Raw genomic sequence first — 56,340 nt, forward strand, 5'->3', positions numbered from 1 at the left:
ACGCGGCGCCTGCCGCTGCTTAGGGTTGCGAGCCATGGCTGAACAGGATCTGTTTGGAGAGTTACCCGTACCTGCAGCGCGTCTGCGTCAGTCTCGTCCACGCCCATCGGTGGCGCCGCCGCAGCACACCTGGTTCTTCGCTTTGCGTCCCGATGCTGCGGATGCAGCCCGTCTCGATGCATGTGCCCAAAGACTATTGGCATCCCATGGCGTTACCGGTAAACGTGTCGGACCCGAGCGGCTCCACATCACCCTGGAACTGGTCGGACACGACAGCGACGCGAAGGTGGTGGAGGCTGCATGCCGCGCAGCCGATGCAGTTCGTTTTCCTGCCATCGATGCCCGTTTCGATGCCGCCGTGACATTCTCGGCGCCCAGCGGGCCGTTTGTACTGCTCGGAGGCGATGGCCTCAATGGCGTACGGGAGCTGCGCACGGAGCTCGGTTGCGCACTGGCCGAACATGGTTTTAGCCCGCCGCGCGCCTATGAGCCGCACATGACCCTTGGCTACGATCCGCGCCATCGCGTGGAGCGTATTGTCATCGATCCCGTCGGCTTTCAGATTGCCGAATTCGCGCTCGTCAAAAGCCATATCGGACTCTCGCGGCACGAGGTCGTGCGGACCTGGGTACTCAGCGCCTGATCGCTGCTGAATAGCGGCAGCCCGCGATGGCCTGAAATGCCGCGAATACGATGATGGCGCTGCCTCCAGGCAGCGTTTTGCTCGGCGTGGCCAATCGGGCGCCGCAGCGAACGGCTGATGGCGGCACCGGCGTACTATTTGCGGCGGATCGATAGCCGCAAGCCGACCAGCCCCAGCAATTTTTCCGCCGTGGCGATGGTGCCGCCGGAGCGGCCGCTTTCGATGTCGCGCAGGGTGCGCTCCGACAGGCCGGTCACCTTGGCCATCTCCTTGATGGTCAGGCGCATGGTGGTGCGCAAGTGGCGTGCCGCTTCGCCCAGGTTCCAGTCCGGATGGGCGAGCACTTCCTCGACAGCCTGCTTGCGCAGGTGTACCTGTTCTTGTATCGGGATGGGATTGAAACGTTTATCCATGATGATGTCATCTCTGCGGTTCAGTGCAATCGGTCAGTGCAAGGCCAGCAGCCGTTCCGCATGCGTACGCAAGGGGAGCTGCAAGTAGGCCAGCACGTCATTTTCCAAACCGAAATCGCCGCCATGATCGGCGACCTCCCGCAGTGGCGCGGCCATGGCTTGCAAGGTCTCCAGCAGAGGCGTGCGCGGCAAACCGGTTTGCTCCGCCACCATGTCGATGACGGCTTGCCAGTCCGGGCTTCCGTTGTCGTGCTGCGACCAGCGTATGCGGCGCGAGATGCCGTCCGGGTGCAGATACATCGGCGCAAAATCGAACAGCGGCGTCAGGGCGACGTGGCCGACCTCATCTCGTGCAATGGCGGTATTGCGGGCGTGATTGTCCTTGTTGGCCAGCGCAATATTGGCGACATCGCGGCGCAGGTATTCGCAAACCTCCGCCAACGGATCGGAGGCGACTTCGCACAACTTCAGGCAAGCCTCATCGTGCGTGGGCACCTGGCCGAAACCTGGCTTGTCGGTGAGCGTCGCCAGGCTTTCCTGCGCCACGCGCATTACCTTGCCGTTGTCGACACGGCGATCGAAACGCGGGATGAACAGGGCGCGATCCAGCATCCACAGCTTTGCATGCACGCGTAAACCGAGATGGCGCGCAATTTCCATGTAAGGCGCTTCCTGCCGCAGGATTTGCGCCAGTCGCTCATTGGGCCCGCGGCCGAATTTGACGATGTAGTGTTCGCGCGCGCGTTCATCTGGCAGCGCATGGTCGAGGTAAAGCAAGCCGTCGTCGGCGCGGGTGAGCAGGATCTTCGGCCATTCGCCTTGCACGCCGGACGAACCCGCGACGAACAGGCCGTGCCGTGCCAGATATTCCGTGAAATCGTCGGCGCGCATGGCGACATCTTCATCGGTGAAACCGTGCAAGGGGCCGTCTTGCTGTTGCAGCCATTGTGCCGCTTCCTTGACGCGCAGATTGCCGATCGGGTTGCCGGCGCCGGCCAGCAGCAGCGGCCAGTCGCCCGCCGCTTCGGTCGTTTCGGGCATGTCCAGGCGACGCAGCAATTCTTGCCGGCCGTAGCCCTGCGGCAGCATGTCGATCAGGAACACCGGCCAGTGTCGCAAGTCCAGCCCGGTAAGCGACACGGGAAAACCGCTGCTCAGCGCATGCGCATCGCGCCGATTCTGCCAGGCGACGGCATATTCCAGGCCGTATCCGCTCGAGGTCGGCGCAAGCGTCCCCAGGGCGGCATCGCCCGTCAGGCTGACATTGGCGGCTTCGACCCAGCGATTGCCGGCGAATAGTTCTATCGTGCAATAATTTTGCATAAAGGCAGAAAAACTGTATTAATGTGTAAATATTTACTCATTATAGTGATATTTTTCTGCCGCAATAAAGAATGTCTAAGTTGAGTGTTGTTGTTTGACCCCAAGAGGCGGCAGGTTGCCTCCATGCTCCTTTCCCAGCGGCTTGCGCGCCGGACAGGCTATAATGCCGCTTTACGGAAAACCGGAGCAGCAGGCTCTGTGACTGCCGCTCAGGCAAACTCCGAAACCCGCGGCACCCAAGCCGCCAGCGCTTCCTATCATTGTGACTTACAGCATCAAAGAAATTTTCTATACCTTGCAAGGCGAGGGTACGCATGCCGGCCGTCCAGCGGTGTTTTGCCGTTTCAGCGGTTGCAACCTGTGGAGCGGCCGCGAGGAAGACCGCAGCAAGGCGATTTGCCAGTTCTGCGACACCGATTTCGTCGGCACGGACGGCGAGGGCGGCGGCAAGTTCAAGACCAGCGACGAACTGGCGCAGACCATCGACAATCTCTGGCCGGCGACCTATGCCGCCAGCAAGTATGTCGTGTTCACCGGCGGCGAACCTTTGCTGCAGCTGGACCAGGCGCTGATCGCCAGCATGCATGCGGTCGGTTTCGAGATCGCGATTGAAACCAACGGAACGATCCCGGTCCCGCAAGGCGTCGACTGGATTTGCGTGAGCCCGAAGATGGGTTCCGAGCTGAAGGTGTTCAAAGGCAGCGAACTCAAGGTGGTGATTCCGCAGCAGGCGCAGGTGTTGTCCGATTATGAAAAACTGGACTTCGAACACTTCCTGCTGCAGCCGATGGATGGCCCCGATGCCGCACGCAACACCAAGATGGCGATCGAACTGGTGAAGGCCAATCCCAAGTGGAAGCTGAGCATCCAGACCCACAAGCTGCTGCAGATTCCCTGATCGTGCCGCTACCGTTGGCTTACACTGCAAACCAATACCCGCTATAGCCGACGGCGACACCGTCGTGCCAGGCGTTTGTTTACAATCTGACCCCGTTTTCAACACTACCGAGCATTCATGCTGACCATTACCCGTAAACTCGAATTCGATGCCGGCCACCGCATCCCCGACCACAAGAGCCAGTGCCGCAACCTGCACGGCCATCGCTATACGCTGGAAATCACGCTGGTCGGCAAGGTCATCGACGTCGAAGGCAGCTCCGACAACGGCATGATCATGGATTTTTCCGACATCAAGACACTGGCCAAACAGCATCTGGTCGATGTCTGGGACCACGCTTTCCTGGTATATGAAAAGGACAAGCCGGTGCGCGACTTCCTGGCCAGCCTGCCGGATCACAAGACCGTCGTGATCGATCGCATTCCTACCGTGGAAAACCTGGCGCGCACGGCGTTCGACATCCTCAATGCCGCCTACAAGGACGCCTACGGCACGGGTCTGCATTTGCAAAAACTGGTGCTGCACGAGACGCCCAATTGCTGGGCCGAGATTACCGCGGACTGACTTCAAACGGACTGCCGCCATGAATGACGCCATGAATGACGCCATTGAGCTACAGCACATGCGCCTAGCCTTGTCCCAGGCGCAACACGCCTGGGACCTGGGCGAAGTGCCGGTGGGCGCCGTGGTGGTGAAAGACGGCGAAGTCATCGCGACCGGTTTCAACCAGCCGATCGGCCAGCACGATCCCACCGCGCATGCCGAGATCATGGCCTTGCGCGCCGCCGCCGAGAAACTTGGCAACTATCGTTTGCCCGGTTGCGAGTTGTACGTCACGCTGGAGCCGTGCATCATGTGTGCCGGCGCCATGATGCATGCGAGGCTGGCGCGCGTGGTGTTCGGCGCAGCCGATCCCAAGACCGGCGCCGGCGGTTCGGTGGTCAACCTGTTCGAACAGGAACAACTGAACCATCACACCGAGTTGGTCGGCGGCGTCATGGCCGACGCCTGCGGCCAGTTGCTCAAGGATTTTTTTGCCGAACGGCGCGAGCGCCTGAAGCAGGAGAGATTGCAGCGCCAGGCAGTCGCCCATGCACAGCTAACCGATGAAGAACTCAATGACTGAATTCGTGACCGAATCCATGCTTCCCTCCGACATCCGCATCCCGCCGGGCACCTGCGTCGCCATTGTCGCGCCGGGCGGCTATGCCCCTGACGAAGCCGCAGTCGGCCGCGGCATCGCCTTGCTGGAAGCGCAGGGATGCAAAGTCAAAAGCTACTACGACCACGCGGCGCGCCATCAACGCTTCGGCGCCACCGACGTCGGCCGTGCCGCGCACATCCAGCAGGCGGCAGCCGATCCGGAAGTGCAGATCGTCATGGCCTTGCGCGGCTCCTACGGCATGTCGCGCATTTTGCCGGCGCTGAACTATCGCGCGCTGGCCGCCAGCGGCAAGCTGTTCGTCGGCTATAGCGACATCACCGCCTTGCATCTGGCCTTGCTGGCGCAGACGGGCGCGCCCGGGTTTGCTGGTCCGATGCTGTGCAGCGATTTCGGCACCGAGACGCCCAGCACGATGACCATGAACAGCTTCTGGCGCACCATGACGCAGCCGAGCCAGATCATCAAGGCCGCGTCCGCGGGCAACCCCGCGCTCAAGGCGTCGGGCATGCTGTGGGGCGGCAACCTGGCGATGATCGTGCACTTGCTGGGAACGCCGTATTTCCCGCAGGTCGACGGCGGCATTCTGTTCGTGGAAGACGTCAACGAACATCCATATCGCGTCGAGCGCATGTTGCTGCAGCTGGAGCACGCCGGCGTGCTGGCGCGGCAGAAGGCGGTGTTGCTCGGTGATTTTTCCAATTATCGTTTGTCTGACTACGACAACGGCTACGATTTCGAACAGATGCTGGCCTATGCGCGCCAGCACCTGTCGGCGCCGCTGGTGACCGGCTTGCCGTTCGGGCACATTGCCGATCGCGTGACGCTGCCGGTGGGCGGCCATGCCGAGCTGCAGGCCGATGAAGAAGGTTTTGCGTTGACGCTCAGCGGCTATCCGACCTTGTCGTCGGCAACATTTACTGGGGTTTGATTTCCACCTTGATGCCGTCGCTCAGGACCGTGATGGCGCCGGGCTCGAAGCGCTTGCCGTTCATTTCCAGTTGTTCCGGTTTGAAGGTGTAGACCGGATAATCCTTCAGCACCTGTTCCGCCGCGGCATTGCCGATGGCGTTCAACTGCGGCGCGTATTGCGCCGGGACGCCGGCGATGTCGACTTTTTCCACCGCCGGCGCATCCAGTCTGACGGCGCGTGTCGCGGTATCGTACTTGAGCGCGCTGCTCATCGAGAGCGTGCCGGTGACGGGTTTGTTCATCAGCAATTTGTTGTCGATCTGGGCGTCGACGGTGGTGATCAGGCGATTGGTCTTTTCGTTCAGGCTCAGGCGCGGATTGCTCAGGTTGACGTCGAACATCTCCATGTAGCGCAGCTTGCGCGGAAACTGGGTGGCGATGGCGCTCTGCAGGTCGGCGCGCGGGAAGGTGTATTCGTTGGTCCAGACGTTGTAGGCGGCCCGGCTGATGCCCGTTGTGGCAATTGCTGCCAGTGCGGCGCATCCCAGGACGGCGGCGCTGCAAGCGCGGCGCAGGGCTTGGGCCGGCGATCGTGTTGTCTTCATGAGCATAAGTTATCCATTTGTCACCAAAATTCTTAGAGCCCGGCTGCGTGCAAATAATTCAAAACCATTTCCCCCACGCCCATGGCAGTCAGTCCGAGTCGCGCGGGACTCGGCCCGCAATGGTAAAATCACGCGTTTACACCTGGCTTCAGGCAATTTCCATACGTAAAGGCTTTTTTCAGTGTTATCCACAGCAAACATCACGATGCAGTTCGGCCCGAAGCCGCTGTTTGAAAACATTTCCGTCAAGTTCGGCGACGGCAACCGCTATGGCCTGATCGGCGCCAACGGTTGCGGCAAGTCGACGTTCATGAAAATCCTCGGCGGCGATCTCGAAGCATCGGCCGGCAACGTCAGCCTGGATACCAACGAGCGCCTGGGCAAGCTGCGCCAGGATCAGTTCGCCTACGAAGAAATGCGCGTGCTGGACGTCGTCATGATGGGCCATACCGAAATGTGGGCGGCGATGGCCGAGCGCGATGCGATTTACGCCAATCCGGAAGCCACCGACGACGACTACATGAAGGCCGCCGACCTGGAAGCCAAGTTCGCCGAATACGACGGTTACACCGCCGAAGCGCGCGCCGGCGAGCTGTTGCTGGGCGTGGGCGTGGCGATCGAACAGCACCAGGGCCCGATGAGCAACGTCGCGCCGGGCTGGAAGCTGCGCGTCCTGCTGGCGCAGGCGCTGTTCTCGAATCCGGACATCCTGCTGCTCGACGAACCGACCAACAACCTCGACATCAACACCATCCGCTGGCTGGAAGACATGCTCAACGAGCGCAATTCCACCATGATCATCATTTCCCATGATCGCCACTTCCTGAACCAGGTCTGTACGCACATGGCCGACATGGACTACGGCACGCTGAAAGTCTATCCGGGCAACTACGACGAATACATGCTGGCGTCTTCGCAAGCGCGTGCGCAGCAACTGTCGGTCAATGCCAAGGCCAAGGAAAAGGTCGCCGAGCTGCAAGACTTCGTGCGTCGTTTTTCGGCCAACAAATCCAAGGCGCGCCAGGCCACGTCGCGCGCCAAGCAGATCGACAAGATCAAGGTCGAAGACATCAAGCCGTCCAGCCGCGCCAATCCTTTCGTCCGTTTCGACGGCGAGAAGAAGCTGCATCGTCTGGCGGTGGAAACGCAAAGCATCAGCAAGACCTACGACCGTCCGATTTTCAAGAACTTCAGCATCATGGTTGAAGCCGGCGAAAAGATCGCCATCATCGGCGCCAACGGCGTCGGCAAGACCACGCTGTTGCGCAGCATCGGCGGCGACGTCGCCGGCCTGCATCCGGACAGCGGCCTGGTCAAGTGGGCGGAAAACGCCAACGTCGGCTACATGCCGCAGGATCCGACCGAAGAATTCGCCAGGGGCGAGACCCTGACCGACTGGATGGGTCAATGGACCCAGGAAGGCGACGACGATCAGGCCGTGCGCTCCATCCTCGGCCGCCTCTTGTTCTCCGGCGACGACGTCAAGAAATCCGTCCAGGTGCTGTCCGGCGGCGAGAAGGGCCGCATGATGTACGGCAAGCTGATGCTGGGCCGCCACAACGTCCTGCTGATGGACGAACCGACCAACCACATGGATATGGAGTCGATCGAATCGCTCAATATCGCACTTGAAAAATATGCCGGCACACTGATCTTCGTGTCGCACGACCGTGAATTCGTTTCGTCGCTGGCGACGCGCGTTCTGGAAGTGAAGGAAAACGAGATCGTCGACTTCCAGGGCAGCTACGAAGACTATCTGGCCAGCCAGGGCATTGAGTAAATCTTTTCAGGCGCTTCGGCGCCATACAAAAGCCATGCAAGCAACCGCAATGAAGGTCGTCGAATTTGAACGGCCGCAGATGGAGACAGGCAGCAGCTGCACCGCCAACGCGTGGGCCAAGGTCCCGGCCACGCCGACGGCGGATGAGCGCCAGGCGTTGAAGGCGCGCATCAGGCAATTGCTGAAGGAAAAGAACGCCGTGCTGGTCGCCCATTACTATGTTGATGGCGACCTGCAAGACCTCGCCGAAGAAACCGGCGGCTGCGTCTCCGATTCTCTGGAAATGGCGCGCTTCGGCCGCAATCACGCGGCGCAGACGCTGGTCGTCGCCGGCGTGCGCTTCATGGGCGAAACCGCCAAGATCCTCAGTCCCGAAAAATGCATCCTCATGCCCGATCTCGACGCGACCTGCTCGCTCGATCTGGGCTGCCCGACCGACGAGTTCACCGCCTTCTGCGACGCCCATCCCGATCGCACCGTGGTGGTCTACGCCAACACCAGCGCCGCCGTCAAAGCGCGCGCCGACTGGATGGTGACCTCGTCGATCGGTCTCGACATCGTCAGGCACCTGCATGAGCAGGGCAAGAAAATCCTGTGGGCGCCCGACAAGCATCTGGGCGGCTATATCCAGAAACAAACCGGCGCCGACATGCTGCTGTGGCAGGGATCCTGCCTGGTGCACGACGAGTTCAAGGGCGTCGAGCTGGAACTGCTGCGCAAGGAACATCCCAAGGCGCTGATCCTGGTCCATCCGGAGTCGCCCGAAGCTGTGGTCGCGCAAGCCGACGTCATCGGCTCGACTTCGCAACTGATTGCGGCCGTGCAATCGTCGGACGCGAAGGAATTCATCGTCGCCACCGACAACGGCATCCTGCACAAGATGCGCATGGCCGCGCCGGGTAAAGTGTTCATCGATGCGCCGACCGCCGGCAACAGCGCCACCTGCAAGAGCTGCGCGCATTGCCCGTGGATGGCCATGAACGGTTTGCAGAACCTGCTGCACGTGCTGGAAACCGGCAGCAACGAAATCCAGGTCGATCCTGCCATCGGCAAGAAGGCCGTGGTGTGCATCGACCGCATGCTGGACTTCGCGGCGCAGAAGAAAGCCAATGTCCGACCGACCGGGGCATTGGAAAACGAACAAAAACTGTTTGCAGGAATCGGCCCAGCATGAGTCTCACCGTCAGCAACACCAGCAATCTGCGCAATCCGTTTGCACCTTTCGATCCGGCCTTGTCGGCGGCGTTCGACGCCAACGTCAACCTCGCCATTGCCGAAGATGTGGGCAGCGGAGATCATACAGGTCAACTGGTGCCGGAAAACGAACACGTCAAGGCGCGCGTCATCGTGCGCGAACAAGCCGTGCTGTGCGGCGCACCCTGGTTCGAAGCCGTCATGGCGCGTCTCGATCCGCGCCTGCGCGTGGAGTGGAAGTTCGGCGAAGGCGATCTGATGCAAGCCAACGACGAAGTCTGCCGCATCGAAGGTCCGGCGCGCGCCTTGCTGACGGCGGAACGCGGCGCTCTGAATTTTCTGCAACTGCTGTCCGGCGTGTCGACCGCGACGCGCCGTTATGTCGACCTGATTCGCGACACGCGCGCGCGCATCCTCGATACGCGGAAAACCTTGCCCGGTTTGCGCCTGGCGCAGAAGTACGCGGTGCGCGTCGGTGGCGGCATGAACCAGCGTCTGGCGCTGTATGACGGCATCCTGATCAAGGAAAACCATATCGCTGCTGCGGGCGGCATCACGGCGGCGGTCACCGCCGCCATCAAGCTCAACGCCGGCGTCACCATCCAGGTCGAAGTCGAAAGCATCGATGAACTGGGCGAAGCGCTGGCTGCGGGAGCGACCTCGATCCTGCTGGACAACTTCACGCTGGACATGATGCGCGAAGCCGTCATGATCACCGCGCGTCGCGCCGTGCTGGAAGCCTCGGGCGGCATCAACATGGAAACCGTGCGCGCCATCGCCGAAACCGGCGTGGACCGCATTTCGGTCGGCAGTCTCACCAAGGACATCCAGGCGATCGATTATTCGCTGCGTATCGTTGAGTAATGGTTGGGTAATGGCCGAGTGACGCCATGAGCTGAAAAGGCTGCTTCAACTCCAGAAACAACCCGCATTTTCTTCGGAACAGGCGGGTTGTTTTACATTGGTCGAAGGTATCGGCGAGCCTGCTAAAATGCGCCATCCAGTCGTTCCCGGCAAGCAAGCTGCATCGCAATTCCATGCCGGAATGTGCAAGAACAGGCAGGCAATCCTCGGGGAATCCATCGTGAAATCAAACAATCTCGTCGCTCCATTGCTGTGGGCCGTGCTGTACTTTGTGTTCGGCTTCGTGTCGCATGCGTTGAACGGCTCTTTCGTCGCCACGGGATACATCTGGCTGCCGGCCGGGATCACGGTCAGCGCCTTGCTGCTGACGCCGACGGCGCGCTGGTTTCCGCTGCTGGTGCTGCTGTTCGCCGCCCAGATTCTTCTCGGCTGGCTGGAGCATCGCGAGCTCTGGCGCATGGCCTTGTTCTGCCTCGATGAAATCGGCGTTGCCGCCGTGGCGGTATGGCTGGTCAGGCGCGCGCCTTTCCCGATGGAGGGCTTGTATTTCGTGCGCGGCTTGCTGATGGTCGGCGTCGGCGCCAGCGTGGTCAGCGGACTGTTTGGCGCGGCCTGGTTTGCGATGACGCAAAACACGCCATTCTTGCCGACCTTGCGCGTCTGGGCAATGTCCGATCTGGTCGGCATCCTGATCATGACGCCGGTGCTGGCGAGCTGGTCGCAATTTCGCGCGACGCGTTCGGGCGGGATTGCACGCACCGAATTCCTGCTGGGACTGGCGGCTTTCATCGCCGTCATCGCGACCGGCTACATCGCCTTCGACAGCGACCTTGACCGCGTCATTTTCGATATCGATTTTTCATCGACTTACCTGCCGCTGTTTTTTATCGCACTGGTCGCCTTGTTGTGGGGCGGCCGCGGCGGTGCGCTGTCGGTGGCGGTGTTGTCGCTGATGGCGTTCGTCTACAACTCGCTGGGCTACGGGCCGTTCGTCGAGCTGGTGCAGCTGAACTCCAGCAACGCCTTGCTGGAGCTGCAGGTGTATCTGGCCGTGGCCTCGTTGCTGTCGTTGCTGATCAGCGCCTTGAAGACCACGCGCGAGCAGTTGCACGAGGACGTCGCGCGCTGGAAGAACGAGGTCGAGCTGGCGCTGACGGTGAGCCGTCAACTGGTGTATTGCATCAATCCCGAAAAGAAGAGCATCGCCTGGAGCGGCGATGCGCAGAGCTTGCTGGGCCTGTCGCCGGACCGGCTCGCCACGCTGGACGAGGTGCTGAAACTGGTGCATCCGATGGACCAGCATCGCCTGCGTCAGCGCTGGCTGGAAGAGCATGCCGAGGATGGCGACGATGCGCGCGCGGACATGCCGTTTCGCCTGTTGCTGGCCGGCGGGCGCGTCATCGGCGCGACCGACATGAGCCGCAGCCTGCGCGATCCCGACGACAGCCTCGTGATGGTCGTCGGCACCTGGCATTTCGATGCCGCGGATCTGGCGCAGGGCCGGAGCGAAAAATGACTGCCCGGGTCGGCGTCATCTTGATTCACGGATTGGGCGGTACGCAATACGACTTGGGATCGCTGCACAAGATCCTGCAAAAAGCCGGCGCCGATACCCATGCCGTCACCTTGCCCGGACACGGGACCAGGCCGGAGGATCTTATTCCGGTTCACGCCGAGCAATGGATGGACCTGGTCGTTGCGCAGTATCGCCAATTGCAGCCGCAGTATGAACAGTTGCATATCATGGGCATGTGCATGGGCGCCTTGCTGGCGCTGGTGCTGAGCGAGCGCGTCGGGCAGACGGCGATGCAAGGCAAGCTGGTGACGCTGGCGCCGCCGGTCTACATCGACGGCTGGTCGACGCCGTGGTATGCCGGCGTGCGGCGATTGTGCTACCTGATTCCTGGCATGGCTTCACGCATGAAAGTGGAAGAGGGCGAACCCTACGGCATCAAGAACACGCTGGTGCGCGCGGTGGTCAAGGCCAAGTTCGAGCGCGGCGACAACTTCCACTATCGCTGGGTGCCGCTGGCCTGCGTGCGCCAGGTGGATCGCCTGCGCAGCTGGGCCATCGCCGCTGCGCGCAACATCAAGGCGCCGACCTTGATCGTGCATGCGCGCGAAGATGATCTGACCAGTTTGCGGTCGGCGGAATATCTGCAAGCGACGATTCCGGATGCGCGCACCGTCGTGCTGGAAAACAGCTACCACATGATTTGCGTCGACAACGACCGCGATCAGGTCGCCAGCAGCGTGCTGGAATTCTTCGGTTTTCCGCCGATGCCGGAACGCACGCGCAACCGCATGCGCGGCGTTGCCGCAGCAGAGAAGAGCGACAACGCGTAGTTCAGGCGCGCAGTCCTTTGGCGCGGCTTAGAACACCCGTCCCAGCTGCAAATACAAATTCCACACGCCTTGCTGGCCCACCGCTGCGCCGAAGTAGACCGGGCCGACCGGGCTGTTCCCGCCGAGGAAGAGGCTGAGACTCTTTTTGTAAGGGCCGTCGCCGAAGGCGTCGCGCGTCTGCCAGACGTTGCCTGCCTCCAGGCTGCTGCCCAGTACCGGATTGCGCAGGCCGAGCAGGCTGTAGTCGGTCAGGTCGCGCAGATAGGTCAGGCGGCTGTACAGCAGGTAGCTGCCGTAGAACTGATCCGGCGCATAGGCCGACAGGCGTTGAAATCCCCCGAGAAAGAATCCCGGCCCCGCATTGTTGCTGGACAGGTTGCTGGCAGCTTCCACCGCCACGTTGAAGGTGTTGCGCTCGCGGCTGAAGGCCCACAGCGTCTTGAGCTGCACGTCGCTGTAGCGATTGTCGACCTGGCCGAAGCCGCGATTGACTTCAGAATAAATGTAATAGCCCTTGCGCGGAAACAGCGGATCGTCGAGCTGATCGATCGTCAGGCGCGCACGCGCAACCGGCTGGCTGGATTGCGTGGCATCGAACAGGGAGCCGAAGCTGTCAAGGGCGACGTTATAGGTCGGCGTGTACTTGGTGTGCTGATAGCTGACGCCTAGCCGCAGATCGCCCAAACGCGCCAGCGGCATGCCGAGGTCGACGCCCGCGATGGACGTATCGATGCGATATTGCGTGACCGGCGACGCCTTGGCGTCGCTGCCGTCCAGGTAAGCATCGACATAACGTCGGCTGATGTCGACATAGGGCGAAACGTACAGGCCCGAGGCGCCGAAAACCGGCTGCCGCAGTTCGCTGTGCAGGCTTGCCCGCTTGTTGCCCAGGACCAGATCGTTGCGCCACTCGAGGCCGCTCTGGTTCATCCACGGATAGCGATGGCCGATCTGCAGGTTGACGCTGCCGCGACCGTCGAACGTGTTGGAAATGCCGAGTCCGAACAGCAGATATTGCGGGCCCCAGGATTTTTCTTCCGCATCGATCACCAGTACGTTGCGACCATCCTTGTTCACCATCTCCTGCGTCAGGGCATTGAAGTCGCCGTTGGTCGACAGTTGCGACAATTGCTGGTTGATGCGGTCGGCATCGTAGAGGTCGCCTTCCTTGACGCTCAGGCGACTGCGCACATAGGCCGCGGGAATGCGGCCGGAGGTCTTGATCTCGATGGCGTCGACACGAGTGTCCTTCGCCAGCGCCATGTCGCTGTGGCGCGCCGCCAGATAGGCCTGCCATGCTTCGGGAGGCAGCGACAGTTCGGTGAGACGTTCGCTTTGCGCCTGGGCGGCATCCCAGCCGGCATTGACGCCGTCTTTGCCGCGCGCGAAATCGGTGAAGGACACGCCTGTCAGTTTCGGTTCGATCAGGATATCGTTCTTGCCGAGCAATGCCTTCTGCAATTTGACGTTCTGCTGGATCAGGATGCCGACCATTTGCTGCGCCACCGCCGTCGGCGATTGCAGATTGGACGGATCCTGCAGCGGCGTGGCGATGTTGACGGCGATGATGACGTCGGCGCCCATGTCGCGCGCTTCCTGCACCGGCAGGTTGCTCACCAGGCCGCCGTCGACCAGTGTGCGGCCGTCGATCTGATAGGGCGCAAAGAGGCCCGGGACGGCCATGCTGGCGCGCATGGCGCGCGACAGCGAGCCATGATCGAGAATGACGGCGGTGCCTTTGCCGAGATCGGTGGCAACGGCGCGGAAGGGGATGGGCAGCTTGTCGAAAGAAATATTGCCCGGCAATTGCGCCGTCCAGTTTTGCAGCAGCGTCAGCAGATTGTTGCCTTGCACGAGTCCGGGCGCGAGCTTCAGCTTGCCGTCGTCGTAGCCGACCGCGATCGAAATCGGATATTGAAAATCATCCTCGCGTTGCGACTGCGGCAGCTTGGCGCGTTCGTTGCGATCGAAGGCAATGTCGCTGAGGTTGGTCTGCGACAGGCGTCGTTCCAGCTCTTCCGCCGGGATGCCGCTGGCGTACAGGCCGCCGACCAGCGCGCCCATGCTGGTTGCGGCGATGTAGTCCACCGGGACGTGCAGTTTTTCCAGATATTGCAGCACGCCGAGATGGGCATAACCGCGCGCGCCGCCGCCGGACAGCACGAGTCCGATGCGCGGCCTCGGTTTGACGGTGGTTGCCTTGCCCGGCGTATCGGTGTTTTCGGCGGACAGCGCCGGCTGCAGGAACAGGGTCGCCAATGCAACTCCCGCGACAAGACGGGGCAGGTTGAAGAAGGGAGTGCGTGTCACGATAGAAAGAGAGTGTGTGTGGGCGATGCCGCAATGGTAAATCGCGCCGCGCCTTGTCGGCAATGCGAGGAACGCGGGAAAGATGAGGAATAAGCGGCTCGCAAGGCACGGCTTGCGAGCCGCTGCGTTTATTGGTAGTAGCCACCCACCGGCGGCGCAGCGAGCATCGTCCTGACTTCGTCGATGCTGGCTTGGGAAACATGCTGCAATGAGTCGTGGTGCGCTTCGATGCTGTCCCAGATTTCGATGATGACCATGCGCGAGGGAACGGTCTGGTCTTGCAGAAACTGGCAGGACTGGCAACCGACCGATGCACGGATGGTCGGCAGCAGCGCCAGCAGGAATTTTTTCAGTTCATCGACATGATCGTCGAGCGCCCGGAAAGTATTGATACGCGTGATGCTCATCATTCCTCCTTTAGCAAGTCTGATTGGTGCTGTCGTGTTTTTCCGCTGGTAGCTCCCATTATTATCCCGAACCTGTGCCCCGGCGTGTTTATTTTTGCGGCGACAGTACGGTCGGCAAAGCCTTTTCCAGGGTGTCCGGATAGTCCAGGCTGTAATGCAGGCCGCGGCTTTCTTTGCGCGCGAGCGCGCTGTTGACGATCAGCGACGCTACCTCCACCAGATTGCGCAGTTCGAGCAGGTCGCGCGTGATGCGGAAGTTGGCATAGTATTCGTCGATTTCTTCGCGCAACAGGCGGATGCGGTGCTGTGCGCGTTCCAGGCGCTTGTCGGTGCGCACGATGCTGACGTAATTCCACATGAAGCGGCGCAACTCGTCCCAGTTGTGCGAGATCACGACTTCTTCGTCGGCGTTGGTGACGCGGCTTTCGTCCCAGGCCGGCAAGGCAAGTTCCGGTGCGGCAGGCTGCCGCTCGATGTATTGCGCGGCGGCGCGGCCCAGTACCAGGCATTCCAGCAGCGAATTGCTGGCCAGGCGGTTGGCGCCGTGCAGGCCGGTGCAGGCGGTCTCGCCGACGGCGTACAGGCCGGGCAGGTCGGTGCGGCCCGACATGTCGGTCACCACGCCGCCGCAGGTGTAATGCGCGGCGGGGACGACCGGGATCGGTTGTCTGGTGATGTCGATGCCGAACTCCAGGCAGCGCGCCTGGATGGTCGGGAAATGTTCCCCGATGAATTCCGGCGGCTGATGGCTGATGTCGAGATCGACGTGATCAAGACCGCGTTTTTTCATTTCGAAGTCGATGCTGCGGGCGACGATGTCGCGCGGCGCGAGTTCGGCGCGGTCGTCATGTTCCGGCATGAAGCGTGTACCCGCGGCCGCACCGGCGGCGGCCGGCAGTTTCAGCAAGGCGCCTTCGCCGCGCAAGGCTTCGCTGATCAGGAAGGATTTGGCGTAGGGGTGATACAGGCAGGTCGGATGGAACTGGATGAACTCCATGTTGGCGACGCGGCAACCCGCGCGCGAGGCCATCGCAATGCCGTCGCCGGTGGCGGAATCGGGATTGGATGTGTAGAGATAGACCTTGCCCGCGCCGCCGGTGGCCAGCACCGTGTGGTCGGCGGCGATGGTGACGACCTTGCCTTGTTTGATGTCCTGCACGTAGACGCCGACGCAGCGCGGCGCGCCCTTGGCGGAAGGATCGAGTTTCTTCGTCGTGATGACGTCGATGGCGCAATGATGTTCCAGCAATGTGATGTTCGGATGCGCGCGCACGCGTTGCTCCAGCGTGACCTGCACCGCATGGCCGGTGGCGTCGGCGGCATGGATGATGCGGCGCTGGCTGTGACCGCCTTCGCGGGTCAGGTGATAGCCCAGTTCTGCGCTGTCGTCACGGGTGAAGGGGACGCCTTGTTCGATCAGCCACTCGATCGCTTCGCGACCGTGCTCGACGATGAAACGGGTGGCGCCTTCGTCGCACAGCCCGGCGCCGGCGATCAGCGTGTCGTCGATATGCTGCTCATGGCTGTCGCCCGAGTCGAGCACGGCAGCGATGCCCCCTTGCGCCCAGTTGCTGGCGCCGTCGAGCAGTTCGCCCTTGGAGACCACGACCACGTTTTTCTTTTCGGCAAGATGCAGGGCAACCGACAAACCGGCAAGTCCGCTGCCGATGATGGCGACATCGAATTTCATGAGAGCTGAGGAAGATGTTGAAAGGAATGCACGATTATAGCCGCCAATGGTGGTCGGCAATCGCACAAGTCCGTATCAGCCGGGAAGTCGGGGAGGAAGAGCGGAGAGGGGTAATGCCGTTCAGTTAAGCCTATTGGCGTCTTCCATTGCTCTCCGTCGTCCCAGCGCACGCTGGGACCCAGTGTCGCGACAAGCGCCGATACGACGCTGGATCCTGACTTTCGTCAGGACGACGGCGATACAGGCTTGGGTAACAAGCAAGCATGTTTCACTCTTAACTGAACGGCATGGGCGGAGAGGGCGCTTTGCTGCGCGAGCGCGCAGCAAAGCTGATGGCGCGGATCAGTTGGTCTTGACCGGCTTGACCTTGGCGGCCGCCTGCTTGGCGCGGATGCGCGCGTCGCTGACGTTGTCGGCTGCGGCCAGCGCCACGCCCATGCGGCGGCGTTCGAAGGATTCCGGTTTGCCGAACAGACGGATGTCGGCACCCGGGATGCGCAGCGCATCGGCCACGCCTTCAAAGGCGATCGCCTTGGCGTCATGCTGGCCGTAGATTACGGCGGATGCGCCAGGCGTGCGCAGGGCGACATTGACCGGCAGGCCGAGGATGGCCTTGGCGTGCAGTTCGAATTCGCTCTGGATCTGGCTGACCATGGTGACCATGCCGGTGTCGTGCGGACGCGGACTGACTTCGGAGAACCAGACCATTTCGCCCTTGACGAACAATTCCACGCCGAACAGGCCGAGGCCGCCGAGGTTTTCGGTGACCTTGCGAGCGATGTCGCGCGCCTTCTCCAGCGCGGCCGGGTGCATGGCATGCGGTTGCCAGGATTCGACGTAGTCGCCCTTGACCTGCACGTGACCGATCGGTTCGCAGAAGCTGGTGACGGTGTCGCCGTTTTCGTTGAGCGAGCGCACGGTCAGCAGGGTGATTTCGTAGTCGAAGTCGATGAAGCCTTCGACGATCACGCGACCGGAGTCGACGCGGCCGCCGGCTGCGGCGTAGTTCCAGGCGGCTTCGACTTCGGCGGCGCCGTCGATCTTCGACTGACCCTTGCCGGAAGACGACATCACCGGCTTGATCACGCAGGGAAAGCCGATCTGTTCGGTGGCGGCTTGCAGTTCTTCCAGGCTGTCGGCGAAACGGTAAGGCGAAGTCGCCAGGCCCAGCGTTTCACCGGCCAGGCGGCGGATGCCTTCGCGGTTCATGGTCAGCCAGGCGGCGCGGGCGGTCGGGATGACGCGCGCCTTGCCGGCTTTTTCCAGCTCGACCAGGGTTTCGGTGGCGATGGCTTCGATTTCCGGCACGACCAGGTCGGGTTGTTCCTTTTCAATCAGCGCCGCCAGTGCTGCGCCGTCGGTCATGTTGATGACGTGCGCGCGGTGTGCGACCTGATGACCCGGCGCGTCGGCGTAGCGGTCCACGGCGATGACTTCCACACCCAGGCGTTGCAGGGCAATGATCACTTCTTTGCCGAGCTCGCCGGAGCCGAGCAGCATGACTTTGGTGGCGGAAGGAGAAAGCGGAGTGCCTAGGCGGACAGGTGTCTTCATGGAGGTAAGTGCAGAAAGGAAAGGATGGGAAAGTCGAGGAATCGCGCGACGATACCAAATCTTGACTGTTTTGGACAGCGCAAAATTGCGCTGCCGTCAGCAATCGGGAAAGCTCTTGAGACAATACTTGAAGAAAGGCGGATAAGTGCGAAGAAATGGCGAAAGGCTGCACCGATACGCTTCCGGCATGACTCGCTAGCGGTCGGGCAATTGCATGGCCAGCATGGCGCCGCTGAGACTCTTGCCATGTGCATCGAGCGCCAGCGAACGGGTGACGCCGCCGCCCAGTGCCTGCTTCATGACAAAGTTGAGCGCGCCCAGATGCGGCAGCGCGTAACGTACGACTTCTCCGTGCACAACGCCCGCGAAATGCGCCTTCACGCGCTCTGCCGTCAAATGCTTTTCCAGCATGGAATAGTCGTTGATGTCGTAGGCAATGACGGAGATATTGGAGATGTCGCCCTTGTCGCCCGCGCGCGAATGCGCGATGTCACGCAGCAGCATGTCAGCTCTCCTCGAAATGGATGACAGGGTTGATCAGATCGCGCGGCACCAGCGCCGACAGCACGGCGATGATTTCCTTCGCCGATTTGGTGGCGCCGCCGCCGCCGGCGGGACCGCAGGTATAGAGCGTTTCGACTTCATTGCCAATGCGCACGGCCTCGCGCATGCTGGCCGTGCGGCCTGCCACGCGCGCGCGCACTTCATGCGGCTCGTTCGCCGCGGCGGACAGCTGCACGCCGTGGATGGCATTGACGCCGATCAGGTCGTAGCGCATTTCTTCGCTTTGCACACCCATGATGGCGAGGCGTTCCCTGACGATGTCGAGCGCCAGTTGTCCGCGCGCCTGCGCGCCGGGGCCGGCGTAGGAAATCTGGCCTTCGCCGATATAGCTGTCGACGTAACCGAGCGTGGTCTTGAGCGTATCGGGCCGGGCGCGTCCGCTGCCGCCGCTGACGGCGACGCGATCGGGGCCGATTTCGGTGATGACGACTTGCGAGAAATCAGCCACCACATCGGGCGTGAAGTAACTGCGCGGATCATGGATTTCGTACAGTAATTGTTCTTTGCAGGTCGCGGCGGTGACTTGCCCGCCCGAGCCTTCAACCTTGGTGATGACGGCGCTGCCGTCTGCTGCGACTTCACCGATGGGGAAGCCGAGACGCGCCAGGCCCTTGACGTCTTTCACCCCCGGATCGGCGAAATAGCCGCCGGTGATCTGTCCCGCGCATTCAAGCAGATGGCCGATCAGCGTGCCTTGGCCCAGCAGTTTCCAGTCATCCGCCGCCCAGCCGAATTCATGAATGAGCGGGCCGAGCACCAGTGCGGGGTCGGCGACGCGGCCGGTGATGACGATATCGGCGCCGGCGTTGAGCGCATCGACAATCGGCTGCGCGCCGAGATAGGCGTTGGCCGATACCAGCTTGTCGCCGAGCGATTTCACCGGCAGGCCGTTGTCTTCGATGCGGTAGTCGCCGTTGTGCAAGATGTTGAGCACGTCGTCGCCGCTGATGGCGGCAATCTTCAGCTGCGGCAGGCCGAGTTCCAGCGCGATCTCCCTGATTTTTGCAGCGCCGGCCAGCGGATTGGCGGCGCCCATGTTGGTGACGATCTTGATGCCCTTGTCGGCGCACAACTTCAGCACCGCATGCATGCGCTCGGCCAGCAGCGGGTCGTAGCCTTTTTGCGGATCGGCGCGGCGCGCCTGCTGACCGATGGCGATGGTGCGCTCGGCCAGGCATTCGAAGATCAGGTAATCAAGATCGCCTTTTTCGGCGAGTTCGACGGCGGGTTCAATGCGGTCGCCGGAATAGCCTGCGCCGGCGCCGATGCGGATATGTTTCATGGCAGCTCTTTACAGCAAGGGAAACAGCCCGAGCAGCACGCAGGCAATCGTCATGACCACCGAGGCGCCGAACAGGAAAGGGATCGTGTACTTCTGATGATCGGCCAGTTCGATACCGGCAAGGCCGCACACCAGGAAGGTCGCCGGCGTCAGCGGGCTGACCGGGAAACCGGTGGTCATCTGGCCCAGCAGCGCCGCCTGCGCCACCTGGATCGACGGCACGCCGAGCATGTGGCTGACTTCCGCAATCACCGGCAGCACGCCGAAGTAGAACGAATCGGGATCGAACAGCAGGCTCAGCGGCATCGACAGCAGGCCGAGCACGACCGGGATATGCGACGCCATTTCCGGCGGCACGAAACCGACCGCCATCTTCGCCATCGCGCTCAGCATGCCGGACTTGGTCATGATGCCGGTGAACACGCCTGCCGCGAACAGAATGCTCGCCATCAGCAGCGCCGCCTTGGCATGTGCATCGATGCGTGCGCGCTGCATGTTGACGTCGGGATAGTTGATCATCAGCGCCAGCACCACGCCGATCATGAACATGACGACGGGATCGACTTTGCCGCTGATCATCACGCCCAGCACGAATACGGTCAGGATGATGTTGATCCAGAAATTGCGCGGGCGACGGATTTTCTGTTCGTCTTCGGTCAGCGTGTGTTCCTGCACGAAACCGGCCGCGGCGCCGGCGCTCAGGCCGAGACGTTTTTCTTCCCTCAGGCCGAGCACATACGACGTGATGAAGACGAATGTCAGGCCGACCAGCTGCACCGGAATCAGCGGCGTAAAGATGTCGCTGACGGGAATGTGCAGCGCAGCCGAAGCGCGAATCATCGGCCCGGTCCACGGCAGGAAGTTGACGCCGGCCGCCAGCGAGGCCACGCAGGCAAGGATGCGCTTGTCGATGCCGAGGCGGTTGTACAGCGGCAGCATCGCGGGGATGGTGATCAGGAAGGTCACGGCGCCGGAGCCGTCCAGGTGGATCAGCAGCGCCAGCAGCGCGGTGCCCGGCACGATGCGGCTGGGACGGCTGCCGACGGTGCGCAGGATGCGGCTGATGATCGGATCCAGCATGCCGGCGTCGGTGACGATGCCGAAGAACAGGATCGCGAACACGAACATGCCCGCCACCGGTGCGATGGACGTCACCCCGGAGACGATGAATTTGGATGTCTGCATGCCGAAGCCGCCGATCAATGCGGCAGCGATGGGAATCGCAATGAGGGCGACCAGCGGCGACATCTTCTTGGTCAGAATGGCCGTGAATAGCAAAACGATCGTGATAAAGCCGAGCAGGGCGAGCATGCGTGTCTCCGGTGTTTTTGTTTGGCGGAATACCGGTTGGCGGTTTCCGAGGATTCTTGTCGATCCGTCTGGATGGGTCTATAGGTCTGATCCAGACGCTATGTAATTGCAAGGCGAGTGTAGGCAGCCTGTGATTTTGTTGTAAAGTGTATTTTTACGATTGATTAATCGGTTTTATGAATGAATTGCCATGCAAGCCAATATCTCGACCAAGTTGTTGCAAGGATTTCTGGCGCTCAATGATTGCCGCCATTTCGGCCATGCGGCCGAGCGCTGTCACGTGTCGCAGTCGGCCTTCAGCGTGATGATTCAGAAGCTGGAAGCGAGCGCCGGCGCCAGGCTGTTCGAACGCGATACCCGCAACGTGACGTTGACGCCGGAAGGGGAGCTGTTCGTGGAAGTGGCGCGGCAGTTGATGAGCGATATCGAGGCCGCGTTTTCCAACATGAGCGATTACGTTGCGCGTCGCAAGGGCAAGGTGTCCATCGCGGCTTTGCCGTCGCTGGCGGCGGGCTGGCTGCCGCCGGTGATTGCCGCTTACCGAACGCAGCATCCGGGCGTGACGGTGGAGCTGTTCGATGCGTTGTCGGACCATTGCCTGAATTATCTGCGCCAGGGCAAGGCCGACATCGCATTGACTGCGCCCGGGCCGAACCTGATGGAATTCGATACGCAGCCGCTCTGCGAGGATCCGTTTTACCTCGTCTGTCGGCGCGATCACAAGCTGGCGAAAAAACGCGTCATCCAGGTTCCGCAACTGGCCGGTTGCGAACTGATCCACCTGGCGCGTTCGACCAGCGTGCGCCAGCATCTCGATGCGCTGCTGCAACCGGTCGGCGTGGTCAATACGGGATTGGAAGTGGAGCATCTGGCGACCGTTGCCGGTCTGATTGAAAGCGGGCTGGGCGTGAGCCTTGTGCCGGAGCTGACGCTGTTCCAGTTCCGTCATCCCAACCTGGTGGCGATTCCGTTGAATGCGCCGGACCTGGTGCGGCCGCTGCTGATCGTCAAGGCGAAGGAGCGCAGCTTGTCGATTGCCGCACAGGGGCTGCTGGAGCTGATACAAGAAAAAAGCCGGTCAGAGTTTGCACCCTGACCGGCTCGACGTTCTCTCTCACTTGTACATGCTTGCTTTGTCCAGGCGAGGGAGCCGTCTGGCTTCCCCCTCGTGATGCTTTTAGTCTTCGGCGTAGATGTCGTTGTCCTTGGTTTCCTTGACGAAGAGCAAACCAATGACGAAGGTGATCATTGCAATGATGATCGGGTACCACAGGCCGTAGTAGATATCGCCCTTGAACGCCACCAGCGCGAACGAGGTGGTCGGCAGCAGGCCGCCGAACCAGCCGTTGCCGATGTGGTAAGGCATGGACATCGAGGTGTAGCGGATGCGGGTCGGGAACATTTCCACCAGCGCGGCAGCAATCGGACCGTAGACCATGGTCACGTAGATCACCAGGATGAACAGCAGCAGCAAGACCATCGGCTTGTTCATCTGTTCAGGATCGGCCTTGGTGGGATAGCCGGCCAGTTTGATGTCGTCAGCCAGTTCCTTGGAGAAGGCCTTGTCTTTTGCTGCAGCATCTTCTTTTGACAGGCCGGCGGCGTCATACGAGGTGATGATCTTGTCGCCGATCTTGACGGTGGCGACGGAGCCAGGCGCGCCGGCCACGTTTTCATAGTTGACCGAAGCGGCGGACAGCTTGGCCTTGGCGATATCGCAAGACGAAGTGAACTTCTTGGTGCCGGTCGGGTTGAACTGGAATTGGCAAGTTGCCGGATCGGCAGTGACGATCACCGGCGCTTTTTGCAATGCGGCTTCCAGCGCAGGATTGGCGTAGTGGGTCAGGCCCTGGAAGATCGGGAAGTAAGTCACCGCGGCAATCAGGCAACCGCCCAGGATGATGGGCTTGCGGCCGATCTTGTCGGACAGCGAACCGAACACGATGAAGAACGGTGTCGCCAGCAGCAGCGCCAGCGCGATCAGGATGTTGGCCAAGGCACCGTCGACCTTCAGCGATTGCGTCAGGAAGAACAGCGCATAGAACTGACCGGTGTACCAGACCACCGCTTGACCTGCCGTCAGGCCGACCAGGGCAAGGATGACCAGCTTCAGGTTTTTCCATTGGCCGAACGCTTCGGTCAGCGGCGCCTTGGAGAGCTTGCCGTCGGATTTCATCTTCAGGAAGGCGGGCGATTCATTCATCGACAGGCGGATCCAGACGGAAACGCCCAGCAGGATGATCGACACCAGGAAAGGAATGCGCCATCCCCAATCGGCGAATGCAGCTTCGCCGACGGCGGTACGCACGCCCAGGATCACCAGTAGCGACAGGAACAGGCCCAGCGTCGCGGTTGTTTGAATCCATGCGGTGAACGCGCCGCGTTTGTGATCCGGCGCATGTTCGGCGACGTAGGTCGCTGCACCGCCGTACTCGCCGCCTAATGCCAGGCCTTGCAGAATGCGCAGGGAGATCAGGATGATCGGAGCGGCAATGCCGATGGAGTTGTAATTCGGCAGAATGCCGACGATGAAGGTCGATGCACCCATGATCAGGATGGTCATCAGGAAGGTGTATTTGCGACCGATCATGTCGCCCAGGCGGCCGAACACCAGCGCGCCGAAAGGACGCACGATGAAGCCGGCGGCGAATGCCAGCAAGGCGAAAATGAAGGCGGTGTTGGGATCCGTGCCGGCAAAAAATTGCTTGGCGATGATCGCTGCCAGCGAGCCGTACAGATAGAAGTCGTACCATTCAAACACAGTGCCCAGCGAAGAGGCAAAAATAACTTTGCGCTCTTCGGGCGTAATGGTGTGCGCAGTGGAAGCTGTCGCCATGCTTGTCTCCTAGATTATTGATGTAGTGGATGTACAAACGGGCGACCCGGGCGACTCAAACTGCGCAGGCGCCATTTGTGCACGCATGGAGTGTGCGACGTGAACCTTACGCAATACTTGCTTGAAACTTACACAAGCTTACAGGCGCAATACAGGCATCGGAGCGCAGCAGGAGCGGATTGGCAGGTGTATCGACAGACGCAGTGCAGCAAAAATCAGGCTGCCTGTTCTTGCAGGAAGCCGGATACTTTGGCGGCGGGCAGGCGATTGATCGCGGCCAGCAAACCGGGATCGATGCGAGGACATTTATAGTGACCGCGCAAACGGTCGCTCAGGTGCAGCAGCAATTCGGCAGATACTTCGGCATCGGCTTCGGCCCGGTGGGCGTGGCCGCTGAAGCGAATGCCCAGATCGGCGGCCAGGCTCGACAGGCGGTAGCTGGACAGTCCCGGCAACAAGCGGCGCGACAGCAGCAGCGAACAGACCAGTTCGGAATAGCTTGCCTGCAACTCCAGACGTTCGGCTTCCGCGGCCAGGAACTTGGCGTCGAAACTGGCGTTGTGCGCTGCAAGTGCATCGCTGCCGATGAAGCGCAGCAGCTCTGGCAGGACGCGTTCCACCGACGGCGCCGAATCGACCATGTCTTGCGTGATGCCGGTCAGCGTGGTGATTTCGTAAGGGACTTCAGCGCCGCAATTGATCAGCGTGACGAAACGCTCGACGATACGGCCGTCGACGATGCGCAGTGCGGCGACTTCGGTAATGCGGGCGCCTTGCGCGGGGCTCAGGCCGGTGGTTTCGAAGTCGAGCATGACGACAGGTTGATTGATCACGGTGACGCTAATCCAAAAAAATGATGACGTAAGGGCGTCATTTTAATACGCGCCGGCTTCTTCGCCGAAAACGAGGCGACGGCATGGCCTGCTTCCGTTGCCTCCTTCGCTTATCATTACGGCTTTGCCATTCATTCACCAATTTGCAGTCAGGAGAACTACCGTGCTCAAACATATCGTCATGTGGAAGCTGAAAGACCAGGCCGAAGGCGCCGACAAGGCGACCAACGCGCGCAAGATGAAGGCCTTGCTCGACGGCTGCGCCGGCCTGGTGCCCGGCATCCTCAAATTTGAAGCCGCGCTGGCGCAGCCTGGCTTGGAAGGCACTTACGACGTGGTGCTGTATTCGGAATTCGCATCCCGGGAGGCGCTGGATGCCTACCAGGATCACCCGGAGCATATCGCCATCAAACCTTTCATCGGTGCGATCCGCGAAGCACGTCAGTGCATGGACTACGAGGTCTGAGTTCGCGCCGACATGACTTATTCACTCTCTGAAGTCTTCACCAACGGCAATCCCTACCTCGAGAGCCTGGGCGTCGAAGTAGTTGAATACGGCGACGGCAAGGCCGTCATGGCGCTCAAGCTGTTGCCGGAATTCATGAACAGCTGGCACGTTGCGCAAGGCGGCATTTCCATGACGCTGATGGATGTGGCGATGGGATTGGCCGCGCGTACCGCCATCCCGGACGCCAAGTCGTCCGCGACGGTCGACATGAGCACCAGCTTTTTGCAGCCGGCAGGAAAGGCCGGCGAGACCATCGTGGCGCGCGGCAAGGTCTATCACCGCTCCACCACCATGTGCTTTTGCGAAGCCGAACTGTGGAACGGCGACAAGCTGGTCGCCAAGTCCATGGCCACATTCAAGGCGATCAAGCGCGTCGACATCGCGAAGAAACTCGCGCACGAAACAAGTGAAACGCCGGCTGCCCAGGCCGCATCGCAACAGGACCTCACATGAAACACAACATCAAGATCGCTGCGTGGAACGATCTGCGCGAAGACGCCGCATTGATCCGCAATGAAGTTTTTGTCGCCGAGCAGAACGTGCCGGCGGAACTGGAAATGGACGAGATGGACGCCCTCTGCGTGCATGCCGTCGCTTACGACGAAGGCGGTACGCCGGTCGCCACCGGTCGTTTGCTGCCCGACGGCCATATCGGTCGCATGGCGGTGCGCAAGACGGGGCGCGGCCAGGGCATCGGCGGCGCCGTGCTGCAGGCGCTGATGGCCGCGGCGCGTCAACGCGGAGATCATGAGGTGGCGCTGAATGCACAAACTCATGCAGCGTCTTTCTACGGCAGCCATGGTTTTACGCAAGAGGGCGAAGAGTTCATGGAGGCGGGCATTCCGCATATCCACATGCGGGCGGCGTTGGACTGATTTTTTTTGCTCTGCAACATTTTCAGACAGTTGCTCATGGCAGCGATCACTGTCGCTGTCTGGAAATTTTTTCGTTGCCTGCTGGCTATGTTTCGTCGTTTTGTTGTGGTTTCCCACAATATCTAGGGGTATGCTGCTAATGCATACTTGCGCCCGCAGTGACAGTTGCGGCTTTACGCTTGGCAATGTCGACTGCACGACAAGTTTCCTAAGATCCTAGAATAACGGAGAACCGCATGGGCAAGACGCCACTTTATAAATCCCTCTACTTTCAGGTGTTGGTGGCAATTGTCATCGGCGTCCTGCTGGGACATTTCTATCCGTCATCCGGCGAGGCGATGAAGCCGCTCGGCGACGGCTTCATCAAACTGATCAAAATGATCATCGCTCCGGTGATCTTCTGTACTGTCGTGCTGGGTATCGCCGGCATGGAAGACATGAAGAAGGTCGGCAAGACCGGCGGCCTGGCGCTGTTGTACTTTGAAGTTGTCAGCACGCTGGCGCTGATCGTCGGCCTGGTGCTGGTCAACGTGCTGCAGCCCGGCGCCGGCATGAACATCGATCCGAACACCATCGATACCAAGAGCATCACGGCTTACACCGGTCCCGGCAAGATGACCAGCACGATCGATTTCGTGATGAACATCATCCCGGTGAGCATGGTGGATGCGTTTGCCAAGGGCGATGTGCTGCAGGTGCTGTTGATCTCGGTGCTGTTCGGTTTTGCGCTGCATCGCTTCGGCGGTCGCGGCACGATGATTTTTGATTTCATCGAAAAGATCTCCCACGTCCTGTTCGCCGTTGTCGGCACCATCATGAAGGCTGCTCCTGTCGGCGCGTTCGGCGCGATGGCCTTCACCATCGGCAAATACGGCGTCGGTTCGCTGCTGTCGCTGGGCAAGCTGATGGGCACGTTCTACCTGACCTGCCTGATCTTCATTTTTGTCGTGTTGGGCATCATCACCCGTCTGCATGGCTTCAGCGTGTGGAAGTTCGTCAAGTACATCAAGGAAGAGCTGCTGATCGTGCTGGGCACCTCGTCGTCGGAATCGGTGCTGCCGCGCATGCTGGCCAAGATGGAAAACCTGGGCGCGAAGAAAACCGTCGTCGGCCTGGTGATTCCTACCGGTTATTCGTTCAACCTGGACGGCACCGCGATCTACCTGACCATGGCGGCCGTGTTCATCGCACAAGCGACCAATACGCCGATGAGCCTGACGCAGGAACTGACCTTGCTGGCAGTCTTGCTGCTGACGTCGAAGGGCGCAGCAGGCATCACCGGCAGCGGCTTCATCGTGCTGGCGGCAACCTTGTCGGCGGTGGGCCACGTGCCTGTGGCCGGCTTGGCGCTGATCCTCGGTATCGACCGCTTCATGTCCGAAGCACGCGCCCTGACCAACACCATCGGCAACGGCGTGGCAACCATCATCGTGGCGAAGTGGAGCAATGAACTGGACGAGAAGCGTCTGCATGCTCAACTGAACAACGAGACATCGGAAGAAGCGAATTCTCCGGAAGTCGTGCTGGATCGTACGGAAGCCAAGATGCATCAGTGATGATCGATAGCGGCGCCATCCGGCTTGCCGGATGGCGTAAAAAAACGGCGGCGGGACTTGATTGTCCTGCCGCCGTTTTTCGTTTTTATTTGCCGAAGCAAGTGTGAAACGGGCGCACAAAAGAAAAGACCCATAACGAAGGGGGAGCGTTACGGGTCTTGGTCTCCTCGCAGCCTCTTAAGGACTGGATTTATTTGGAGGTATTGTGTTCCCATTGCGCAGAATAGTCATTCTGCGGTGCAGCATGGCTTGCGGGGGAATTTCGGAGAAAGAAAATCGGCGGGGCTGGCTGAAAAAGGCAAAAAAAAGCCCGCAACCTTGCGGTGCGGGCTTAAATCCAATTCTTTAAGGAGGAAATTGGAGGAGACAGGTGTAACTTTAATGCTCCGCACAAATTCCGACTACTTTATTTCCCAAATATCAGTTATCCGTTTTACTTATATCTTGTCGTGTGGGTCATGTAGCGGCAATCAGCTCGGGCTTTCGGCATCCGGTTTGATCTTGAGCTTGCATGGAGAAGTCTTTTTTTGCGGCTCCGTGGCCGGTGCCGCCTGGCATGAACTGATCGGGTCGACCACGTGTTCGCTCAAGACCGGCTCGCCGATGATGGGCACCCGCACCACCGTCGAGGACCGCGTGCCGTAATCGGGCGAGCAGATGAAGATCGACGACAGGATGCGTTCCCATTCCAGGCTTACGCCGGTGCTCGGCAGGCGGCAATCGTTGGCGCGCGTGCTGTCGCTGAGCAGTTCGAAGAAGGTTTCTTCCGGGGCCCCCTGGCAAAGCAGGCTGGCGAATTGCGCCTTGGCGCGCGTCACCTTGGGCCAGGGCGTGTCGAGCAGGGCATTGGACAAGCCATACACGCCATAGCCGAGCGGTTTGCCGTTGCGCGGATCGTCGTCGCCCTTGTTGGAATACCACAGCAAAGTTTCTCGATCGCCGACGATGAGGTTGAAGCCGTTATATTCCGCCGCGCCCGGGCGGATATGTTCGACGTATTGTTCCGGCGTGAATGTGCCGGACAGATAGTCGGAAACCAGTTTGCCGCGCGTTGGCGCATCGGGACGTTTTTCCGAGGGCGCACGCACATTGGTCAGCGCGGCAAAACGGCCGTCGCGGGTGACGCCGAGCCAGGTGCCGCCGGCTTGCAGGTCGCGGCCGGCATAGACGTCCGGGCGATCTTCCCACCAGCCCGCGGCACTGGCGGGTCGTTGGTAAAACTCGTCGCGGTTGGCGGCGGCGATCAGCGGCATGCCGGGAATGACTTTCCACGCAAAAATGATCAGACACATGGTGAAAAGTCCAGGAAGTGTTCGGTGTGACGCGGGCCGTCGATCAGCTTGTCCAGCTGATTGGCGGCGATACTTTGTTTCAGCACCGACTCAAAGCCATCGGGCACATCCAGATAAACCTCCATCCAGGTGTGCTTGCCATCCTGGTCTTGCGGGCGGCGCTTCAGTTCGGTGGCGATCTTGTATTGCTGCGACAACTGTGCCTGCATGGCGCCGGCCTGCTTTTGCAACTGGTCGCTATCGCTCAGAAGCACGCGGTAATAGATGTAGAGATCCATCGACAATCCCGATCGCTTATTGCGGTTCCGCCAATTCGTAGGGCAGGGGCTGCAAGTGCAGCACGGGGCCATCGGCGGCGCCGAGATGGATGGTGCCGTTGTCGCTCGCCGCCAGTTTGATTTCCACCAGGCAGGCGGATTTGCCCGCGCCTGCCGGTTCTGCATTCACGACCATGCCGCATGGCTGGCCCGGATCTTCGCTGGAAAATACTTCTGCGCCGGCACGCGCATCGGCCGTATCAACCAGCGCCAGCACGCTGCGGCGCTTCAGTTTGCCCAGGTACTGGCTGCGCGCGACGATTTCCTGGCCGGGGTAGCAGCCTTTTTTGAAGTTGACGCCGCCGATCAGCTCGAAATTGATCATTTGCGGCACGAATTGCTCTTGCGTCGCTTGGGTAATGACCGGTACGCCGGCATAAATGTCGGTCAGGCGCCAGGCATGGGTGCCGACTGCGCTCAGTGCTTGCGTCAGCACGGGCCAGGCGGCAATCGCTTGCTCAACCGAGGTGATCCATTGATATCGCGGCGCCTGACGGCTGTCCGCGACACGCACCAGCGTGCCGTTTTCGTTGTCGATCTTGGCATAGGCTTGTGCCGGCAATTGCGGAAACCATTGCTGCAGGGCTGCTGCGGCGGCATTGCCGGCCAGGCCGAGCGCGACGTATTGTTCGCTGACATCGGCCAGCTTGGCCTTGGAGCGCATCACGAACATCTGCAAGCGCTTCTGGATCGCCGGCTGGATGGCGCGCGGCAGCTGCAATACGATTTGACCGGCATCCTTCCACATCAGGAAGGTCGCCAGCAGACGACCTTTCGGCGTGCAATAGCCGGCCAGGCGGGCGGTGGCGAGGTCGAGTTTTTCGACGTCGTTGGTAATCTGGTTGTGCAGGAAGCTGGCGGCGTCGTCGCCGCTCAGGGAAATCAGGCCGAGATCGGTCAGCGGGGCAACAAAGTTGTCAGGCAACTCCGCCGTTGCCGCCTGGCCGAAATACCGTACCTCGGCGCCGTTTGCGGCCTCGATGTGGGCGCCTTGCTGCGTGAGAAATGCTTGCCAGGGCGCGGATGCTTGAGTCGATTCGGTCATAAATTAGGTTACTGGGCTATACAGCGATTATCATTGATGCCTCGATTATAGTGGCGCTGCAAAAACGCGTCGGATTGCGCCGGATTTTGCCTCAACAATGAAAAAAATAGTTAACACTCTCCTGTTGCTCTGTGTCGCCCTTGCATGCGGGGCCGCCTACTGGCTGAGCCAGCCGATCATCGAAGAGGGGCAGAAGCCGGTCGAATTCACCATCACGCCCGGTGCCGGTATCAACGGCGCCGCCCGGCAGATCGCGGATGCCGGCGCTCCCGTCAACCCTATCCTGTTCGCCTTGCTGGCGCGCGGCAGCGGCAAGGGCAACCGCATCAAGGCCGGCAGCTATGAGTTGAAGCCGGGCGCCACGCCGCTGCGCTTGCTGGAACAACTGGTGCGCGGCGAATTCGCACAGGAGTCGCTGACGATCATCGAAGGCTGGAGTTTCAAGCAGATGCGCCAGGCCATCGCCGAACACAAGGGACTCAAGCACGATACGGCTGCGCTTTCCAACAGCGAGCTGCTGGCCAGGCTGACCACCGAATTTGCCGCGCCGGAGGGCTTGTTCTTCCCGGACACGTATCTGTTCGCCAAAGGCGCCAGCGACATGCAGATCTATCGCCAGGCATTTGCGCTGATGAACAAGCGCCTGGCCGAAGCCTGGAGCAAACGCGATCTGTCGCTGCCGTATAAAACACCGTACGACGCCCTGATCATGGCATCCATTGTCGAAAAGGAAACCGGGCAGAAGTCCGAGCGCGGCATGGTCGCCGGCGTATTCGTCAATCGCCTGAAAACCGGCATGCTGCTGCAAACCGATCCTACCGTCATCTACGGCATGGGCGATCGCTATCAGGGCGTGATCCGCAAAAGCGACCTGTTGACCGACACGCCGTACAATACCTACACCCGCAAGGGCATGCCGCCGACGCCGATCGCCTTGCCGGGAGCGGCATCGCTGGCCGCCGCGATGAATCCGGACAAGACCGACGCGCTGTACTTTGTTGCGCGCGGCGACGGCACCAGTCATTTTTCCAGCAACCTGAGTGAGCATAATCAGGCGGTCAACAAGTACCAGCGTTAATCCGCTTCGCTTTGATTTCGCTTTGATATCTCTCTGAACCAATTTCTATTTGACGAAAACTGAGCACATGGCATCGGGCAAATTCATCACCTTTGAAGGCATCGACGGCGCCGGCAAGTCGACCCACATCGCTTTCGTCGCCGACCTGCTGCGCGCGCGCGGATTGACGGTCGTCGCCACGCGCGAACCGGGCGGCACCGAACTGGGCGAGAGCCTGCGCGCTATGGTGCTGCATCAAAAGATGCATCTGGAAACTGAAGCCTTGCTGATGTTTGCCGGACGCCGCGAACATCTGGCGCAAGTCATCGAACCGGCGCTGGCGCGCGGCGATTGGGTCATCTCCGACCGTTTTACCGATGCGACGTTCGCCTATCAGGGCGGCGGCCGCCATCTGTCGCTGGACAAGCTCGACGCCCTGGAGCAATGGGTGCATCCGCATCTGCAGCCGGATCTGACGCTGTTGTTCGACGTGCCGCTGGAAGTGGCGCGTGCGCGCCTGGATGCCGAGCGCACGCTGGATAAGTTCGAGCAGGAAAAAGCCGACTTCTTCGCCGCCACGCGCGCCGAGTACCTGCGCCGGGCAAAGCAGTTTCCGCAGCGTTTCCGGGTGATCGACTCGACCCGTCCCATCGCCGACATTCAGCAGGAAATCGCGCAATTGCTGGCGGATGTCTGAGATGCCGATATTTTTCCGATCAACGCTTTATCCATGATTGATCACGCATGAGCAATACCGTTTTTCCCTGGCTGGAAGACAGTTGGCTGCAACTCCAGCAGTTGCGGGCCCGTTTGCCGCACGCCATTTTGTTCTATGGTCCGGAAGGCATAGGCAAGACCGACTTCGTCGAGTCGTTTGCGCAATCTTTGTTGTGCGAGAACATCCAGGCCGACGGCCATGCCTGCGGTGCCTGTGCTTCCTGCGGTTGGTTCTCGCAATACAACCATCCCGATTACCGCCGCGTGCGTCCCGAAGTTCTCGACGGCGACGATGCCGCCGATGACGGCGAAGGCGAAGAGAAAAAGACGGCGAAGGCCGGCAAGACGCCTTCAAAGGAAATCAAGATCGACCAGATCCGCGCCTTGTCCGACTTCATGAACGTGTCGACGCACCGTTCGGGCATGCGCGTGGTGGTGCTGTATCCGGCCGAAGCGCTCAATACCGCCGCCGCCAATTCCTTGCTGAAAACGCTGGAAGAGCCGCCGCCGAGCACCATGTTCCTGCTGGTGTCGAATCGTCTCGACCGCCTGTTGCCGACCATCCTGTCGCGTTGCCGTAAATTCGCATTGGCGTTGCCGTCGCATGACGAAGGTCTGGCATGGCTTAAGCAGCAGAACGTCAAAGACGCCGATGTCTGGCTGTCGGAGCAGGGCGGCGCGCCGCTGGCGGCGTTCAACGCATCGCAAGGCGATAGCCGCGAGACCATGGACGAATTCCTGCGCTCGCTGAGTCACCCCGGCATCGACGTGGCGCTGAAGACCGCCGAGCGGCTGCAGAAAATTCCGGTGGCCGATCTGGTGGGCTGGCAACAGCGCTGGCTCTACGATCTGTTCTCGCTGAAATCCGGTGGCTCGATTCGCTACTATCCGCGCTACGGCAAGGAGCTTGGCGTGCTCAGCGGTCGCGTCGACACAGCGACGATCGCTTCTGCGCTGAAGGCCGCCAACGATCGCCGCGCGATTGCCGACCATCCCTTGTCGGCACGGCTGTTCATTGAAGAAATGCTGATCGAGTATTCGACCTTGTTTGCCTGAGGCGGCAATCCAGGGCGCGTACCGACAGCTTGATAAGCTGATTCATTCACTACGTTTTCAATATGCGCTTTACCTACACCCATCGCCTGGCGCGCCAGGAAGACCTGAATGCCATCGTCGCCATCTATAACAGTACCGTCGCCTCGCGCGAAGTGACCGCCGATACCGAACCGGTTTCCGTGGAATCGCGCCAGGCCTGGTTCGATGAACATACGCCCGACAAGCGTCCGCTGTGGGTTGCCGAGCGCGACGGCGAAATCATCGGCTGGCTGTCGTATTCCAATTTCTATGGCCGTCCGGCATATTCCGGCACGGCCGAGCTGTCGGTCTACATTCACGAAAAGGCGCGCGGCCAGGGGCTGGGGCGTTACTTTCTCGAACAGGCGATTGCCTTTGCGCCGTCGATCAAGGTGCATACGCTGCTGGGATTCGTGTTCGGTCACAATCAGCCCAGCCTGAAGCTGTTTGAAGCGTTTTCGTTCGAACGCTGGGCCGACATGCCGCGCGTGGCGACGCTGGATGGGATCGAGCGGGATCTGGTAATCCTGGGCAAGCGCGTCGCGTGATGCGGCACAGCGCTGCCGATGCTCAGGCAGCGTTTCGACGGTCCAGAAAAAAAGAGAAGCCGAGGCTTCCCTTTTCGTTGATGGCACCGGCAATCAGAAATCGATCGACGCCGAGGTGATGAAGGTGCGTGGCGCGCCTTGCACCAGATAACCCAGGGCCGAGGATCCGCCTGCCGATTCCCAGTAGCTGCGGTTGGCCAGGTTCTGGATGCCGCCGCGCAGTGTCACGGCCTTGCCGCCGATGTCGGTCATGTAGCGCGCGCCCACATCCATGCGGGTCCATGAAGGAATCCTCTGGGTGTTGGCCGAATCGACATATTGCCTGGACGTATAGATCACGCGGCCGCTGACCGCCAGACCTTGTACGCCGGGGATATCCCAGTCTGCGCCGACGTTGGCCATGGTCTTTGCCGTACCGATGGCATCCTTGCCGTCATAGGTGCCGTCCTGGGTGCGTTTTTGCTTGGCGTCCAGCAAGGTCAGGCCGGCCAGCAAATGCAAGCCGCGCAGCGGATCGCCGAAGACGCCGATTTCCACGCCCTGGTTTTCCTGCTTGCCGCTGGTGGTGTAGGTTGGGGTGGCGGCAGGGCCGACCGTGATGACGTTCGGCTTCTCGATGCTGAACAGGGCCACCGTCAGGCCGATCTTGCCCGCGTCATATTTGACGCCTACTTCTTTTTGCTTCGACTTGTACGGCGCCAGCATGGCGCCGAAGTTGGTGGCGGTGGTATCCGTTACCTTGGTGCCCGGTTGCAGGCCTTCAATGTAGTTGCCGTACAGCGATACTTCCTTGGTCAATTTGTAGACGATGCCGGCGACCGGGGTGACCGTACCGTTGTTGTAGTAACTGTTTTGCAGATGCGTGTTGTAGTCGTAGCCGATCGTCTTGAGGCGCTGATAACGTCCGCCCAGGGTCAGTTGCAGGCGCTCATCCAGAACCGACAGCGTATCGGCCAATGCGATGCTCGACAGTTGCGTCTTGGTCGTGGTCTGCGGGCTGGCAAGGCTGCCGCCGAAGAAGCTCAGGGCCGGTTGCGCCGAGGCGCTTGGCGAATACAGGTTGCCGGTGGTTGCCGTGCCCAGCGCCATCGCATAGGCATTGCGCGAATCCTGCCAGTAGCTGGAGGCGGATGCGCTGACCGCGTGTTTCACGCCGCCGGTGGCGAACTTGCCGCGGATGCCGACTTCGCCGGTCCAGACATAGTCTTCGCGCGAGTTGTCGAAGCGGTTGGAGGTGAAGTTGCCGGTGGTGCTGTTCACATTCGGCGTGGCCAGGCTGTTGTTCTCCGTGCCCTGGCGCATGCCCAGCGCGAACCACGACGTGACATCCGGCGCCAGGTCCCATTCGCCGCGCACGGTGCCGAACAGATCGCGTTCGTTGGAGTAGAACCACTTCTGGCCATAGTTGGAGGAAGCGCTCGGCGCCGAGGGCACATAGCCGGCCGGGGCGGTAGCGATGCGTACGCTGGGGCGGGTCGAGGTCAGATTGTATTCCTGCAGGCCGAGGTCGGCCGACAGGCGGAAGCCGTTGCCGCGATAATCGACGCCGATGGTCGCCATGTTCAGTTCGCGGTTTTCATTGTCGATGGCAGTGCCGCCGGCGCGGCGTACGACATTGAGGCGTACGCCCAGGCGGTCGTCCGGGCCGAAACGGCGGCCGATGTCGGCGGCGACATAGGTCTGGCCGCCCGATTCGATGCCTGCGGTGAATTGCGTGGTCGGCTCGGACGACGCGCGCTTGGGCAGCAGGTTGATCGTGCCGCCGATGGCGTTGCCGCCAGGCGTGGCGCCGTTAAGGAAGGCGCTGGCGCCGCGGAACACTTCCACGCGCTCCAGCATTTCCGCCGCCACGTATTGGCGCGGCAGCAGACCGTACAAGCCGTTATAGGCCAGATCGTCCGAGTTGGTGATGAAACCCCGGATCATGTACGACTCCTGATAATTGCCGTAGCCGCGCGTGACGCGGATGGTCGGGTCGTTCAGCAGGACGTCGCCGACGCCCTTGGCTTGCTGGTCTTTGATCAGTTGTTCGGTATAGGCGATGCTGTTGAAAGGTGTTTCCAGGAAATCCTTGTTGCCCAGGAGTCCCACCCGGCCACCACGCGCCACCTGACCACCTGTGTAGGCGGGCGGCAAACCTTCCGCGGACGCATCGGCCGACGCGTTGACGGTCACTGACGGTAGCGCCTGGTCGGTTTTCGCTGCCGTTTGCGTGGTATCGGCTGAAGTCGCTTGCGCGCGCGTCTGGCTGGAGTAGGTCATCGGAACGATGAATGCGACAGCCAATGCTGCGGCGATAGGGGTAAGGCGGTATTGCATGAGGTCCTTTGATATGGAAAATAGTCGAAATCCTGGCGCTCGGACATTGCCAAAACTCGATACGTCAGGATGGCGCCGATCGTCATGGCGAGTATGCTGGATCGATCAAATTATAATTAAGAATCGTTATCATTTGTATTCAATATTTGATTGAGGAAGCGTATTTTTGCCTGAATGTTGCTCATTTACTTTAAAAGTTTCTTTTATGAAAACAAATGCCGCCCATTCTTGAATTCCTGCATCCGCGTCGCAGTGCCCGGGTTGTTCTCCCTGACTGCATCGCGATCGCGGCGACATATAATTCCCTCATGCCGATACTTTCCCTTTCCCGCCCGCTACCGCAGCATCAGCTCCTGCTGCGCCTGTTCTGGATGCGTTGCATTGCGACGCTGGCGCAGGCTTTGCTGGTCGCCGGCGCCTATCTGGGAATGGGGCTGCATTTGCCGCTGGCGCCCTTGTGCGCGGTGCTGGCGTTGATGCTGGCGTTCAACGGCCTGACGTGGTGGCGCATGCGGCGCGCGTATCCGGTGCGCGAGCCGGAGTTGTTCCTGCAACTGTTCATCGACGTCAGCGGCTTGTCGGCCTTGCTGTATTTCACCGGCGGCGCGACCAATCCTTTCGTTTCCTTTTATCTGCCCGCGCTGGCGGTTGCCGCCGCGATCCTGGCCCCGCGTTACGCCTTTGTGCTGGCGCTGTACTCCTTCGCCTGCTATTCCGGATTGACTTATCTGTACCAGCCGCTGCATATCCACGACCATGATCAGGCGATGGCCTATCATCTGGCCGGCATGTGGGTGAACTTCCTGATGTCGGCGGCGTTGATCACCTGGTTCGTGACGCGCATGTCGGCAACGGTGCGCGCCCGCGATGCGCAACTTGCCCAGGCGCGCGAGCAGCAGTTGCAGGATGAACGGATCGTTGCATTGGGAACGCAGGCCGCCAGCGCCGCGCATGAGATGAGTACGCCGCTGGCGACGGTGGCGGTGATCGCCGGCGAGCTGCGCATCGAGGCAGGACGCAATGGCGCCCTCACGATGTACCGCGACGATCTGGCTGTGGTGGAGGAGCAGATCGCCGCATGCAAGACCGCGCTCGATCGCATGGGCATGGATGTGCGGGTCTGGCATGCGGACGTTTCGGCGCCGGCACGCCTGAACGACTGGCTACGGCATTTCGTCGACACCTGGCGCTTGCGTCACCCGGCAGTCTCGATACGCCTGGCGCTGCCGGCGGAGACGGGACCGGCAAAGAACCAGCAATTGATCGGACAGATCTTGCTGACCCTGCTGGACAACGCCGCGCAGGCCGTCAATGAAAGCGGCAAGATCGAGATGACGCTGAGCGTGCAGCGCAATGAGGCCGTGATTCGCGTCGTCGACGACGGACCGGGCATCGCTCCCGATCTGCTCAAGCGCCTCGGCTATGAACCGGTGCGCAGCAGCAACGGCGGCAAGGGTATCGGCCTGATGCTGGCCTTTGCCACGGCGCGGCAAGTCGGGGCGAAGCTGGCATTGACTTCCGACGGCATGCGCGGCGTCAGTGCGAACCTGACGATTCTTTTATAAACCGGCCTACAGCAGAACAAAGACAATGAGCGCAGCTTTCCTGATCCTGGACGACAACGACGTATTTGCCGCGACCTTGGCGCGTTCGCTGTCGCGCAGAGGTTTCTCGGCAACGGTCGCGCATAGCGGCGAAGAGGCGATGAAAGCCGCTGCCGATACCGATTTTGCTTACGCCACGATCGATCTGCAGTTGCAGCAGGATTCCGGCCTGCAGTGGATTGCGCCTTTGCGGCAGAAATTGCCGCATGCGCGCCTGCTGGTGCTGACCGGCTATGCAAGCATCGCAACCACGGTGCAGGCGATCAAGGCCGGCGCCGACAATTATCTGGCTAAACCTGCCAATCTCGACTCCATCCTCTCGGCGCTGGAACACAGCGCCAACGACGCCGGCGCAGACTTTACCGATGCTGCAGCGCCCTTGTCGGTGGAGCGGCTCGAGTGGGAACACATCCAGCGCGTGCTGGCCGAGCATGAAGGCAACATCTCGTCGACGGCGCGCGCGCTCAACATGCATCGCCGCACCCTGCAGCGCAAGCTGGCCAAGCGTCCGGTCGCAAAGTAGGCGATCCGGCCATGGGGGGCATACCGGTCACACCGGTCGCGTCGGCATGACGATGGCGTAAAATAGCGCCCATCATGTATATCGATTCCCACTGCCATATCAATTTCCCCGAACTCGTAGCGCGTCTGCCCGACATCCTCGGCAAGATGGTCGAGAACCGCGTCAGCCATGCGCTGTGCGTGTCGGTCAACCTGCCCGAGTTTCCCCAGGTGCTGGCGCTGGCGGAACAGCATCCGCATATCTACGCTTCGGTCGGGGTGCATCCCGATTATGAAGACACGCCGGAGCCGACCGTCGAGCAACTGGTGGAACTGGCCGACCATCCGCGCATCGTCGCCATCGGCGAAACCGGCCTCGACTACTATCGCCTGGAAGGCGACCTCGAATGGCAGCGCGAGCGTTTCCGCACGCATATCCGCGCCTCGCGCATCACGGGCAAGCCGTTGATCATCCACACCCGTTCGGCCTCGGAAGACACCATCCGCATCTTGCGCGAAGAGGGGGCCAGTCCGGCAGCCGGCGGTGTTGCCGGCGTCATGCATTGCTTCACGGAGTCGCAGGAAGTTGCCGACGCCGCCATCGAGCTGGGGTTTTACATTTCATTTTCCGGCATCGTCACCTTCAAGAGCGCCAAGGCCTTGCAGGAAGTGGCGCGCACGATTCCGCTGGAACGCATGCTGATCGAAACCGATTCGCCTTACCTGGCGCCGGTGCCGTACCGTGGCAAGACCAATGAGCCGGGCCTGGTGCGCCATGTCGCAGAATTCATCGCCGACTTGCGTGGTATCCCGGTGGAAGACGTGGCGCGCCACACCACCGAAAATTTTTTCACCTTGTTCAAGATGGCCAAATGAGAGTTGTCGCATGCTGAAGCAGATCGTTGCCCGTTCCTTTTACCTTGCTTCGCTGGCGCTGGCCGCGTTGATGCCGCTGTCCGCGCAGGCCGGCTCCTATGAGGATTACATCACCGCCGTCAAAATGGACGCGCCGCGCGAATTGCAGGCGCTGATCAAGCGCGGCCTCGGCCCCAACGTGATTGAGCCGCAGCGCGGTTATTCGGCGCTGACCTTGTCCATTCGCGAAGATTCGATGAAAGCTTTCGACGTGCTGTTCAACACGCCAGGCATCGATCTTGAAGTCAAAGCCAAAAATGGCGATACCGCGCTGATGATCGCTGCGTTTTACGGCAATCAGCGCGTGGTGAAACTGTTGCTGGACAAGGAAGTCGAGGTTAACCGACCCGGTTGGGCCGCCTTGCACTACGCCGCCATCAACGGCAATCCCAACATCATCAAGCAACTGCTGGATGCGTCCGCCTACATCGATGCCGAGTCGCCCGACGACAAGATGACGCCGATCATGCTGGCGGCAATGCGCGGCCGGACTGCCGCCGTCAGGCTGCTCAAGGAAGAGGGCGCCGACGTCACGCTGAAAAACGCCGACGGCATGACGGCCCTGGATCTGGCGCGCCGTTTCGACCAGAAGGAGGTCGTCGAAGAATTGACCGGTCAGCACACGCCGTGGTCGCTACAGAAGCCGGGGCAGTAAGGCGCATCAATAAGGATCGCTCAGCAATAAAAAAATCCCGGCCACGTCTGACGTGAGCCGGGATTTTTTATAGCGAGGGTGATATCAGCGACGCGGAATCAGAATTTGCGGGCCGACATCCTTGATGTCCTTGGTGCCGGTCAGCGCCATGCTCACGTCCAGTTCCTTTTGCAGGATTTGCAGCATTTTTGTCACGCCTTCGCCGCCCATGGCGCCCAGGCTGTACAGGAAGGCGCGGCCGATCATGGTGCCCTTGGCGCCCAGTGCAGTGGCCTTCAGGATGTCCTGTCCGCTGCGGATGCCGCCGTCGAACCAGACTTCAATCTGGTCGCCGACCGCTTCGGCAATCGCAGGCAGCGCTTCGATCGAGGATATCGCACCGTCCAGCTGACGGCCGCCGTGGTTGCTTACGACCAGCGCATCGGCGCCGGTTTGCGCAGCGATCCTGGCGTCTTCCACGTCGAGGATGCCTTTGAGGATCAGCTTGCCGCCCCATTGTTCCTTGATCCAGGCAACATCGTCCCAGTTCAGGGTCGGGTCGAACTGGCTGGCGGTCCATTGGCTCAATGTCTGGATACCGCTGCCGCCGCCGGTGATGTGGCCGGCCAGGTTGCCGAAGGTCTTGCGGCCGGTCAGCGCGCGCAGCGCCCAGCCCGGCTTGCTCGCCAGATCCATCAAGGTGTCCAGCGTCAGTTTCGGTGGCACCGACATGCCGTTTTTCAGATCCTTGTGGCGCTGGCCGAGGATCTGCAAGTCCAGCGTCAGCACCAGCGCCGAGCATTTCGCGGCCTTGGCGCGCTCGATCATCGACTTCACGAAACCGCGGTCGCGCATCACATAGAGCTGGAACCAGAACGGCTTGGTAGTGACGCTGGCAACGTCTTCGATCGAGCAGATGCTCATGGTCGACAGCGTGAAAGGGATGCCGAATTTTTCCGCTGCGATCGCGCCCAGCATTTCGCCGTTGGCCCATTGCATGCCGGTCAGGCCGGTCGGCGCAATCGCTACCGGCATGGTGACGTCGTGACCGATCATGGTGGTGCGGGTGGAGCGCTTGTCAACGTTGATGGCGACGCGCTGGCGCAGCTTCAGCGCGGCGAGGTCGTCGGTGTTGGCGCGATAGGTGCTCTCGGTATAGGAGCCGCTGTCGGCATAGTCGTAAAACGCCTTGGGTACCCGTTTTTTTGCCAGAACGCGCAAATCTTCGACACAGGTGATGACGGGCATGTTTATATTCTCCGAAAAATGGAATCCGTAAAGTCAAAATATTGATACGTGTTTGCTGAATTTTGACCGTATCGTAGAACAAACAGGCTGGCCTTGGGGTGAATCCCTTTGGCGGCAAAGATGAAAAGTTTCGCTGAATTAAGTTGCGGCGGTGGCGTGGTTGCTTATAAAAACAGTTCAGCGGCCTTGATGCCGCTTTGCGCAGCGGCTTCCAGCGTGGCGGGGTAGTCGCCGGCAACATAGTCGCCGGCCAGCGCCAGCCCGGGCGGCATGGCGCTATTGTCCGGGCGCAACAGGCCCGGCATGCAGGAAAAGGTGGCGCGCTTTTCGGAGATGACCTTGCTCCACAGCGGTGTTGTCAACAGCGGATTTCGTAACTGCTGTGCCAGTTGAATGGTAATACCTTCGGTCAGGGCCGCATGCCCCTGTGCGATGGCGTCGCCGGCGGCGCTGACCACGACGGCCAGCAGGCCGGCATCGGCGGAGGAGCTGTCGACGCTGAGCTGGCCGCGATCGAAGACGAATTGTCCCCACGCCGCTTGCTGCGGATTGTCCGGCAAGGCGTAGAACGGCTGATCGAGACGCACCTGCGCCGGGTATTGCAGATAGCAGGTGGTGATCGGTTCGTAGTCCAGGGCGCGCAGCGAGGCGGTGTCGCCGATTCCTTCCAGTAGATCGGCCGCGGCTTCCGGCCCGGTGGCAATAATGACGCCGTCGAACGACGCAGGCTGGTCGTTTTGTTTGAAGCGGATTTGCCAGCGTCCTTGCAACGACGTGATCGAATCAACGGTATGTCCGCAATGGACGTCGCCGCCATGTCGCCCGATGAACCTTGCCGCTTGTTGAGGAAACAGCGACGTCAGGTCAGTGCGCGGGATCAGCATGTCGGACGCCGCACGACGTGCACCCAGGCTGTCGCGCAGCACGTTCAGGAAGACCTGCGCGGAAGCACGCTGCGGCGGCGTGTTCAGTGCGGCGATGCAGAGCGGCGCCCACATCAGGCGGGTCAGGCGTTCGGTCTGTTCGTAGCGCTCCAGCAATTCGGCGACGCTGCAATCTTCATGCAACTGCCAGCCCATCCAGCGCGCGGTGGTGGAAAAGCGCGCCAGCGCCATCTTGTCGTCGCGCGTCAGCCCTTTGGCCTTGATCAGCGCAAGCAGTACGTGCAAGGGGGCGGGCAGGTGCGGCGCGACGAAATCCATGCCGTCGGTGTGGGCCGGATAGCGCATTTGCAAAGGCAGGCGCAGCAAGGTTTTGCCGGCATCGATGCCGACGGTTTTCATCAGTTGCAACGTGGCGCGGTAGGCGCCGAGGAGAATGTGCTGGCCGTTGTCCAGTGTGCGGCCGTCGATCTCTACGCGACGGGCGCGGCCGCCGAGGATGCGGCTGGCTTCGAACAGGCTGACGCGCCGTCCTGCCTGCGCCAGGCTGACGGCGGCGGTGCAGCCGGCCCAGCCGCCGCCGATGACGGCGATGTGATCACTGCTTTTTTTCTCAGGGGATGTTCCCATTCTTGATCCGGTCCGGTAATTCCTGTTGCGGCACTTCTTCCCAGGCCGTGACCCGGCCGGTGGAAGAGACGTACAGCCGCAAATAGGTGTCGAGCGCCAATTGCTTGGCTGCCGTGAACGTCAGCGTCTTTTGCGCGCCGCTTTCTCCCACGGCCGGCAACTGGTATTCGTAGTGCTGTCCGGCATACGCGTCCGGCAATATCTTTTTGCCGGGATTGAGCACGTATACATAGAACTCGTCTTTGCCCAGGCGCTTGAGCAATTCCTTGAATCCCGGACTCATCAGCACGCAAGCGGCGAAAGCAACGCCCGCGAGCAAAGGTAGTACATAAATGCGTTTCATCTTCTGTCCGCCAATTTCGGAAAGTAAATTGACGTTTCGACAGAGCTAAAGTTCAGTCGTTCGGCGGGAAATACAGAGCGCGATTTTCAGCCGCGGATATATGTCTTCCACGCCAGCCAGAGCTTGCGTATCGGCGTGAGCGAAATGCGCTGATTCAGGACGTGGAAGCCGTCGCGCTCGATTTCACTGAGCAGCGTGCGGTAGATCGCTGCCATCATCAGGCCGGGACGCTGGGCGCGGCGGTCCTGTTTCGGCAACAGTGCGAAGGCTTCGTCGTACACGCGCTGGGCACGCTCCACCTGAAAACGCATGAGTTTCTCGAAGTTTTCGCTGTGCCTGCCATTGAGAATGTCGGCGGCAGTCACGTTGAATTGCTGTAATTCATTGACCGGCAGGTAGATGCGACCCTTGCGACCGTCTTCGCCGACGTCGCGGATGATGTTGGTCAGTTGAAAGGCCAGGCCGAGTTTTTCCGCAAACAGCAGCGTATCGCCTTGCGTGACGCCGAAAATGCTGGCCGACAAAATGCCCACCACGCTGGCGACGTGCCAGCAATAGCGTTGCAGGCCGGGGAAGTCGAGATAGCGGGTCTGATCCAGATCCATTTCCATGCCGTCGATGATGGACTGCAGGTGTTCACCCTTGAGGCCGTAGGTCGCCACGTGCGGCTGCAGCGCCAGGGTGACCGGATGGCTGGGATTCCCGTTGAGCATTGCAGCAATTTCCTTGCGCCACCACATCAGCTTGGTGCGCGCCACGCCGGCGTCTTCGATTTCGTCGACGGTATCGTCCACTTCGCGGCAGAAGGCGTACAGTGCGGTAATGGCGCGCCGGCGCTCAGGCGGCAGGAACAAAAAACTGTAGTAAAAGCTGGAACCGCTTTGGGCAGCTTTTTGCTGGCAATATTCGTCAGGAGACATGAAGTGGGATGGCGATGAAAGCGGGCGCAATGCGCGAAGCCGCTATGCTAGCCGACTGAGGGGCGAAGGGCAATCTGCTTTGCGCGCCGGGTGCGTTTTAAACGCCGAAAACAGCAGGGAAAGACCCCGATATATCTGGTTGCAGCAGTCGACTTTGTACATTAAGCTGAGGGCAAGCAGGCATGGCTGGCGGCAATGGCTTTCATCGCCGCGACGGTCATCCGGATGCTGTTGATAAAAACACAAAACAGAGGCGACGTCGCAACGACAAAGAACAGCGGAAAGACAAGAGGCCGGACCGGCGCAAGCTTCTCCACAAGAAGCCACCATCGGATGCGGCAGGGGTGAGCAGCTCATATTACAAGGCGAGGAGACTAATTCTTCATGAACAGATTGGAAGCTTTCAGAAGCATTGCAACGCAGGCCGGTCGCGGCGAACTGGTATTTCCCACCAACGTCAACGCCTCGATCAAACTGCAGCAAGCGCTTAACGATCCGAATTGCCATCTCGAAGCGGCTGCCAAGCTGGTGATGGCAGAGCCGCTGCTGTCGGCGCGTACCGTGGCGATCGCCAATTCGGCCGCCTACAATCGCTCCGGCGGTGAAATCAACAACGTCCGCACGGCGGTCATGCGTCTCGGCTTCAAAACCCTCAATGCCATTACGACGGCGGTCATCGTGCGCCAGTTGGGACGCAACATCTCCGACCCGGAAATGCGCATCAAGGCGGCGCAACTGTGGGAACACACGGCCAACGTCGCCGCGCTGTCGCAGGTGATCGCATTGAAGCTGACGCGCCTGGATCCGGAAACCGCCATGTTCGCCGGCATCGTCCACGAAGTCGGCGGGTTTTACCTGCTGTCGCGCACCGATGAGTTCCCGGGACTGCTTGACGGCAATGCGGAGGACTGGGCGGAATACGGCGAGAAGATGATCGGCCGGGCCGTGCTGAAGAAGCTCGGCATTCCCGAGGCCGTCGTGGCGGCCGTGGAGTCCTTGTGGCATGGCATCCGCGTGTTGCCGCCGGAAACCCTGGGCGACGTGCTGTTGCTGGCCAAGGAGTTGTCGCCGGTGCCGTCGCCGTTCCGGAAGAGTTTGCTGGAAACGGGGCGTCCGGCCGATACCATCGTCGACGACTTCATCGGCGACGAATCGCTGCGCGATGTGCTGGAAGATTCGGCCGATGAGATTCGTTCGTTGACCCAGGCTCTGCTGATCTGACGCCATTCCGCGAGTTAGGAAATAAAAAAGCAGCCGCTGATCCCGGCTGCTTTTTTATTGCGGTCCGTTGCGGGAAGGTCGCGTCAGGCGCTGCGCATCAATCGCATCTTGAAGTTGCGGCCCTTGATGTTGCCTTCGCTCAGGCGCGCATAAGCCTTCTCGGCGATGCGGTAGTCCAGCGCCACGTAGGTTGAAAACTCGAATACGTTGATCTTGCCGACTTGTTCCTTGGTCAGGCCGACATCGCCGGTCAGCGCACCCAGCAAGTCGCCCGGGCGCAATTTGTCTTTCTTGCCGCCCTGGATGCACAAGGTGCGCATCGGCGCGCGCAGCACCTTGTCTTCATTGGTGTCCAGCGCATTGAGGTCGAACCATTGCACCGGCGTTTTTTGATATTCCTCGATCAGCTTGACCCAGCGTTTTTCGGTCGGGATGCACAGGTTCAGCGCCAGGCCCTTGTCTTGTCCACGCCCGGTGCGGCCGATACGGTGGATGTGGACTTCCGTGTCGCGGGTGACGTCGACGTTGATGACCGCGCTGAGGTTGGCGATGTCGAGGCCGCGCGCCGCGACGTCGGTGGCGACCAGCACTGAACAGCTTTGATTGGCGAACTGCACGAGGATCTCGTCGCGTTCGCGCTGTTCCAGGTCGCCGTACAAGGCCAGTGCGCTGAACCCCTGCGCGCGTAATTCTTCCGCCAGTTCGCGGCAGTGGATCTTGGTATTGCAGAACGCCAGCGTCGAGACCGGCTGATAGTGCTGGAGCAGGCGCGCGACGGCAAAATTGCGCTGCTCGGCCGAGACTTCGAAGAAACGCTGTTCGATTTTTTCACCGTCGTGCTGGGCTTCGACCTTGATCTCGACCGGTTCGTGCAGGAAGCGCGCGCTGGCCTTGCGGATGTCGTCAGGATAGGTCGCCGAAAACAGCAGGGTCTGGCGTCGCGCAGGGCAGGCGCTGACGATGCCTTCGATGTCTTCGTAAAAACCCATGTCGACCATGCGGTCGGCTTCGTCCAGCACCAGCGTCTGAACGGCTTTGAGGTTGATCGTGTCGCGGCCGATGTGGTCGCGGATGCGTCCGGGCGTGCCGACGACGATGTGGCAACCGTGTTCCAGCGACGCAATTTGCGGACGCATGGCGGTGCCGCCGCATAGCGTCAGGATCTTGATGTTGTCGGTGAACCGCGCGAGGCGGCGCAATTCATTCGACACCTGATCGGCCAGCTCGCGCGTCGGGCAGATGACCAGTCCCTGGATCGCAAAATACGAAGGATTGAGCCGATGCAACATGGCGATGCCGAATGCCGCGGTTTTGCCGCTGCCGGTCTTGGCTTGCGCAATCAGGTCCCGTCCTTCCAGCGCGACGGGCAGGCTTTCCGCCTGGATCGCCGTCATCTCGCGATAGCCGAGCACGTCCAGATTGGCGAGCATGGCCGGCATGAGCGCCAGGCTCGAAAAAGGAAAGGAGGGCGTGGTGTTCACCATGATTGGACCTGAGCGCTAACGGAAGTGTGGGAAGTCTAACAGAGCGGCATCAGGAGCAGCCTGCGGTCTTGTCTGAGGCCGCCGGCGATGATCCGCTATAACGAAGAAGGTAAAACAAAAGGGCCTGCACGCTGTGCAAGCCCTTATGGTATCTGGTTGCGGGGGCAGGATTTGAACCTACGACCTTCGGGTTATGAGCCCGACGAGCTGCCAGACTGCTCCACCCCGCGTCTGAGGGACCGAAGTCTACAGAGGAACAATTTGAATAGCAAGAGATCATTTTCATTCTCCTGCAAATATATTTGCAGGAGGCGATAGACTGGCAGGGTGAGGACGCATACACTGCGCCGTTCGGCCGGGGCGCGAGCAACCGAGTATTGAGAAGAGGGAGACGCAAATGACTTACGAAGAATATCTGGATGAAGTGACCACGCTGATTGCGGAGCTGTACGACGTCAATGACGCCGATGCCATCAAGATGGTGGTGAAGGCGCAGGCCGATGAGTTCTTCGTCAAGCACGATGATTTCGAAGCGATGCGTACGCAAGAACGCGCTTTGCTGGACGCCAAAACGATCTACAAACAAAGCAAGAGAAAGGCGCCCAAGCGCTGAGTTGCGAGCTGCGCAAACGCTCTTGAAGCAAGGTCTTTAACAATCAGTTGCAAATCGCGCGAACCATTGCGGATTTCTGGTCTCTACCAAGCATGCCCGTCGCAAAGCCTTTGTGGGAGCGGTGTCCGGCGATGTCTGACAGACATCGCGCCACTTCTTTCTCAGCGCCGGATTTATTGAATAATGTAGAAGGAGATTCACACATGAAGACACGTCAACTCGTTATTACAGCCGCACTGCTGGCCATGACCGGCGGCGCCATGGCGCAACAACAAAGCACGACAGATGTGCCTGCATCGCCGGGCATGATTGCTCCTGCCTCGCCAGCCAACGGCGTATCCAGCGATCCGTATGTACAGAAGCGTCAGTCCGACGCCGATGCCAAGGCGGAGTACAAGGCGCAGAAGAAGGCTGTGAAGCAACAAGCCAAGGCTGATAAAAAAGCCGCCAAGCAAGATCTGAAGGCGGAAAAGAAGGAATCCACGGCCGAGCGCAATGCCCAGCTGGCGCAGCCTCAACCCAAGAGTGACCTGAACAAGGGGCAATAATTTCGTTGCAGCGGTCTGGCGTCGTGAATTGTTCTGGTGCTCAGGCCGGCAACAAAAAGCCTCTTCGATGAAGAGGCTTTTTTTATCGTCGTCACTTATTGCGACGCCGTCCATCGTCACATGACAATCGCGCGCCACAGGATCACGCACCAGTCCGGCGTGCCCAACTTCGGCCGGCGTCTGAAAACATCGCCGTCCGCTTGCTCCAGCCGTTCCAGGATACGCAGCCCGCCTTGTACAACCATGCGCAGTTCCCAGCCTATGCGTCCCGGCAATCGATGCGCCAGCGGCGCCGCCGACAGCATCATGGCGCGCGCGCGGTCGATCTCGAACTGCATGAGCGCGTGCCACGCCGGGCCGCTGATCGCGCCGGCGATGTCTTGTTCGTTGATGCCGAAACGCTGCAAGTCTTCCAGCGGCAGATAAATCCGTTCTTTCTTCCAGTCGATGGCGACGTCCTGCCAGAAGTTGATCAGTTGCAGCGATGAGCAGATGGCGTCGGAGTCGCGCACATTTTCCGGTGTCGCCGCTTGATACAGATGCAGCATCAGCAGACCGACCGGATTGGCGGAGCGGCGGCAATAATCGAGCAGCGTGCCAAAATCCTGATAGCGTTTGGTCGCAACGTCCTGCTTGAAGGCCGACAGCAGGTCGCGGAAGGGCGTCAACGGTAGTTGATATTGGCGAATGACTTGCGCCAGCGTGCCGAATATCGGATCGGAGACCGGCGTGCCGGCCTCGATCTTGTCCAGTTCCTGTTCATATACGGTCAGTGCGGCGAGTCGTTGCGTCGGGTCGGCGTCGCCTTCATCGGCGATATCGTCGGCGCTGCGCGCGAAGGCGTAGATGGCCTTGACGGCAGGGCGCAAACGGGCCGGCAGCAAGATCGAAGCGACAGGGAAATTTTCGTAGTGGTCGACGGCCATGCAAGCGGATATCCGGTGAAAATAGGTGAGGGTAGGCATGGCGATGCGGATAGCGCGTTGCTGCCTGCTTTTTCTGTCCCGAATAGTAATGGAAAAATCCACCGGCATCGGTTTCCATGGAGCCGCCAGTCCGTTCAAGCCGCCTGTCGACGAGGATTTGGCATGGCAGCCAGGGCACCGAGGGACGAGCCGGCGGTCGCTGAAAAATTGCGCCACGCCCCTACAAAAACGCAGACAGTCCGCCAAGCTTGCAGTAGAATAGCGGGCTGCAATAAAAATGCTACCTCATTGACAGGGCTTGGTTTTCCGGCAAATACGCTGAAAAGTCCCAACGCGGTCCGGTCGGTGATGCACCTTTCAGCGAGGGTGGCGAAATTGGTAGACGCACCAGGTTTAGGTCCTGACGCCAGCAATGGTGTAGGGGTTCGAGTCCCCTCCCTCGCACCAACATCCCCTTTGGTTTTTCTGTTCGCCCGGCAAGGATATGCCGACTTCGGTCGCAGCTTGTTCCGGGCCGGGCGTTTTCATTTTCCGGTCTTTCCATCTTTTGTTGAGGTTTGCATGCGTTACCAGCATTACAAGGGCGGCATTTACGAATATCTCCATGACGCGACGCTGGAGTCTGATCTGACGCCGATGGTTGTTTATCGCGCCGCCAACGGTACGGTCTGGATTCGTCCGAAAGAAGTATTTCACGAAATCGTCGAAGTCGACGGCAAGCGCGTGCCGCGTTTTGCGCCGCTGGACGAGGCGGGTTGATTTCCGCAAATCCGGCGATTCTTCGATGCGGCGGATTGGAGCGATCTGTTAATGTCATGGTTTCGTCTATTTCTGAGTCAGGCAGGAAAATCATGAACAAATTAGTCAGTCTGGTTGGCGCAATGTCGCTGGCGTCCGTGTTTGCGGCGTCATCTGTCAATGCGCAGGAACTCGGCGACGTCAGCACGGCCTTTCGTTGGCTGGGAAAGAATGATCGCATCGCCGTCGAGGCTTACGATGATCCGAAAGTGGTCGGCGTAACCTGTTATGTCTCGCGTGCCCGCACCGGCGGCGTCAAGGGTACGGTCGGGCTGGCCGAGGACAAGTCCGAGGCGTCCATTGCCTGCCGCCAGGTGGCGGCGACGGTGACGTTCAAGGGGACGGTGCCGAAACAGGAGGATGTGTTCTCCGAACGCATGTCCATCTTGTTCAAACGCCTGCACATCGTGCGGCTGGTCGATGTCAAGCGCAATACCCTGGTCTATCTGACCTATTCCGACAAACTGATCGACGGTAGCCCGATGAACGCGATTACCGCCGTTCCCGTGGCTGCGTCCACTCCCATTCCGGTCAAATAGGCAAGGAATAAGCGATGAAAACAATCAGGACACTCGCGGCAGAATTGCAGGCGGGGCAGATCACCAGCGTCAAGCTGGTCGAGCAGGCGCTGGAGCGCATTGCGTCGTATCGGGAGCAAGGGGGCGCGGCTTACGTCAGCGTCGACGCCGGGCGTGCGCTGGCATCTGCACGCGCCAGCGATGCGGCGCGCGCCGCCGGCAATGTGCCGTCGCTGCTGGCGGGCTTGCCGGTGTCGATCAAGGATTTGTTCGACGTACAGGGCGAAGTCACCGCCGCGGGATCGAAAGCTCTGGCGAATGCGCCGGCGGCAACGGCGGATGCGCCGGCGGTGGCGCGCTTGCGGCATGCGGGTGCGATTTTGCTTGGACGTACCAACATGAGCGAATTCGCTTTCTCCGGCCTCGGCCTGAATCCGCATTACGGCACGCCGCGCAATCCTTTTGATGAACAACGTGTAAGCGGCGGCTCGACCTCCGGCGGCGCGGTGACGGTGGCGCTGGACATGGCCGTGGCTGCGCTGGGTACGGATACCGGCGGCTCGATCCGGATTCCTTCCGCATTCTGCGGTTTGACGGGTTTCAAGCCGACCGCGCGTCGCGTGAGTCTGCAAGGTGCGGTGCCGTTGTCGACGACGCTGGATTCGGCGGGGCCGTTGTCGCGCAGCGTGGATTGCTGCGCCATCGTCGATGCGATTTTGTCGGGAGAAGTGCTGGAAACGGACGCCGTGCCGCTGGCGGGCTTGCGCTTCGGCGTGACGGACGATTTTGTTGCCGACGGCATGGACGCCACGGTGCGTGCGGCTTTTGAGGCGGCGTTGTCGCGTTTGCAAAGCGCGGGCGCGTTGATCCAGCGATTTGCATTTTCGGAATTGAAAGAGTTGCCGTCGATCAATGCCGGCGGCGGCTTCAGTGCGGCGGAGTCGTGGGCCTGGCATCGCAAGCTGCTGGCAAGCTCCGCCGATCAGTACGATCAGCGCGTGGCGGTGCGCATTCGTCGTGGATCGCAGCAGACGGCCGCGGATTACCTCGATCTTCTTGCAGCGCGCCGGCGCATCATTGCGCAAGCAAGGCGTCGCCTGTCGGTATTCGACGCATGGCTGATGCCGACCGTACCGGTGGTGCCGCCCCTGATACAGGCTTTGCAGGAAAGCGATGAGACTTTCTTTGCAAGCAACGGATTGGTTTTGCGCAATCCGAGCGTGATCAATTTTCTTGATGGCTGCGCACTGAACCTTCCATGTCCTTCTCCGGACGGATTGCCGGTTGGCATCAGCGTCTGCGGCCAGCATGGCGATGATGCGCGCGTGCTGGCCATCGGCCGGGCTGTCGAGGCGGTTTTGCTCGCAAAGCAAGGCTGACGGGCAAGGCTGGCGCAAGATTTACGGACAGCATCAGCCGTTTTTATTAACAGAACCGGGGCGTTTTGGCGCAACGGCATCTTTTCCGTATAAAATAGCGGACTTTAGCGCGGCCGGGCAGGGCGAAAAGGCATGGTTTTCATGCCGGTTCTTTCCGGGCCGCACCACGGAATTTATTAATTTTTGGACGATTCACATGGCAACTGCAGTCGAAACTCTGAGCAAACTTGAGCGCCGTATCACCCTGACATTCCCACTGGCCGACGTGCAGGCTGAAGTTGAAAAACGCCTGAAAGTGCGCGCTCGCACGGCCAAGGCGCCAGGCTTCCGCCCAGGCAAAGTGCCAATGAAGATGGTTGCCGCTCAGTTCGGCTATCAGGTCGAAACCGAAGTGCTGAACGACAAGGTCGGTCGCGCATTCAACGACGTCGCAGTCGAAAACAATTTACGCGTTGCCGGCTATCCGAAGATCGAACCGAAGACCAGCGAAGGCGTGGCGGACGGTTCGCTGGCATTCGATGCAACATTTGAAATCTATCCGGAAGTCGTGATCGGCGATCTGTCCTCGGCTGAAGTCGAGAAGACCACATCGGCTGTCTCCGACACCGAAATCGACAAGACGCTGGACATCCTGCGCAAGCAACGCGTGCACTACCACGTCAAGGGCGAGCAAGGCGCGCACGGCGACGGCGGCGAGCCGGTTGCACAAAACGGCGACCGCGCCACGGTCGACTTCGTCGGCAAGATCGACGGCGTTGAATTCCAGGGCGGCAAGGCCGATGCCTTCCCGTTCGTGCTGGGCGAAGGCCGCATGCTGCCGGAATTCGAAGCAGCGACGATCGGCCTGAAGGTCGGCGAGTCCAAGACTTTCCCGCTGGCATTCCCGGCTGACTACCACGGCAAGGACGTGGCCGGCAAAACTGCGGAATTCACCATCACGCTGAAGAAGCTGGAATGGGCGCACATGCCGGAAGTCGACGCAGAATTCGCAAAATCGCTGGGTATCGAAGACGGCGACCTGACCAAGATGCGCGAAGACATCAAGCGCAATCTGGAACGCGAAGTCAGCGCCCGCACCAAGGCCAAGACCAAGGACAGCGTCATGGACGCCCTGATCAAGGTCAGCGAACTGGAAGTGCCGAAGGCATTGGTCGAGCAAGACATCGAGCGTTTGGTCGAAATGGCGCATCAGGACATGGCGCAACGCGGCATGGACCCTAAAGGCATGCAACTGCCGCGCGAACTGTTTGCCGCTCAGGCAGAACGTCGCGTCCGCCTGGGCCTGATCCTGGCGGAAGTCGTCAAGACCAACAAGCTGGAAGCCACCGAAGAACAAGTCAAGGCGCAAGTCGAAGACTTCGCACAAAGCTACGAAGACCCGCAACAAGTCCTGAAGTACTACTTCAGCGACCGTCGCCGCCTGGCAGAAGTCGAGGCTCTTGTTTTGGAAGAAAACGTCGTCAACTACGTGTTGGGTAAATCCAAGGTTTCCGAGAAATCGGTCGCGTTCGACGCATTGATGGGCAATCAGCCGCAAGCGTAATCCGACCTTCTCGGGTAACATCAGAGAAGACTACTACGCATAAGGAAATGCACATGACAGGTTTCATCAAGCAGTCTGCACTGGATACAGAGATGCTCGGCATGGTCCCGATGGTGATCGAGCAGAGCGGTCGCGGCGAGCGTGCGTACGATATTTATTCGCGCTTGCTGAAAGAGCGCATCATTTTCCTGGTCGGTCCGGTCAATGATGCGACCGCCAACCTGGTGGTGGCGCAGCTGCTGTTCCTGGAAAGCGAAAATCCGGACAAGGACATTTCGCTGTACATCAACTCCCCGGGCGGTTCGGTATCGGCCGGCATGGCGATTTTCGACACGATGCAATTCATCAAGCCGGATGTTTCCACGCTGTGTACCGGTCTGGCTGCCTCGATGGGCGCTTTCCTGCTGGCCGCCGGCGCCAAGGGCAAGCGTTTTTCGTTGCCGAACTCGCGCATCATGATTCACCAGCCTCTGGGCGGTGCGCAAGGCCAGGCGTCGGACATCGAAATCCAGGCGCGCGAAATTCTGTACCTGCGTGAACGTCTGAACGTCATCCTGGCAGAGAAGACCGGTCGTACGACCGATCAGATCGGCAAGGACACCGATCGCGACAATTTCATGTCGGCTACCGCTGCGGCTGAATATGGACTGATCGATCAGGTACTGGAAAAGCGCGCGTAATGGCAGGTGGTTTTGTCCTGTAGTTCCGTACGTTGAGCATTGTGTTTTCAGCAAATGCCCGAACTTCGGTTCGGGCATTTTCTTTTTGCACTGCGTCATCGTGTAAGAAACTGTCAATGCCGAAATTAAGGCCTGATTTCCACCTCATTGCTTTTTTTGTTTTCAGTCTTACATGCGGTAGGCTAGAACCTGCTTTTACTGGCGCCCAAATATGGCGATTCCGTGACGAATCATGAAATCGCAGGTATTATCAAGCCGAACTCTATTCACATTTGCCCTATATGTCCGAGAAAAAATCTTCCAGTGGCGAAAAGCTGCTTTATTGCTCGTTTTGCGGCAAAAGCCAGCATGAAGTCAAGAAACTGATCGCAGGTCCGTCGGTCTTTATTTGCGACGAATGCATCGATCTGTGCAATGACATCATTCGCGACGAAGCTTCCAGCGTCGAGTCGGTTGCCGGTGCCAAGTCGGATCTGCCGACGCCGCAGGAAATTTCCGAATTGCTCGACCAGTATGTGATCGGCCAGCAGACTGCCAAGCGCATTCTGTCGGTGGCCGTGTACAACCACTACAAGCGTCTGAAGCATCTCGGCAAGAAGGACGATGTCGAACTCGCCAAGAGCAATATCCTGCTGGTCGGTCCGACCGGTTCCGGCAAGACCTTGCTGGCCCAGACACTCGCACGCATGCTGAACGTACCGTTCGTGATCGCCGATGCGACCACGCTGACGGAAGCCGGCTATGTCGGCGAAGACGTCGAGAACATCATTCAGAAGCTGCTGCAGAACTGCAATTACGAAGTCGAGAAGGCCCAGAAGGGCATCGTCTATATCGACGAAATCGACAAGATCTCGCGCAAGTCCGACAACCCATCGATTACCCGCGACGTGTCCGGCGAAGGCGTCCAGCAGGCCCTGCTGAAACTGATCGAAGGCACGATGGCGTCGGTGCCGCCACAAGGCGGTCGCAAGCATCCCAACCAGGACTTCGTGCAGATCGACACGACCAACATCATGTTCATCTGCGGCGGCGCATTTGACGGCCTGGCGAAAATTATTTCCGAACGCTCCGAAAAGAGCGGCATCGGCTTTGGCGCCAACGTCAAGAGCCAGACCCAGAAGACCGCCAGCGAAGTGCTGCTGCACGCCGAACCGGACGATCTGGTCAAGTTCGGCCTGATCCCGGAACTGGTCGGCCGTCTGCCTGTGATTGCGACGCTGAACGAGTTGAACGAAGAAGCGCTGATCCAGATCCTGCTGGAGCCGAAGAACGCGCTGATCAAGCAATACGCCAAGCTGCTGCAAATGGAAGGCGCCGAACTGGAAATCCGTCCGGCGGCTTTGCAAGCCATCGCCAAGAAGGCGCTGGCGCGCAAGACCGGTGCGCGTGGTCTGCGCTCCATCCTTGAGCATGCCCTGCTGGACGTGATGTACGAACTGCCAAGCCAGCAAAATGTCGCCAAGGTGGTCATCGATGAAAACACCATCACCAACGGCGCCAAGCCTTTGCTGATCTACCACGAGCAGCCCAAGGTATCGGGCGGCTGATCGCAGGCGGAAGCCATCGGGGAGCAAAAAAATACCGGATGGAATCCGCTTGAACTAAAAGCGGTACAATAAACCGCGAACATCACTTCGGCTTCCATCGTAAAGCCACCCGAGGGCGACTTCGTGTGTGGCTTTTTTTGTTTGCGGATTTGTTGCCTTTTTTGTCACTTTATTAACCGCAGTTCAACTTTGCCAAAAGTACATTTCGCCAAAAAGTTGTCGTGTTTTTATTCAGTTTGGGCTTGTGTTTTAGCAGCTCGCGCCAACATCACTAACAGTAACTTTTGATAAGGCTCGCCATGACGACTTCTACTCTCACAGAACAAACGCAATTGCCTCTGTTGCCGTTGCGGGATGTTGTTGTCTTCCCGCATATGGTGATCCCTTTATTCGTCGGTCGTCCAAAGTCGATCAAGGCTCTGGAAGCCGCTATGGAGCAGGGCAAGAGCATCATGCTTGCCGCCCAGAAAGCCGCCGCCAAGGATGAGCCGTCGGCTGACGACATCTATGAAATCGGCTGCGTCGCCAATATCCTGCAAATGCTGAAGTTGCCCGACGGCACTGTCAAAGTGCTGGTCGAAGGCGCACAGCGCGCGCGCATTCATCACATCAGCGAACTGGACACCCATTTTGTTGCCGATCTGACACCAGTCGAGTCCGAGCTGGGCGACGAGGCTGAAGTGGAAGCCATGCGCCGCACCATCGTTCAGCAATTCGACCAGTACGTCAAACTGAACAAGAAGATCCCGCCCGAGATCCTGAGCTCGCTGGCCGGCATCGACGACGCCGGTCGTCTGGCCGACACCATTGCCGCACATTTGCCGCTCAAGCTCGAGCAAAAACAAGTCATCCTGGAAATCTTCAACGTCGCCAAGCGCCATGAGCATCTGCTCGGCCAGTTGGAAGGCGAACTGGACATCCTGCAGGTCGAAAAGCGCATTCGCGGCCGCGTCAAGCGCCAGATGGAAAAGTCGCAGCGCGAGTACTACCTGAACGAACAGGTCAAGGCCATCCAGAAGGAGTTGGGCGAAGGCGAAGACGGCGCCGATCTGGAAGAGCTGGAGAAGAAGATCCTCTCCGCCAAGATGCCGAAGGAAGCGCTGGAAAAGGCGCAGTCCGAATTGCGGAAACTCAAGCTGATGTCGCCGATGTCCGCTGAAGCCACGGTCGTG

The 56,340-nt window shown here is 60.2% G+C and carries 55 protein-coding genes and 2 tRNA genes (1 of these 57 only partly in view); 34 read left to right on the forward strand and 23 right to left on the reverse strand.

The genetic code is table 11. The annotated features are described in order from the left end of the window. Window positions 1-643: 2'-5' RNA ligase family protein (locus PMI16_RS25210; RefSeq protein ID WP_007877553.1), on the forward strand; the 643-nt coding region annotated here is incomplete at its 5' end. Window positions 644-777: 134 nt separating this feature from the next. Here the strand turns inward: PMI16_RS25210 and PMI16_RS06210 are convergent. Both PMI16_RS06210 and PMI16_RS06215 read right to left on the reverse strand, forming a co-directional pair. After that, window positions 778-1,056 (reverse strand): helix-turn-helix domain-containing protein, encoded by a 279-nt coding sequence (locus tag PMI16_RS06210; protein ID WP_007877554.1) that lies wholly within the window; start codon window positions 1,054-1,056, stop codon window positions 778-780. A gap of 33 nt (window positions 1,057-1,089) precedes the next feature. Then, window positions 1,090-2,379: a type II toxin-antitoxin system HipA family toxin gene (locus tag PMI16_RS06215; RefSeq protein ID WP_007877555.1), complete on the reverse strand. Its 1,290-nt coding sequence runs from the start codon at window positions 2,377-2,379 to the stop codon at window positions 1,090-1,092. Window positions 2,380-2,641: 262 nt separating this feature from the next. Here PMI16_RS06215 and queE point away from each other — a divergent pair, with 262 nt between their 5' ends. The 4 genes from queE to ldcA all read left to right on the forward strand — a co-directional run bounded on the left by queE (window position 2,642) and on the right by ldcA (window position 5,370). After that, window positions 2,642-3,277, forward strand: a complete 636-nt coding sequence (gene queE / locus PMI16_RS06220) for a 7-carboxy-7-deazaguanine synthase (RefSeq protein WP_007877556.1) — start codon at window positions 2,642-2,644, stop codon at window positions 3,275-3,277. Window positions 3,278-3,394: 117 nt separating this feature from the next. Next, window positions 3,395-3,841, forward strand: coding sequence for a 6-carboxytetrahydropterin synthase QueD (gene queD / locus PMI16_RS06225; RefSeq protein ID WP_007877557.1), 447 nt, complete (start codon window positions 3,395-3,397; stop codon window positions 3,839-3,841). 19 nt (window positions 3,842-3,860) lie between these two features. Next, complete coding sequence (tadA, locus tag PMI16_RS06230) at window positions 3,861-4,403, forward strand: tRNA adenosine(34) deaminase TadA (protein WP_007877558.1); 543 nt, start codon at window positions 3,861-3,863, stop codon at window positions 4,401-4,403. Further along, a complete protein-coding gene (gene ldcA / locus PMI16_RS06235) occupies window positions 4,396-5,370 on the forward strand; it encodes a muramoyltetrapeptide carboxypeptidase (protein ID WP_007877559.1) in 975 nt (324 codons plus the stop codon). Before tadA ends, ldcA begins: the two co-directional genes overlap by 8 nt. Here the strand turns inward: ldcA and PMI16_RS06240 are convergent. Further along, window positions 5,357-5,962 carry a DUF1439 domain-containing protein gene (locus tag PMI16_RS06240; RefSeq protein WP_007877561.1) on the reverse strand — a complete coding sequence of 202 codons (606 nt, stop codon included), beginning with the start codon at window positions 5,960-5,962 and terminating at the stop codon, window positions 5,357-5,359. The two genes, ldcA and PMI16_RS06240, sit on opposite strands and share 14 nt — an antisense overlap. A gap of 175 nt (window positions 5,963-6,137) precedes the next feature. On the opposite strand from PMI16_RS06240, the gene PMI16_RS06245 reads away from it, so the two are divergent. From PMI16_RS06245 to PMI16_RS06265, 5 genes are all read left to right on the forward strand, one after another. Then, window positions 6,138-7,736: an ABC-F family ATPase gene (locus PMI16_RS06245; RefSeq protein WP_081493373.1), complete on the forward strand. Its 1,599-nt coding sequence runs from the start codon at window positions 6,138-6,140 to the stop codon at window positions 7,734-7,736. A gap of 34 nt (window positions 7,737-7,770) precedes the next feature. Beyond that, window positions 7,771-8,910: a quinolinate synthase NadA gene (gene nadA, locus PMI16_RS06250; RefSeq protein WP_193365720.1), complete on the forward strand. Its 1,140-nt coding sequence runs from the start codon at window positions 7,771-7,773 to the stop codon at window positions 8,908-8,910. Further along, window positions 8,907-9,794 (forward strand): carboxylating nicotinate-nucleotide diphosphorylase, encoded by an 888-nt coding sequence (nadC, locus tag PMI16_RS06255; RefSeq protein ID WP_007877565.1) that lies wholly within the window; start codon window positions 8,907-8,909, stop codon window positions 9,792-9,794. The genes nadA and nadC overlap by 4 nt, the downstream gene beginning before the upstream one ends. Before the next feature lie 220 nt (window positions 9,795-10,014). Next, entirely contained in the window at window positions 10,015-11,310 is a 1,296-nt protein-coding gene (locus PMI16_RS06260) for an MASE1 domain-containing protein (protein ID WP_237719798.1), read from the forward strand. Continuing rightward, window positions 11,307-12,140: an alpha/beta hydrolase gene (locus PMI16_RS06265; RefSeq protein WP_007877567.1), complete on the forward strand. Its 834-nt coding sequence runs from the start codon at window positions 11,307-11,309 to the stop codon at window positions 12,138-12,140. The genes PMI16_RS06260 and PMI16_RS06265 overlap by 4 nt, the downstream gene beginning before the upstream one ends. A 27-nt stretch (window positions 12,141-12,167) precedes the next feature. On the opposite strand, the gene PMI16_RS06270 is transcribed toward PMI16_RS06265, so the two are convergent. The 7 genes from PMI16_RS06270 to PMI16_RS06300 form a co-directional block, all read right to left on the reverse strand. Beyond that, a complete protein-coding gene (locus PMI16_RS06270) occupies window positions 12,168-14,399 on the reverse strand; it encodes a patatin-like phospholipase family protein (protein ID WP_007877570.1) in 2,232 nt (743 codons plus the stop codon). Window positions 14,400-14,578: 179 nt separating this feature from the next. Continuing rightward, window positions 14,579-14,857: a putative quinol monooxygenase gene (locus PMI16_RS06275; RefSeq protein ID WP_007877572.1), complete on the reverse strand. Its 279-nt coding sequence runs from the start codon at window positions 14,855-14,857 to the stop codon at window positions 14,579-14,581. An 88-nt stretch (window positions 14,858-14,945) separates the two neighbouring features. Next, window positions 14,946-16,547: an L-aspartate oxidase gene (gene nadB, locus PMI16_RS06280; RefSeq protein ID WP_007877574.1), complete on the reverse strand. Its 1,602-nt coding sequence runs from the start codon at window positions 16,545-16,547 to the stop codon at window positions 14,946-14,948. 342 nt (window positions 16,548-16,889) lie between these two features. Further along, entirely contained in the window at window positions 16,890-18,101 is a 1,212-nt protein-coding gene (gene purT, locus PMI16_RS06285; protein WP_007877576.1) for a formate-dependent phosphoribosylglycinamide formyltransferase, read from the reverse strand. Window positions 18,102-18,296: 195 nt separating this feature from the next. After that, entirely contained in the window at window positions 18,297-18,605 is a 309-nt protein-coding gene (locus PMI16_RS06290; RefSeq protein ID WP_007877577.1) for an AtuA-related protein, read from the reverse strand. Window position 18,606: 1 nt separating this feature from the next. Continuing rightward, a complete protein-coding gene (locus PMI16_RS06295; protein ID WP_007877578.1) occupies window positions 18,607-19,947 on the reverse strand; it encodes an acyclic terpene utilization AtuA family protein in 1,341 nt (446 codons plus the stop codon). A 9-nt stretch (window positions 19,948-19,956) separates the two neighbouring features. Beyond that, on the reverse strand, window positions 19,957-21,258 hold the full coding sequence (locus PMI16_RS06300) for a CitMHS family transporter (protein ID WP_007877580.1): 1,302 nt from the start codon (window positions 21,256-21,258) through the stop codon (window positions 19,957-19,959). A 190-nt stretch (window positions 21,259-21,448) separates the two neighbouring features. Between PMI16_RS06300 and PMI16_RS06305 the strand changes: the two genes are divergently transcribed. Then, window positions 21,449-22,354 (forward strand): LysR family transcriptional regulator, encoded by a 906-nt coding sequence (locus tag PMI16_RS06305; protein WP_007877581.1) that lies wholly within the window; start codon window positions 21,449-21,451, stop codon window positions 22,352-22,354. 81 nt (window positions 22,355-22,435) lie between these two features. Here the strand turns inward: PMI16_RS06305 and PMI16_RS06310 are convergent, their stop codons facing one another. Together PMI16_RS06310 and PMI16_RS06315 are read right to left on the reverse strand one after the other, a co-directional pair. Further along, window positions 22,436-24,094, reverse strand: coding sequence for an MFS transporter (locus PMI16_RS06310; RefSeq protein WP_007877582.1), 1,659 nt, complete (start codon window positions 24,092-24,094; stop codon window positions 22,436-22,438). 215 nt (window positions 24,095-24,309) lie between these two features. Beyond that, window positions 24,310-24,927, reverse strand: coding sequence for a 3'-5' exonuclease (locus tag PMI16_RS06315; RefSeq protein ID WP_007877583.1), 618 nt, complete (start codon window positions 24,925-24,927; stop codon window positions 24,310-24,312). Window positions 24,928-25,090: 163 nt separating this feature from the next. On the opposite strand from PMI16_RS06315, the gene PMI16_RS06320 reads away from it, so the two are divergent. The 4 genes from PMI16_RS06320 to PMI16_RS06335 all read left to right on the forward strand — a co-directional run bounded on the left by PMI16_RS06320 (window position 25,091) and on the right by PMI16_RS06335 (window position 27,866). After that, entirely contained in the window at window positions 25,091-25,393 is a 303-nt protein-coding gene (locus PMI16_RS06320; protein WP_007877586.1) for a Dabb family protein, read from the forward strand. 12 nt (window positions 25,394-25,405) lie between these two features. Then, the gene (locus PMI16_RS06325) at window positions 25,406-25,888 is read left to right on the forward strand and encodes a PaaI family thioesterase (RefSeq protein ID WP_007877587.1); all 483 of its coding nucleotides are present in this window, start codon (window positions 25,406-25,408) and stop codon (window positions 25,886-25,888) included. Continuing rightward, window positions 25,885-26,310, forward strand: a complete 426-nt coding sequence (locus tag PMI16_RS06330) for a GNAT family N-acetyltransferase (protein WP_007877590.1) — start codon at window positions 25,885-25,887, stop codon at window positions 26,308-26,310. The genes PMI16_RS06325 and PMI16_RS06330 overlap by 4 nt, the downstream gene beginning before the upstream one ends. 236 nt (window positions 26,311-26,546) lie before the next feature. Next, on the forward strand, window positions 26,547-27,866 hold the full coding sequence (locus tag PMI16_RS06335) for a dicarboxylate/amino acid:cation symporter (protein ID WP_007877592.1): 1,320 nt from the start codon (window positions 26,547-26,549) through the stop codon (window positions 27,864-27,866). 470 nt (window positions 27,867-28,336) lie between these two features. On the opposite strand, the gene PMI16_RS06340 is transcribed toward PMI16_RS06335, so the two are convergent. The 3 genes from PMI16_RS06340 to ygfZ are packed head-to-tail and all read right to left on the reverse strand — an operon-like array spanning window position 28,337 to window position 30,520. After that, window positions 28,337-29,158, reverse strand: coding sequence for an NRDE family protein (locus tag PMI16_RS06340; RefSeq protein WP_007877593.1), 822 nt, complete (start codon window positions 29,156-29,158; stop codon window positions 28,337-28,339). Continuing rightward, window positions 29,149-29,436 carry a DUF4936 family protein gene (locus PMI16_RS06345; protein WP_007877595.1) on the reverse strand — a complete coding sequence of 96 codons (288 nt, stop codon included), beginning with the start codon at window positions 29,434-29,436 and terminating at the stop codon, window positions 29,149-29,151. The genes PMI16_RS06340 and PMI16_RS06345 overlap by 10 nt, the downstream gene beginning before the upstream one ends. A 16-nt stretch (window positions 29,437-29,452) precedes the next feature. After that, window positions 29,453-30,520 (reverse strand): CAF17-like 4Fe-4S cluster assembly/insertion protein YgfZ, encoded by a 1,068-nt coding sequence (ygfZ, locus tag PMI16_RS06350; RefSeq protein WP_007877596.1) that lies wholly within the window; start codon window positions 30,518-30,520, stop codon window positions 29,453-29,455. Between the two features lie 97 nt (window positions 30,521-30,617). Here ygfZ and mltG point away from each other — a divergent pair, with 97 nt between their 5' ends. The 4 genes from mltG (at window position 30,618) to PMI16_RS06370 (ending at window position 33,916) form a co-directional block, all read left to right on the forward strand. Further along, entirely contained in the window at window positions 30,618-31,598 is a 981-nt protein-coding gene (gene mltG / locus PMI16_RS06355) for an endolytic transglycosylase MltG (protein WP_007877603.1), read from the forward strand. Window positions 31,599-31,665: 67 nt separating this feature from the next. After that, complete coding sequence (gene tmk, locus PMI16_RS06360) at window positions 31,666-32,274, forward strand: dTMP kinase (protein ID WP_007877605.1); 609 nt, start codon at window positions 31,666-31,668, stop codon at window positions 32,272-32,274. 47 nt (window positions 32,275-32,321) lie between these two features. Continuing rightward, the gene (locus PMI16_RS06365; protein ID WP_007877607.1) at window positions 32,322-33,350 is read left to right on the forward strand and encodes a DNA polymerase III subunit delta'; all 1,029 of its coding nucleotides are present in this window, start codon (window positions 32,322-32,324) and stop codon (window positions 33,348-33,350) included. A 62-nt stretch (window positions 33,351-33,412) separates the two neighbouring features. Next, window positions 33,413-33,916 (forward strand): GNAT family N-acetyltransferase, encoded by a 504-nt coding sequence (locus PMI16_RS06370; protein ID WP_007877609.1) that lies wholly within the window; start codon window positions 33,413-33,415, stop codon window positions 33,914-33,916. A 93-nt stretch (window positions 33,917-34,009) separates the two neighbouring features. Here the strand turns inward: PMI16_RS06370 and PMI16_RS06375 are convergent, their stop codons facing one another. Next, the gene (locus tag PMI16_RS06375; protein ID WP_007877611.1) at window positions 34,010-36,235 is read right to left on the reverse strand and encodes a TonB-dependent receptor; all 2,226 of its coding nucleotides are present in this window, start codon (window positions 36,233-36,235) and stop codon (window positions 34,010-34,012) included. Between the two features lie 308 nt (window positions 36,236-36,543). Between PMI16_RS06375 and PMI16_RS06380 the strand changes: the two genes are divergently transcribed. From PMI16_RS06380 to PMI16_RS06395, 4 genes are all read left to right on the forward strand, one after another. Next, a complete protein-coding gene (locus PMI16_RS06380; protein ID WP_034379416.1) occupies window positions 36,544-37,800 on the forward strand; it encodes an ATP-binding protein in 1,257 nt (418 codons plus the stop codon). 25 nt (window positions 37,801-37,825) lie between these two features. Continuing rightward, window positions 37,826-38,362, forward strand: a complete 537-nt coding sequence (locus PMI16_RS06385) for a response regulator transcription factor (RefSeq protein ID WP_007877614.1) — start codon at window positions 37,826-37,828, stop codon at window positions 38,360-38,362. A 74-nt stretch (window positions 38,363-38,436) separates the two neighbouring features. Further along, the gene (locus PMI16_RS06390; RefSeq protein ID WP_007877616.1) at window positions 38,437-39,216 is read left to right on the forward strand and encodes a TatD family hydrolase; all 780 of its coding nucleotides are present in this window, start codon (window positions 38,437-38,439) and stop codon (window positions 39,214-39,216) included. A gap of 10 nt (window positions 39,217-39,226) precedes the next feature. After that, the gene (locus tag PMI16_RS06395; RefSeq protein ID WP_007877618.1) at window positions 39,227-39,910 is read left to right on the forward strand and encodes an ankyrin repeat domain-containing protein; all 684 of its coding nucleotides are present in this window, start codon (window positions 39,227-39,229) and stop codon (window positions 39,908-39,910) included. Between the two features lie 84 nt (window positions 39,911-39,994). Here the strand turns inward: PMI16_RS06395 and PMI16_RS06400 are convergent, their stop codons facing one another. The 4 genes from PMI16_RS06400 to hpnD form a co-directional block, all read right to left on the reverse strand. Continuing rightward, window positions 39,995-41,137: an alpha-hydroxy acid oxidase gene (locus tag PMI16_RS06400; RefSeq protein ID WP_007877620.1), complete on the reverse strand. Its 1,143-nt coding sequence runs from the start codon at window positions 41,135-41,137 to the stop codon at window positions 39,995-39,997. A 164-nt stretch (window positions 41,138-41,301) separates the two neighbouring features. After that, window positions 41,302-42,648 (reverse strand): hydroxysqualene dehydroxylase HpnE, encoded by a 1,347-nt coding sequence (gene hpnE, locus PMI16_RS06405; RefSeq protein WP_007877622.1) that lies wholly within the window; start codon window positions 42,646-42,648, stop codon window positions 41,302-41,304. Continuing rightward, window positions 42,632-42,991 carry a YxeA family protein gene (locus PMI16_RS06410; RefSeq protein ID WP_007877624.1) on the reverse strand — a complete coding sequence of 120 codons (360 nt, stop codon included), beginning with the start codon at window positions 42,989-42,991 and terminating at the stop codon, window positions 42,632-42,634. The genes hpnE and PMI16_RS06410 overlap by 17 nt, the downstream gene beginning before the upstream one ends. A gap of 86 nt (window positions 42,992-43,077) precedes the next feature. Next, the gene (gene hpnD / locus PMI16_RS06415) at window positions 43,078-43,911 is read right to left on the reverse strand and encodes a presqualene diphosphate synthase HpnD (protein ID WP_007877626.1); all 834 of its coding nucleotides are present in this window, start codon (window positions 43,909-43,911) and stop codon (window positions 43,078-43,080) included. Between the two features lie 384 nt (window positions 43,912-44,295). On the opposite strand from hpnD, the gene PMI16_RS06420 reads away from it, so the two are divergent. Then, entirely contained in the window at window positions 44,296-45,132 is an 837-nt protein-coding gene (locus PMI16_RS06420; RefSeq protein WP_007877628.1) for an HDOD domain-containing protein, read from the forward strand. An 83-nt stretch (window positions 45,133-45,215) separates the two neighbouring features. Here PMI16_RS06420 and dbpA read toward each other — a convergent pair whose 3' ends face one another. Both dbpA and PMI16_RS06430 read right to left on the reverse strand, forming a co-directional pair. After that, on the reverse strand, window positions 45,216-46,616 hold the full coding sequence (dbpA, locus tag PMI16_RS06425; RefSeq protein WP_007877629.1) for an ATP-dependent RNA helicase DbpA: 1,401 nt from the start codon (window positions 46,614-46,616) through the stop codon (window positions 45,216-45,218). 153 nt (window positions 46,617-46,769) lie between these two features. Further along, a tRNA-Met gene (locus PMI16_RS06430) sits at window positions 46,770-46,846 on the reverse strand. 167 nt (window positions 46,847-47,013) lie between these two features. On the opposite strand from PMI16_RS06430, the gene PMI16_RS06435 reads away from it, so the two are divergent. Then, entirely contained in the window at window positions 47,014-47,229 is a 216-nt protein-coding gene (locus tag PMI16_RS06435) for a hypothetical protein (protein WP_007877630.1), read from the forward strand. Window positions 47,230-47,432: 203 nt separating this feature from the next. After that, entirely contained in the window at window positions 47,433-47,777 is a 345-nt protein-coding gene (locus tag PMI16_RS06440; RefSeq protein ID WP_007877631.1) for a hypothetical protein, read from the forward strand. A gap of 116 nt (window positions 47,778-47,893) precedes the next feature. Here the strand turns inward: PMI16_RS06440 and hpnC are convergent, their stop codons facing one another. Beyond that, window positions 47,894-48,703: a squalene synthase HpnC gene (gene hpnC / locus PMI16_RS06445; RefSeq protein WP_007877632.1), complete on the reverse strand. Its 810-nt coding sequence runs from the start codon at window positions 48,701-48,703 to the stop codon at window positions 47,894-47,896. Between the two features lie 360 nt (window positions 48,704-49,063). On the opposite strand from hpnC, the gene PMI16_RS06450 reads away from it, so the two are divergent. The 8 genes from PMI16_RS06450 to lon all read left to right on the forward strand — a co-directional run. Beyond that, window positions 49,064-49,150: transfer RNA gene (locus PMI16_RS06450), tRNA-Leu, on the forward strand. 114 nt (window positions 49,151-49,264) lie between these two features. After that, window positions 49,265-49,462, forward strand: coding sequence for a DUF1653 domain-containing protein (locus PMI16_RS06455; protein WP_007877633.1), 198 nt, complete (start codon window positions 49,265-49,267; stop codon window positions 49,460-49,462). Window positions 49,463-49,584: 122 nt separating this feature from the next. Beyond that, a complete protein-coding gene (locus PMI16_RS06460) occupies window positions 49,585-50,040 on the forward strand; it encodes a CreA family protein (protein WP_085942258.1) in 456 nt (151 codons plus the stop codon). A 14-nt stretch (window positions 50,041-50,054) separates the two neighbouring features. Then, window positions 50,055-51,398 carry an amidase gene (locus tag PMI16_RS06465; protein ID WP_007877636.1) on the forward strand — a complete coding sequence of 448 codons (1,344 nt, stop codon included), beginning with the start codon at window positions 50,055-50,057 and terminating at the stop codon, window positions 51,396-51,398. 196 nt (window positions 51,399-51,594) lie between these two features. Continuing rightward, window positions 51,595-52,941, forward strand: coding sequence for a trigger factor (tig, locus tag PMI16_RS06470; RefSeq protein ID WP_007877637.1), 1,347 nt, complete (start codon window positions 51,595-51,597; stop codon window positions 52,939-52,941). Window positions 52,942-52,994: 53 nt separating this feature from the next. Then, on the forward strand, window positions 52,995-53,621 hold the full coding sequence (gene clpP / locus PMI16_RS06475; RefSeq protein ID WP_007877638.1) for an ATP-dependent Clp endopeptidase proteolytic subunit ClpP: 627 nt from the start codon (window positions 52,995-52,997) through the stop codon (window positions 53,619-53,621). 281 nt (window positions 53,622-53,902) lie between these two features. Continuing rightward, window positions 53,903-55,168, forward strand: a complete 1,266-nt coding sequence (clpX, locus tag PMI16_RS06480; protein WP_007877639.1) for an ATP-dependent Clp protease ATP-binding subunit ClpX — start codon at window positions 53,903-53,905, stop codon at window positions 55,166-55,168. Between the two features lie 299 nt (window positions 55,169-55,467). Beyond that, window positions 55,468-56,340 carry the 5' portion of an endopeptidase La gene (lon, locus tag PMI16_RS06485; RefSeq protein WP_007877640.1) on the forward strand. The gene runs 1,536 nt beyond the window's last position, so 873 of the gene's 2,409 nt are visible here — the first part of the coding sequence; the start codon lies at window positions 55,468-55,470; the stop codon falls past the right edge of the window.

This window comes from Herbaspirillum sp. CF444 (assembly GCF_000282135.1).
In the GTDB taxonomy this organism is placed as follows: Bacteria; Pseudomonadota; Gammaproteobacteria; order Burkholderiales; family Burkholderiaceae_D; genus Herbaspirillum.

Excerpts from the sequence above, each read along its gene's own strand:
- PMI16_RS06210 (WP_007877554.1), bottom strand. The coding sequence starts at position 1,056 with ATGGATAAACGTTTCAATCCCATCCCGATACAAGAACAGGTACACCTG.
- PMI16_RS06215 (WP_007877555.1), bottom strand. The coding sequence starts at position 2,379 with ATGCAAAATTATTGCACGATAGAACTATTCGCCGGCAATCGCTGGGTC.
- queD (WP_007877557.1), top strand. The coding sequence starts at position 3,395 with ATGCTGACCATTACCCGTAAACTCGAATTCGATGCCGGCCACCGCATC.
- tadA (WP_007877558.1), top strand. The coding sequence starts at position 3,861 with ATGAATGACGCCATGAATGACGCCATTGAGCTACAGCACATGCGCCTA.
- ldcA (WP_007877559.1), top strand. The coding sequence starts at position 4,396 with ATGACTGAATTCGTGACCGAATCCATGCTTCCCTCCGACATCCGCATC.
- PMI16_RS06240 (WP_007877561.1), bottom strand. The coding sequence starts at position 5,962 with ATGCTCATGAAGACAACACGATCGCCGGCCCAAGCCCTGCGCCGCGCT.
- nadA (WP_193365720.1), top strand. The coding sequence starts at position 7,771 with ATGCAAGCAACCGCAATGAAGGTCGTCGAATTTGAACGGCCGCAGATG.
- nadC (WP_007877565.1), top strand. The coding sequence starts at position 8,907 with ATGAGTCTCACCGTCAGCAACACCAGCAATCTGCGCAATCCGTTTGCA.
- PMI16_RS06265 (WP_007877567.1), top strand. The coding sequence starts at position 11,307 with ATGACTGCCCGGGTCGGCGTCATCTTGATTCACGGATTGGGCGGTACG.
- PMI16_RS06275 (WP_007877572.1), bottom strand. The coding sequence starts at position 14,857 with ATGAGCATCACGCGTATCAATACTTTCCGGGCGCTCGACGATCATGTC.
- nadB (WP_007877574.1), bottom strand. The coding sequence starts at position 16,547 with ATGAAATTCGATGTCGCCATCATCGGCAGCGGACTTGCCGGTTTGTCG.
- purT (WP_007877576.1), bottom strand. The coding sequence starts at position 18,101 with ATGAAGACACCTGTCCGCCTAGGCACTCCGCTTTCTCCTTCCGCCACC.
- PMI16_RS06290 (WP_007877577.1), bottom strand. The coding sequence starts at position 18,605 with ATGCTGCTGCGTGACATCGCGCATTCGCGCGCGGGCGACAAGGGCGAC.
- PMI16_RS06295 (WP_007877578.1), bottom strand. The coding sequence starts at position 19,947 with ATGAAACATATCCGCATCGGCGCCGGCGCAGGCTATTCCGGCGACCGC.
- PMI16_RS06300 (WP_007877580.1), bottom strand. The coding sequence starts at position 21,258 with ATGCTCGCCCTGCTCGGCTTTATCACGATCGTTTTGCTATTCACGGCC.
- PMI16_RS06305 (WP_007877581.1), top strand. The coding sequence starts at position 21,449 with ATGCAAGCCAATATCTCGACCAAGTTGTTGCAAGGATTTCTGGCGCTC.
- PMI16_RS06310 (WP_007877582.1), bottom strand. The coding sequence starts at position 24,094 with ATGGCGACAGCTTCCACTGCGCACACCATTACGCCCGAAGAGCGCAAA.
- PMI16_RS06325 (WP_007877587.1), top strand. The coding sequence starts at position 25,406 with ATGACTTATTCACTCTCTGAAGTCTTCACCAACGGCAATCCCTACCTC.
- PMI16_RS06330 (WP_007877590.1), top strand. The coding sequence starts at position 25,885 with ATGAAACACAACATCAAGATCGCTGCGTGGAACGATCTGCGCGAAGAC.
- PMI16_RS06335 (WP_007877592.1), top strand. The coding sequence starts at position 26,547 with ATGGGCAAGACGCCACTTTATAAATCCCTCTACTTTCAGGTGTTGGTG.
- PMI16_RS06340 (WP_007877593.1), bottom strand. The coding sequence starts at position 29,158 with ATGTGTCTGATCATTTTTGCGTGGAAAGTCATTCCCGGCATGCCGCTG.
- PMI16_RS06345 (WP_007877595.1), bottom strand. The coding sequence starts at position 29,436 with ATGGATCTCTACATCTATTACCGCGTGCTTCTGAGCGATAGCGACCAG.
- ygfZ (WP_007877596.1), bottom strand. The coding sequence starts at position 30,520 with ATGACCGAATCGACTCAAGCATCCGCGCCCTGGCAAGCATTTCTCACG.
- mltG (WP_007877603.1), top strand. The coding sequence starts at position 30,618 with ATGAAAAAAATAGTTAACACTCTCCTGTTGCTCTGTGTCGCCCTTGCA.
- tmk (WP_007877605.1), top strand. The coding sequence starts at position 31,666 with ATGGCATCGGGCAAATTCATCACCTTTGAAGGCATCGACGGCGCCGGC.
- PMI16_RS06365 (WP_007877607.1), top strand. The coding sequence starts at position 32,322 with ATGAGCAATACCGTTTTTCCCTGGCTGGAAGACAGTTGGCTGCAACTC.
- PMI16_RS06370 (WP_007877609.1), top strand. The coding sequence starts at position 33,413 with ATGCGCTTTACCTACACCCATCGCCTGGCGCGCCAGGAAGACCTGAAT.
- PMI16_RS06375 (WP_007877611.1), bottom strand. The coding sequence starts at position 36,235 with ATGCAATACCGCCTTACCCCTATCGCCGCAGCATTGGCTGTCGCATTC.
- PMI16_RS06380 (WP_034379416.1), top strand. The coding sequence starts at position 36,544 with ATGCCGATACTTTCCCTTTCCCGCCCGCTACCGCAGCATCAGCTCCTG.
- PMI16_RS06385 (WP_007877614.1), top strand. The coding sequence starts at position 37,826 with ATGAGCGCAGCTTTCCTGATCCTGGACGACAACGACGTATTTGCCGCG.
- PMI16_RS06390 (WP_007877616.1), top strand. The coding sequence starts at position 38,437 with ATGTATATCGATTCCCACTGCCATATCAATTTCCCCGAACTCGTAGCG.
- PMI16_RS06395 (WP_007877618.1), top strand. The coding sequence starts at position 39,227 with ATGCTGAAGCAGATCGTTGCCCGTTCCTTTTACCTTGCTTCGCTGGCG.
- PMI16_RS06400 (WP_007877620.1), bottom strand. The coding sequence starts at position 41,137 with ATGCCCGTCATCACCTGTGTCGAAGATTTGCGCGTTCTGGCAAAAAAA.
- hpnE (WP_007877622.1), bottom strand. The coding sequence starts at position 42,648 with ATGGGAACATCCCCTGAGAAAAAAAGCAGTGATCACATCGCCGTCATC.
- PMI16_RS06410 (WP_007877624.1), bottom strand. The coding sequence starts at position 42,991 with ATGAAACGCATTTATGTACTACCTTTGCTCGCGGGCGTTGCTTTCGCC.
- hpnD (WP_007877626.1), bottom strand. The coding sequence starts at position 43,911 with ATGTCTCCTGACGAATATTGCCAGCAAAAAGCTGCCCAAAGCGGTTCC.
- PMI16_RS06420 (WP_007877628.1), top strand. The coding sequence starts at position 44,296 with ATGAACAGATTGGAAGCTTTCAGAAGCATTGCAACGCAGGCCGGTCGC.
- dbpA (WP_007877629.1), bottom strand. The coding sequence starts at position 46,616 with ATGGTGAACACCACGCCCTCCTTTCCTTTTTCGAGCCTGGCGCTCATG.
- PMI16_RS06435 (WP_007877630.1), top strand. The coding sequence starts at position 47,014 with ATGACTTACGAAGAATATCTGGATGAAGTGACCACGCTGATTGCGGAG.
- PMI16_RS06440 (WP_007877631.1), top strand. The coding sequence starts at position 47,433 with ATGAAGACACGTCAACTCGTTATTACAGCCGCACTGCTGGCCATGACC.
- hpnC (WP_007877632.1), bottom strand. The coding sequence starts at position 48,703 with ATGGCCGTCGACCACTACGAAAATTTCCCTGTCGCTTCGATCTTGCTG.
- PMI16_RS06455 (WP_007877633.1), top strand. The coding sequence starts at position 49,265 with ATGCGTTACCAGCATTACAAGGGCGGCATTTACGAATATCTCCATGAC.
- PMI16_RS06460 (WP_085942258.1), top strand. The coding sequence starts at position 49,585 with ATGTCGCTGGCGTCCGTGTTTGCGGCGTCATCTGTCAATGCGCAGGAA.
- PMI16_RS06465 (WP_007877636.1), top strand. The coding sequence starts at position 50,055 with ATGAAAACAATCAGGACACTCGCGGCAGAATTGCAGGCGGGGCAGATC.
- tig (WP_007877637.1), top strand. The coding sequence starts at position 51,595 with ATGGCAACTGCAGTCGAAACTCTGAGCAAACTTGAGCGCCGTATCACC.
- clpP (WP_007877638.1), top strand. The coding sequence starts at position 52,995 with ATGACAGGTTTCATCAAGCAGTCTGCACTGGATACAGAGATGCTCGGC.
- clpX (WP_007877639.1), top strand. The coding sequence starts at position 53,903 with ATGTCCGAGAAAAAATCTTCCAGTGGCGAAAAGCTGCTTTATTGCTCG.